This window comes from Vibrio ouci, from assembly GCF_004551525.1.
Taxonomy (GTDB): Bacteria; Pseudomonadota; Gammaproteobacteria; order Enterobacterales; family Vibrionaceae; genus Vibrio; species Vibrio ouci.
Genome location: NZ_SATR01000001.1, coordinates 1 through 57671, shown reverse-complemented (window position 1 = coordinate 57671; position 57671 = coordinate 1). Strand labels below are relative to the sequence as shown.

Below are 57671 nucleotides of genomic sequence, written 5' to 3'. Positions count from 1 at the left end.
TACCAAACACGCTTTACTTTACTTCTATGCCTTTCGGCATGACACCTGCTGAGCAGTATGCATGGTTCTACCATGGTGGTGGTATGGAGCTAATGGAGCAGGCTTACTCTCCGCATAACCTACTGTCATTCCCAGGTGGTAACACAGATATTCAGATGGGTGGTTGGTTCCAAAAAGAGATCAATTCAGTAGAAGATCTACAAGGTCTGAAAATGCGTATTCCTGGCTTCGCAGGTGAAATCCTAGCGGAACTAGGTGCTAAGCCAACAAACATTGCACCGGGTGAACTTTACACGTCACTAGAGCGTCGTACGATTGATGCCCTAGAGTGGGTTGGTCCTTCACTTGACCTGCGTATGGGCTTCCACAAAATTGCACCTTACTACTACACAGGTTGGCATGAGCCAGGTTCAGAGCTTCAATTCCTGGTGAACAAACGCACTTACGAGCGTCTACCAGAAGATCTACGTGAAATCTTACGTGTAGCAATGCGTACAGCGGCTTACGATATGTACACTCAAGCGACTCACGAAAGTGGTAAAAACTGGGTTTCTATCAAATCTGAATACCCAGATGTACAAGTTAAAGATTTCCCACCAGAAGTTATGGGCGCTCTACGTGAAGCGAATGACCGCCTACTTGCTAAGCACGCTGAAAAAGATGATCTAGCGAAAGAGATCCAAAAATCTCAAGCGGATTACTTGAAGCAAGTACGTTCATGGACGGATATTTCGCACCGAGCGTACCTAAATAGCCAAGCTCAATAAATATCACAACCTACTAGGGTAGGTGACATGGTCACTTACCCTATCAAAGCCCAAGAAACCTATTTAAATAACTTGTCGTCACAATTGAAAGTGACGCTATTTCAAAATTCCATGGAGTAGGGAATGAGAAGCCTAATTTATGTAGAGCGCCTATTTAATCGCTTTGGTGATTTCTTAGGATGGCTTTCAAGCATACTGTTTATCTTATTGCTCGCGAATGTCGTGTATGACGTGGTGATGCGATATGTCTTTAACGATGTCTCCATTGCGTTCCAAGAGATGGAGTGGCATTTATTCTCAGCGGTATTCCTACTCGGTGTTCCTTATGCGATTAAAGCGGGGGGACATGTGAGGGTCGACCTTTTCTATGAGCGCTTATCTCATAAGGCGCAATCCATTATTGATTTACTCGGCACGCTGTTCTTCTTGCTCCCTTTCTGTTTGCTGGTGGCGTACTACGGTGTCGACTTCGCGAAAGAGAGTTACGCATTAGGAGAGACATCAGGCGATCCAGGTGGCTTACCCTACCGTTGGGTCATTAAAGCGATGATCCCGCTTTCATTTTTGTTTATGGCCATCAGTGGTGTTGGTTTGCTGCTGCATTCATTAAACAAGATTTTTAACCCGCACCTCATTCACGCTCAAGAACAAAAGTAAGGAGACAACAATGGTCGGTATTGTAATGTTTTTTGTTGCCTTGTTTGCTTTGCTACTTGGCTTCCCTGTTGCGTTTACCTTTGGTGGTATTGCGCTCATCTTCGGTGTGTGGGCAGAAGGTATGGACATGTTTGCTTTCATGCCATATCGAATCCAGTCCATCATGGAAAATACAGTTTTAATGGCTGTACCTCTATTTGTCTTCATGGGGCTTGTCCTGCAAAAGACGCGCCTTGCGGAGCAATTGCTCGAATCGATGGGGAAACTGTTTGGTGGAGTACGCGGTGGTATCGCGATTTCTACCGTACTGGTTGGTGCCTTACTGGCAGCGTCGACTGGTGTTGTTGGTGCTTCTGTGGTGGCAATGGGTCTTATCTCGCTACCGGTAATGCTCAAGTACAACTACGATAAAGGCCTTGCCTGCGGCACTATCTGTGCGTCGGGCACACTAGGGCAAATCATCCCACCTTCGATTGTGCTTATCCTACTTGGTGATGTGCTTGGTGTGCCGGTTGGTGACCTGTTCCAAGCTGCGGTTTGGCCGGGCCTTGTCCTTGTTGGCGCTTACGTTATCTATATTCTGATTTATGCCAAGCTTAACCCAGAAGCGGCTCAGCCAATCCCAAGTGATGGTGACATTAGCCGTAAAGATGAAGTCATTGCGGCGCTGAAAGCGGTAGTTCCACCACTAGCACTGATTGTTGTCGTTTTAGGTTCTATTTTCGCAGGTGTTGCGACACCAACGGAATCAGCAGCGCTTGGTGGTGCCGGCGCGATCGTCCTTGCGGTATTGTACCGTCAGTTTAGCTGGTCAATGGTTTACGCTGCGTCTAAAGAGACGGTAAAAGTGACCGCAATGGTATTTGCAATCCTATTAGGTGCAACCGCCTTTTCGATGGCCTTTACCTATACAGGTGGTGACTACCTTGTTGAAGAGTGGATGCTGCAAATCCCGGGCGAGAAATGGGGCTTCCTCATCATCACCATGCTGCTCATCCTTATCCTTGGCTTCTTCATCGACTTCGTAGAAATCTGTTTCATTATTGTGCCTATCATTGCGCCAGTCGCTGAGCTGATGGGAATCAATATGACTTGGTTCGCGATCCTGATTGCGATGAACTTGCAGACTTCGTTCCTCACACCACCGTTTGGCTTTAGCTTGTTCTACTTGAAGGGTGTTGCTCCTAAAGGCGTAACAACGCGTGATATCTATCGTGGGGTAATGCCATTTATCGCAATCCAGATTCTCGTCTTGGCCAGTTTATTAGTCTTCCCAGAATTTTATGGAATGTGATCGAAAAGTTACGCTAATTAGGTAACAACTGATAAAGTGAGGCTGCTTGCCATGAAGGGAAGCAGCCTTGTTGTTATCTGAGGAAAAGGAATGCCTCTACAAGCCAAACTGATCTTACTCAGTTTATTGCCATTATTGCTCGTCACCGCTTTAACTAGTTGGATCTCGATTCATCAGGCTAAAACGCTTGGTGAGAAAGAGATTCAAATTTTTGAAGATGGCTTAGTCCGCTCGAAAGAAACGGCCCTAAAAGATCACGTCGACCTTGCCTTTGATGCCATTTCTCATATCTACAATGATCCCGATATGCCGGAAGATATCGCCAAGCAGCAGGTTCGAGAGATCTTATCCAAGCTTCGCTATGGCAAGGACAAGGATGGTTACTTCTTTGCTTATGATGAACAAGGGACCAATTTGGTTCACCCAATCATGCCTGATCTCATCGGGCAGAACTTATTGCACATTCAAGATGAAAATGGCGACCATCTTATTGAAGCATTACTTGCTCAAGCGCAGAACGGTGGTGGGTTTCATCAATACTTGTGGCAAAAACCCTCAACAGGAGAGAATGTCACCAAGCTCAGCTACGCGGCATGGCTAGACAAATGGGACTGGATGATTGGTACGGGTTTGTATATCGAAGATATCGCCTACGAAGTTGCCAATCTTAAGTCTGAAGTAAACAAAAACATAGAGACGACTTTCTTCTCAGTGATCGTGATTATGCTTGTGACGGTGGGTGTCATCGTCGTGATTACCCTAGCGGTAAACTTACATGAACATCGCTTAGCCGATCGCAGTTTAAAAGAGTTGGCCCACAAAACAGTGATGTTCCAAGAGGACGAGAAAAAACACCTAGCGCGAGAGCTTCACGATGGCATTAATCAGCTCTTGGTTTCGAGTAAATGTCACCTAGAGCTACTGGCAAGTAAGATTGATGATGCGCCGCTGCAACAGCACATCGCACAATCGCAGAACTCACTGATGACCGCAATTAACGAGGTCAGACACATTTCTCATAACTTAAGGCCAAGCGCTCTTGACGATATCGGCCTTGAAGCGGCAATGAACAGTTTGTTGCTAGACTTTAAAGCACACTCTGGCATGTCGATTGAAGCGTCCTTATCAACTCAGCCCGGTAAGTTACAATCAGAGGTAGCGACAACGCTCTACCGTGTGGCACAAGAATCACTAACCAATATCGAAAAGCACGCCAGCGCAAAGAAGGTCAGTGTGATCTTGCAGCAAATGGGCAACATGCTACAGCTTATTATTCGTGACGATGGTGTCGGTTTCGATGTGAACTCTACACTGAGAAAGCAAGGCATTGGCCTTAGGAACATGCGTGAAAGGGTCGAGTTTATCGGCGGCGATTTCGAAATTGAAAGCGAGCCCGGATTTGGCACTGAGATAACCGTATTACTGGAATTGGATGGATTAGTTTATGGATAAGCCAATTAAAGTGGTGATCGTTGATGATCACCAAGTTGTACTCGATGGATTTATCGCACGGCTGCAAACTGAACCCGATATCGAAGTCATTGGCTCTGCGAGTAATGGTGTGGAAGCGGTGGAGGTAGTCAAACAGTTACTTCCAGATGTTGTGTTAATGGATGTTAGTATGCCACTGATGAATGGTATCGACGCGACACGTATTATCAGAGACTCAATACCCGATGCGAGAGTGCTGATGCTCACCATGCACGATAATCGTGAGTACATTATGAAGGTGATGCAAGCAGGGGCCGTCGGCTATATGTTGAAAGAGATCTGTGCGCAGCGAATGGTACAGGCGATCAAAACTGTTTATCTTGGCTCGACCTACTTTTGTGAGTCCGCGACGCAAACACTGTTTTCTCAGGAAGTGATTCCCAATATTCAAAAGCCCAATCCATTGAGTCGTAGAGAAGAAGCCGTGTTAAAACTGGTTGCTGAGGGCAATAGCAGTAAGAAGATTGCGTCACTGCTGGATATTAGCTACCGCACCGTTGAAACCCATCGTCAGAACATTAAGCATAAGCTAGATCTGCATAGTACTGCCGAGTTGGCTAAATACGCGGTTGAGCAGGGGATAGTCGCGTAGCTGAAGTGTAATGATTGTAAGTAAAGCGGTAGAGAAGCAACAAAATTGCTAGTATTGAAATATCGATAATAATCAAACTGATATTATGACGTTTCCAAAAAATATCCATGAAAACTACCACGCTCACATCTATTTCGACCAAGCGACAAGTGGCGTAGCGAAACAGTTACGCCAGCAAGTGATCGAGCAATTTTCACTACCTGTTGGTAACTTTAACGAGAAATTGGTCGGCCCGCACTTAATGTGGAGTTTTTCTATTACGTTTGCCTCATCCGACTTTGACGCGCTGATTGCTTGGCTAGAAAAACATCGTCAGTCATTTTCTGTACTGGTCCATGCATTAACGGATGATGACCTCAAAGATCACACCAACTTCGCTTATTGGTTAGGAACGCCGGTAGAGCTCAACTTGTCTGGTTTATAGAGTCTAATTAACGAAATTTGTCGTAAAGGTAATAAGCCTGATTTGTGGCTGGTGGCTGCGTTTGTGTATAAGGCGTCCTTGATTTAATCACTGGACAATAGCCATTCATGAACCAACTTATCGATGCTCTTTTTACACAGGGTTACTACGTTTGGGACGACTTTTTATCAGAAGATGAAGTATCACAACTAAGAGACTCTATTCCGGAAGAATGGAAAAAAGCACGTATTGGGCGTAACGATGAAGTTATGCGTGAAAGTGCCATCCGAAGTGACAAAATTCAGTGGCTTCGTCGTGACATGGGCCAAGCAGTTGGGTCATTCCTAGACAAAATGGAGCAGATTCGACTTGAAGCGAACCGCCATTTCTTCCTAGGCTTGTTTGAATATGAAGCGCACTTTGCTAAGTATGAAAAAGGTGACTTTTACCAGAAGCACTTAGATTGCTTTAAAGGTAATGAAAACCGTCGCCTGACAACCGTATTTTATATGAATGAGTCTTGGTCGGAAGAAGATGCGGGCGAGTTGGTGGTTTACGATCTAAACGACAACGTCATCGCGACCATTCCACCAAGATCGGGTCGCCTATTTGTATTTTTCTCGGAGCAATTTCCTCACGAGGTATTACCGACTAACGCGGAACGTTACAGTATTGCTGGTTGGTTCCGCGTTAATGGCGTGAAAGATAATCAGCTTGATATTGCACACTAACGCTTATAAGCAGAAGTGACAGTTTTCATCGGTTAATCCAAAAACACCTTTCCTACTTGAGAGGTGTTTTTCTCCCTCTTCTAATCCCATTTGATAGCCTTCATTCAATACATCTTGCTTCATGGTGAGCCGTTTAACTGAGAATGATTCAGGCGGCGCAATGACACGAACAGTGACGTCTTGAGGTGGGTTGCGAATAAAATCTAATGACTGGTTATAGCGCCTCGCTCTTTCTTGCATTGCTTGACCGATCATTGGGTGTTTCTTCAATAGCCTTTTTACTAGCCAAGAACTCTTACTCTCAGGCATCTCATAACTGAGTGGATGAGACAGCACCACTGTGATTTCCTTTGCGCCACGTCGATACGCTTCAATAACAGGAATTGAGTCAGCAACCCCACCGTCAGCATAACAGCCTCCAGAGAAACACGGAGTTTGTTTATACGCGATTGGCAGTGCTGCGGTCGCTTCCAGTACCATCTCTATATTGTCTGAGGTGACGTTGTAGTAGTCAGCTTGGCCTGTTTCAATGTTGGTTGCAGCTGCCCACAGAGGGGTAGTGGAAAATAGCTCATTTCGGTTCAGCGGATAGCTATGCTCCGATTGCGAGACTAACCACTGCACATCGACAAGGCTTCCTCCTTTTAGAAATCGCTTAGGATCAAAGAAAGAGCGGCTCGTTGCTAGGCTTGTTATCACGTTATAGCTTCGCTTTTGTTGCTTTGCTAGGTAGCCGACAAGATTTGAGGTACCTGCAGAAACACCAATCGCAAAGTCGAATGGAAAATAATCACTCTCAATAAAACGGTCCAACACACCTGCCGCAAATATGCCCCTCATGGCACCGCCTTCCACAACTATCGCTTTCATAATCTCTATCAATTCTGTCTAGGTTTAGGGCAAGTTTAAAAGCTTGCTAACAATGACTGAAGTGGGAGATATAGATAACTGCAATAGGTGCTACCTATCACGATTTTGATAAGAATTACCTATTGAACATATAGATTTAGATGTTTATGTCTATACTTAATAATGAGGTAAGGTTATTCCTATCAGAGAGTTACGAACTTTGACTGTTTTTATATACAGTAAAATGCTTGACGTAAACTTATACCTAACTATACTGGATATAGATACAGGTAACTGGAGGTGTACTATGTTGTCAGAAACAATTGAACGCGTTAACCGCCTACGCCAAGAAGCTTTGGCCGATCCAGCTTTTATCCAATCAGCTAAGGCGCACGAAAAGGCAATTCATAGCCAAGATAATCAGCACGCATCAAAATCAAAGAGTGCTAAGCCTAGGAAAGATAGAACGCTTGCAGATATCTACCAGCAAGCAGAGTTTGGGCAGCGAGAAGACACTGCTAACCACTAGAATATTAAACAGAATAAGAAGGCAGCCATTGGGTTGCCTTTTTAGTTTGTAATAGGCAAAAAAAATGGCCGCATAAAGCGACCGTACAAACAGGAAGCAATGGATACTCAGAACGGTTGTTAACGCGTCTCAGCCACTGAAAATAAGTTTAGACCATGTTCTGTTTTATGCGAGTTATTCAGTCATATTGCATATTTTTTTGTTGAAATCGTAATGATGGTGTTAATTTATTGGTGGTGAATGTGTTTTGTTTTGGCCTTTTAATGGTTATATAAACTGCAAAATGGACTATTTACGGGTTCGTTGTGATGTTTTTAATTAATATTCTGGGTTAAAAGATTTAGAATGCGGTGCATGAATTGATCGGTGACAATGAAATAGAAGATTCGTTTTAGCTGTATGCGATATAGCTCACACAGGCTCTAACTATCGATGACATTTAAGCGTAATATTGCACCTTCCCGAACGGTAACTCCGGAAATAATAATGGACAACAAACTCGGCTTGAGTTCTTTAACAGCGATCGTCATTGGTTCAATGATTGGTGCTGGTGTATTTAGTTTGCCACAAAATATGGCTTCAGTGGCAAGCCCAGCTGCCGTGATCCTTGGTTGGACGATCACGGGTGTTGGCATGATTTTCTTAGCTCTTTCCTTTCAAAAGCTTGCGATGCATCGCCCTCATGTTGATAGTGGCGTATTTGGTTATGCGAAAGAAGGCTTCGGCGACTTCGTCGGCTTTTGTTCTGCGTGGGGCTATTGGTTAAGTGCCATGTTAGCCAATGTTTCTTACCTAGTTATTGTGTTTAGTACCTTAGGCATGTTGTTTGATACACCTGACAACATCATATTTGGTCAGGGGAACACACTGATTTCGATCGTTGGAGCATCGTGCTTGCTTTGGATGGTGCATGCCTTGGTGTTACGTGGTGTTCAAACTGCCGCTTTGATTAATATGGTGACCACTTATGCCAAACTGGTACCGCTATTAATCTTTATCATTGCAGCAATGTTTGCTTTTAGCTGGAATACATTCACCTTAGATTTCACTGGCCTGCATTTTGGTGATGGCCATGATCTGATGTCACAAGTAAAAAGCACCATGCTAGTGACGGTGTGGGTCTTTATCGGTATTGAAGGAGCGGTTGTCGTTTCTAGCCGAGCTCGTAACCGTAAAGATATCGGACGTGCAACCATACTTGGCCTTTTGACTGCACTATCTATTTACGTGCTTGTTACCCTGTTATCGATGGGAGTTGTAAAACCGGTTGAACTTGCGAGTTATCAAAACCCATCAATGGCCAAAGTGTTGACTCACATTCTTGGTCCATGGGGACAGTACATTATCAGTGTTGGGTTACTGATTTCTGTTTGTGGTGCATTCCTTAGCTGGACGGTGCTGGCATCAGAGGCGCCATACCTATGTGCTAAAGAGAAGATGTTCCCGAAGAAGTATGCTGAGCTCAATAAAGCGGGCAGCCCGGTTAAACCGCTAACTTTGACCAATGTGTGGATTCAAGTCTCGTTAATCTTTGTCATGTTTGCAGGAAGCACGTATGACACGTTATTGATTATTGCCTCAGAAATGATCTTAGTGCCTTATTTCCTTGTTGGTGCTTTTGTCCTCAAGATCGCAATTGAAGAGAAGAACCGAGGCAGCTTATTACTGATTGGTGCTGGTGCGACGGTTTACGGAATCTGGCTGCTTTATGCGTCAGGTCTTAATTACTTACTGCTCTCAGCACTGCTTTACTTACCAGGGCTCTATTTTTACATCCAAGCTAAGAAAGAGCAGGGGATCAACCCTTTTGAAGGCAAAGAAAAATTTGGCGCTGGAATGCTAGGAGTCGTCGCGATAGTTACCGTCGGAATGATTTGGCAAGGCAGTTTGAGTGTAAGCTTCTAATCACAAAAAAGCCCCCGACCATATGTCGGGGGCTTTGTTTATATGGATAACAGTTATCGATATTTGGCGGTGTAACGGTATCGTAAGCTGTCTAATATGGTAAAGATCAAACCCGCCCAAACGAAGCTAAAGCTAACAAGTTTCACTTCATCAAACGCTTCTCCAAATAAGTATATTGCCAAGAAAAACTGGATCGTTGGTTCGATGTACTGCATTAGTCCAATCGTCGACATTGTCGTGAGACGAATCGCAATGGAGTAGAACACTAAAGGCAACAATGTCGCTGGAGCAGCGCCGACATATAAAGCAAAGGTCACCGCACCTGAATGCAATGACTCGGTACCCACTGTCACTTCTTTCAGCAAAATATAACCGAGCGCCAATGGCAACAACACCAGTGCCTCGACAAAAAGTCCTGTGCTCCAGTCATAGTTAGCTTTCTTCTTACACCAACCATAAAACGTGAAGAATATAGCCATCGTCAAGGCGATATAAGGAACTTCTCCATAGTGGATGATTTGGTAGCCTAAACCAATACACGCAAGGACAAGTGCAACCTTTTTACCAACTGATAGCGACTCTTTTAAGAAAAAGACGCCAAGCGCCATCATGGTAATCGGGCTAATAAAGAAGCCTAAACTCGCATCCATAACCCGATCATTAGTCAATGCCCAGGTAAAAGCGCACCAAGAAATCGACATCATTAATGTTGCTAATGTTGAGTAGAGTAGTGAGCGCTTATCTGACCAAATGGCTTTGAAATCGGGCAGACGCTTGGTGATCAGCAATACTATAGCCGCACAGAAGGGTACTGAAGCAACCAAGCGTATTGCCAACAGCTCATCGGTCGCCGCACCTGGCAGAAACTGGTAGTAAAGTGGAAGCAGCCCCCACAGAAGGAAGGAAAAGGCAGCCATCCCATTGCCTAAACGTTGCTCAGACATAATGACTCTCACAGGTTAAGTAATTGAGCGGAATTTATGCCGAATTGTACAAAAAGTAAAGCGAATATATGGCGTTTTAAAACATGCATACGAGCCGCTTATTTTAGCCAAATTTGTCATTACTCAGGCAGATTGATTAGCGCAATTTAGAGCTCATTGAGTGATGGGGAATTGGACATTCATGCCGCACGAGCACGTCTCAGCGCCGGTAAGAATCTTTAGAATGAGACGCTCGCAAGTAAAAGTTTGCTCGTATGGGGCGGCTTTTCGCTTTTAGAACATTAAGTTTAAATTAAGTTGCTGTATTTATTGGTTTTATTGGTTGGTATTAAGTTTGCTTTGTATGCTGTTCACAATGTTGTCTACCTGAACGGTAACCATAAGGACTTTGATAATGCCAACGCTCAACTTGAATATTCATATCGATGGGTTTGAACACGATACTCTACGCGTTATCGAGTATTCAGGCAGTGATAGTATATCAAGTTCAATTGAACGTAATGGCGAGGCGTGTAACGGGTTTCGATTCGTGTTTAAGCTCGCTAGCAGGCAATCCGATCTGGTACCAAGCAACATCGTTGATCGCTCTGTCGACTTCGAACTGGTGCAAGATGGTCAGGTCGTCCAGCAACTCAATGGTATCGTGCGCCAATTTAGCAAGGGTAATACCGGCCATCATCACACGTTTTACCAGTTAACTATGGTGCCAGCGTTAGAGCGCCTATCTCTGCGTCGTAACTCTCGACTCTTCCAACATAAAACGACTCCCGAAATTATCTCAATCTTACTTCAAGAGATGGAGGTCGTTGATTATGCCTTTGTATTAAAGAATGAGTACGTGCAGCGAGAATTTGTCGCTCAGTATCGAGAGTCTGATCTGGATTTTCTGCACAGACTAGCCGCAGAAGAGGGTCTGAGCTATAGCTTTGTCCACGAGCAAGGTAAACACACGCTACTCTTTACCGATTCAAACGATGGCTTAATCGCGATAGAGCAACCGGTCCCTTACGTTCATTTGAGTGGCGGAATTGTTGAGCAGCCTTATATCAGCACCTTCTCGACCCAATCAACCGTCGGCGTCAGCCACAGTGAGCTTCAAGACTACAGTTTCAAAAAGCCAGCGTACGATTTTAAACAACAAGCGCAAGGTAAAGAATTAGGTGCGCAGCGAGCGGATGTTTATGAGCACTTTGACTTTCCGGGAAGATTTAAAAGCGATGCTTTAGGACAGCAGATAAATAGGGCTCGATTAGAGTTTCTGCGCAGAAATACACGTGTTGCCTTAGGCGAGTGCAACCACGCTTCGCTGCTGTCAGGTAAAAAGTTTCAGCTACAAGATCATCCAGACTCGACGGTAAACCGAGAGTGGGTCGTCGTCTCTAGTCATCATTTCGGTACCCAACCTCAAGCACTGGAAGAAGAAGGCAATACTGGCGAAACCACTTACTTCAACCATATTGAAGTGATTCCTGCAGACACAGTTTGGCAAGCGCAGCCATCGCCTAAACCTAGCGTTGATGGCCCAATGATCGCAACAGTCGTGGGCCCTGAAGGGGAAGATATCTACTGTGATGACCAAGGACGCGTAAAAGTTCATTTCGATTGGGATCGTTATTCAAACGCTGATGAGCACAGTTCGTGCTGGGTTCGAGTTTCTCAAGGATGGGCAGGGGCGCAGTTCGGTAACGTAGCAATACCAAGAGTAGGCCAAGAAGTGATCGTCTCTTTTCTTAATCGCGACCCTGATCAACCGATCATTACTGGTAGAACCTACAACGCAGTCAATATACCTCCTTATCCTTTACCTGATAACAAAACCAAAACAGCAATAAGAACTGAGACCTATCAAGGCCAAGGCTTTAATGAGCTGAGTTTTGAAGATCAGGTTGACCAAGAACGTGTTTACCTCCATGCGCAAAAAGACATGGATGTAGAAATTAAAAATGATCATGTGACCAAAATTGAACGTGATGATTATTTAAAGGTTGATAACGACAGCTTTGAATTGACTAAAAACAATCGTCACACAACGGTTCAAGGCGAGTTGTGTGAAAAGGTCGTCGCCGATAAATCCGTAACCATTGGCGGAGCACTTCAGCAAAAAGTGAAAAGCAAAACAGCAATCGATGCAGGTTCTGAAGTACACCTAAAAGCAGGCAACAAGATTGTTCTCGATGCAGGTAGCGGAATCACCATCAAAGCTGGTGGAAGCTTTGTGAAAGTTGATGCTGGTGGCGTTCATGTCGTGGGTCCAGCAATCAATATGAACTCTGGCGGAAGCGCAGGCAGCGGCAGCGGATTTGGTGGCTTAGCCCCAGCAATGCCGATGGGGTTAGAGGCGTTGGCTACGCCGGAGGAGGCAACTCCATTACAGATTACGTCAACACAAAATGCAATGAGCCCTCTATTGAAAAGTCGACAGGTAGAGGCTTTAAAAGGGGAGGATCCAGTGTGTGAAGTCTGTGAAGAGCTAAGTAAAAATGGATAATTTAAACGAATCGTTTTTAGAAGCGGGATTTAGCTTTGAGCTGGAGAAAGATGAGCAACTATACCTTGTTGTTGATGGGGCACAAATTGAGGGACTAGCTTCAAAACTTTATGCCTTAGATGGCCCACTTCATATAGAGCCTATCTATATGAAGGCACCGTATGATCAGCTTATCGAAGTTTCTCCCTATATTGTACAAGCTTCAAAGAGTGTTCGGGATTGGTTTTTTGAGCTTAATAATTCATTAGCTGGGTATTTTATTTCCTCGAGCAAAGCTCTAGATGTTATCTGCGAAAATTATAGAAAGCTGATTATTGCAGAGTCGCCATACGGGAGTCAGATTTATATCAAGATGGCGAACTCGGAATGTGCTTGGGTTTTTTATGCTACCCAAACACCTCAGTTCTGGAATGAAGTATCGAAAGTATGGATTCCGACTCGTAAAGGTTGGAAGAGCGCAAAGTCTCCAGATTTAGAGTTTCACCGTGAGCAACTAAAGGTTTCTGACGAACAATGGGCATTGCTCGGGAGAGTTTCTTGGGATACGACGATTGAGAAATTATCCCAGCATGTTTTGAAGTGGTTTCCAGCCTTATTAGACAACCAAACCGATAGTACATCTTGGGTCAACCAACATGCTTTAACAGCGTACAAGAAAGGTTTTACTTCGGAACGTGACCTCTTAATGTATATGAATATTATAGGTTTCTTGGGGGAGGATAAGTTCCGAGACCCAGAAGTTTACCCGGATATTTATCAATTAATCGAAATGCCATCTCAGCAAACGCCATCTCAAAGGATCGAAGCAGCTTCCGAGCTCGCCTTAGCTTACTCAAATCAAAAAACTACTCAGGAGAAACAAGTATGAGCAATCCAAATGATGACGCTAAAACGGGTCAGACAAAAGATGCTCAAGACCCTGCGGGTACTTGTTCTCTTAAAAAAAGTAAAATTCAACTAGTTCCGGTTAGATATGGGTTAGTCGAAACACTATCTGCAAAGGAACACACAAAATTACCTTTTGAGACTCATTCGAAACCTTTAGGCATTAGGTTGCTCCGCGATGGTTGGCTCTACATTTTGGTAGACACTGATAGCCAGTGGATTCTTCACGAGTATCGAGTAGAGGCTGGGAAAATTACGAAATTACTTTGGCAAGATGCTGAAGTAAATAGTGACGAACGAACGAATTCGATCGGTGACGCTAACTTAGTATTCGAGCGGTGCGATGTGATTTATTGTTCCTATTCTGAGCTTCAATGGACAGCAAAAAAATGTTCTCAAGTGATAGGCTCAGATAAAGATAGATTGCGTTTTACGCAAAAGGTAAACCTATCAAGTTTTGATGCGACTAACGGTGGGAAAGACCTGCTGACATCAAAACAAGCATCGGAGGTTATTGCGGAGTGTTCGGAGCAGCTAGGTACCCCTAATAATGACGTAGAGTACAAGCCTTATGAGTGGGAACATAAGTCGCTATTTAAAGAAACAGACTTCACAGCTATCAATAGTTCTGTTCTCGCTGAATATCAAGAAGATCACCTTTACTTAGTTCTTAATGATGACATAGGTGTCTTAAGAGACTTGGCAAGTTACCAAGGGTTAGTCGCTAAGTCTTTGGAAGATTGGCAATCAGATGAGCAACAGTATCAAAAATATGTAGAAGGTTGCTACATCGAAACCCAGTTGCAGATTTCTCCGGAAAAAGTTGATGCATTAGCAGCTATGCTAGGGAATGAAAAGTTCAGTAATGAACTGAATTCAAGCCAAAAAGAAAGCGTAGTCGCATGGATACAAGAGTACGACGACAAATACCACGATTTTAGCCGTCCTTCTGTTGGAAAGAAATATCGGCTTATGGAGCAGGCTCTTGGCTTAGAAAAAATGGAGAAATACAAAGATCTTATCCATGATATCCAAGAGCAATTTGCCAATGACCTATACGGAGTTCCTGTATGGAAGATCTGGAATGGTTCAAATGGAAAACAAGGAATTAAAGGTGTAATTAATCAGGCAGAAATGGAGAGTTTTCTTAAGCAAGAAAGAGAAAAACTTGCTTATTGGGATGAGCGGCTTAATGCAATTTCTCAAGACCGAATAGAGCTATTTCCCCGCTTTTACTCCGCTGCTTGGTACTTTGATTCGACCACAGACTCACAGTTGGAGGAGCTGTTAGCGGCTGAGTACAGCTGTATTCAAGATATATGCTGGAACGATACGGCTAGCCAGTTAGTAGCTGAAAAATTAGAGGAAATGCCTTGGGTCGCAACTTATCGAGCTCTATTCACGAAGTCAGCTGTTGAATACGACAAATTGACAGAGGCTATTGGTAAGAAAATCAATGAAGCGAAGCTTATTGCGAAGTATCAAAAAGATCTCGCGGAAATTAATGCTATTGGAGTAAGTCTAAATAACATCATAAATGAACAGCTCGGGTCTCATGAATCAATCCAAACGAACGGTACATTGAGTAGTTATTCTCAACTTATTGACTCAACGTTCATCCCTGCTAATACCATTGGTTTAACAAATACAATTGACACGTTCTTTCAGAAAATAAGTTACGTACAGGAGTTCAACCCTCACGAAGTGTTACGCAGTTATACTGGCGCTGCTTGGCTAGGAGTATTGAAAGCTTATAGAAACAGTGATATCACTCTTGGCTTTGCAAGTGAAGAAGAGCTTCATAAGTTTAATTCTCTTACCAAACAAGCGACTAAAATTCGCAACGAAAATACGTCGTTAAAAAATACTATGCGTCAAGTATGGGCTGAGCACCGGAAGAAAGGGCGCACTGGTCAACCAGATTTATATGAACTTAAAGAAAGTCACAAAGCTAATCAGCTTGAACTATCTAAGCTTGAAACTAAGATTCATAGCTCTATCTCTCCATTAGGTGACGGTCCAGAGAAAGCGGGTTTTTACATAAAGGGACTTACTGAAGCTCAAAAGCTTGATGTTAAAGTCCTAGCTTCGGATTATCGTTCTATAAAAAGCGTTAACGTGTTGAATAGCCTAAAAGTTTGGGATGGACTGGGAGCAATGATCGCTGGCTTTGCAGTTTATAATGCTATTAGTATTTATAACAGGCAGTTGTCAGCATCTACGCAGAATATAAACTACACATTATTGTTTAAAGAAACTACTACTGCACTAAGTGCGATTTTTGGTTTTGTTCAAGGGGTGAGGGAAGGATACGATAAAGCTGCGCTCAATAATGTCAGCCACTCTAAATCAAAACTGCTATATGGAGCGACTTTAGGTCGTTGGAGTGCGACACTTGGTAGCATCGCATACTTTTTTGGGCTATCAGCATCAGCAACAAAAACATATCAATCAGGATTGTTATTATCCGAAGCAATTAAAAAGGGCGATATCGCAAGTTCATTGAAATATGGTACTGATGTTATGGCTGAGACAACAATGACTTTGGTTAACGGAGCTGGTTTTGTCCGAGCTACGAAAGTTGGTTGGGCAGTAATGAATACAGACAAAGCAGCAAGGGCTGCAATTTGGGCGATGAACAGTGACCGTCTGCTATCGATTGGACTAAGAGTCAACATGATTGGTTTGATTGTGTCTGCGGTGCAACTTGGGGTTACCGCTGGGTATAACTACTTTAGCTTGTCAGACTATATGCAGTGGTTTAAAGATAGCTCATGGGGTGATACTCCAAAAAATAACTCGCTTGGGATTAGTAATGAGAAATTAGCTAAAATCAGCTCTAAACCAACGATGTCAATTAAGCAACTCCCTTTAGGGAATGCGCTGTTGCTGACTATGCCAGGAATTACTATAAACGAACTTGATGACGCTGGAATTGAAATTGCAGTTTATTGGCTTGAGGATCAACAAAGAAACAACTGGCGGCCATGGACTGAAGCTGCAGGGCAGCAATGGGTCTGTTTAAGCTCACTAAATGAGGCACTTGAGATCGGAATTCCAATATTTTCACGTGAAGCGAATGCTCATCATGGTATCGGTATAGAATTACGGTATCTACCAACACCGGACTCAACAAGCAAGAGTGTAGTGAGATATCAAACCACAAGTTTAAACCGACTTGGTTTGTTAAATGAAGTGAGTATGCTAAAAGCAAAAAACATTATACAAGACAATTTATTACCGTTAACGACAGATCAGCTAAAACTACAAGGCGTATAACGTGGCAAAAGAACAAGGTATAGAACTGGATTTTAACTTAAGCGACCAACGCCCTTTAGCGGGGGAGGTACGCGCTTATCCTTTGGGAGAAGCTCTGTTTTTTTCACCGAAGCCATTGCCTTCGGCGAGCGTTATTCCTAATGGCTTAGGTGAATCAAATCAAATATTGGAAATCAACGAAACTTATATGGATGTAGGCCAAGCTAACCAAGGAAAGGCCTTTCAAGTTCAATTGATCATGTTCTGTATAATGCTCGGTGTGATGGTGGTTACATTTATATTCTTTGCTGGGGCATTCGCGGCGAATGAGAGATTTGGGGGCTTTCTTAAAGCACTACTTGCAGGCGTTCGGGATGACGGCCTAATTATTGGTTCGATATTGTTGATCCCCCTTTTTCTTGGTTGGTACACAATTATCCAAACATCTTTAAAAAAATCTCGTCAAAAGCCCATCCGTTTCAATCGCCAGCGTAGAGAAGTTTGTTATTTCGATGAGTGCAATAAAAAACCAACAATTATTCCTTGGGAAGAGACTGTTTCTTGGGTATCAATGCATAAAGGCTTTACCGGTAGTGCTATTGTATCTAACGTCACTTTTGGTATGGCTTTCCCCGACTCGACAGGTAAAGACTATTGGATGTTTAAAAGGCCTGTAGGGATTATGGAAGAAGGGCAACGTTCGTGGGAAATTATTCGCTGCTATATGGAAGAGGAGCCTGAATATTGGGCCCAAAAAGCTAAAGATGAAAATCGACAATCATTTGATGAAAGTCGTTTGCAGATAAAGCAGAAGTTTAAAAATGGGTCTAAACCTATTTTTGCTATGAGTATGTCAGACCCTACTGCCTCATACTTTAATATGTTTGGCTACTACATGTTTAATATTTTATGTCTGTGGAAGCTACCTTACTTGGTTTCAGAATGGGACAGCAAAATATCGATGGCTAAATTCCCTAAAGAAGTAGATGAGTGGTCTAAAGCAATACCCAAAGAAGAATGGGCTAAACCAAGCGAAGAATTACGTAAGCAAAAAGCTGCGGCAGAAGCGCATTATGCTGCAGGAGGGAGCTTAACTACTCTGCAAAAGCTTGTAGCGTAGCTACCGGTTCATATTTAAACAAAGAGGAAGCTGTTTTCGGTCGCTTCCTCTCTCTGAACCATCAAAACCTAACCACATTCTCCACAGTACCCACACCCTCAATCGACACTTTTACTACGTCACCATCTTTCATCGCTTTGGTTTTTCCCGGTGTACCCATATAGATCAAATCGCCGGGCTTTAAGGTAAAGTGCTTGCTTAGGTAGCTGACCACTTTCTCGGGGCTGTGAATCATATTTCGAGTGTTTTCTTGCTGTACTACTTGGCCGTTTAGGCGAGTGGTGAGTTCTACATTATTGTAATCCACACCGACGGCAATACTGCTGCCGATTGGGCCGAATCGATCAGAACCCTTAGCTCGAATCCATTGCAAGTCACTGTGTTGCCAGTTTCTCTCAGTAATGTCGTTGCCGACAGTAACGCCGAATATCGCTTGCTGAGCCTCTTGCTCGGACGCGTTCTTAACTGTCTTACCAATAACGACGACAAGCTCACCTTCAAAATGCACATTAGTAGCGCCTTGTGGGACGTTAATCGGCGCGCCTGACAGGGTTAGTGACGAAGGCAGTTTAGAAAAAATCGGTGGTGGTTGATTAGCGGGAGAGGCCAAATGACTGGCGTAATTCATCCCGACGGCAAATACCTTCTCTGGCTTAGTCGGTACCAATAAGGTAACAGCGTTTAGATTTATCGTATGAGATGAAATCGCCGTGGAAGAGAACAAATCGCCTTGGAGCGGATAGATTTTATCTTCAACCAGCTTGCCGTAGCTGACTTTGCCTAAGTGCTGGTAGCGAACGTAATGAGTTATTTCTGCATAAGCTAATGACGGGAAAAAAGGGATAAAACAGATGAGATAACGCCATAAATTCATGGATAGGCTCCTTGGTTGAATCAGTAAGTATATCTTATCTATCAGTGAGCTAGCGAGTGTATTACGTGACCTTCAATCTAACATAACGGTGAAGAGTTTAGACAATTGGTCGATAACTTAGGTAATATATTCAGTACATTGATTGCTCAAACGTCATGTTATGAATGATAGAGCTATACTAAAGGGATGACGTGCTTCTATATGCAGTGTGGAATGGGATTAAGTCTATGAATGACGTTGAACAAAAACGCAAGTATTACCGATTAAAGTACCCTAAACGAGCTAGGCCTTTCGTTCGATTCGGTGATGAGATGTTTCAGGTGACTGAAGTATCGGAAGGCGGCATTAGAATGGTCTCTAATAACTTCACCAATATGTATAAAGGGCTGACCGTAAAAGGTGTACTGAACCTTAATGAAGAGAACGTCGTCGAGGTTGAGGGAGCTATACTTCGTTTCGATAAGGATGAAGTGATCGTCCAATTGAAAAAAGGCCCGACATTTAAAATTATGGTCGATGAGCAACGCTTTATTCGTACCAAATATCCTTCGTTTTTTGAAAAATTAAGAATTGAAGCAGCATAGTAGGCGCTACGTACAAACCCACACTCAGTTCTGACGAACTAAGGCTCCTTTACGGAGTCTTTTTCTTATCTGGATGTAGATCTTGATGTGAGAAATCATACGCTAACTGTTAGACAATAGAACCATGATGGAAAAAGGTAGATCGCAATCAATGGATAAAAGCGCCTTATTACAACAGCTGTACTTGAGAGAGTGTCAAACCAAGGAGTTGGTGGATATACCACATATACCTTCGGGTTTGGTGAATTTGCCAGAGTATCAGCGTTGGTTAGACACCAAGCGTAATATTGAGATTGAAGATGTTGAGAACACTCATTGGATAAAAACTTGCACGGGCGGCTACATTACTGAGTTAGTATTTCATAGTGATGGAACACTCGAAGAGTTTCGACTGTTTGATCGTTTCGAAACTACGGGGCAGTGGAGGCTTGACGATGGGGTATTGCTCGTTGAAATCCAAAAAGGTTCAAACAAGTACAACTTAGCCGTGATTGGCAATTCGGAAATCAATATTCACTCTGCGGTTGAACTGAAAAATGATGAACTGCATTCGTACCTAAAGCTTGCGCAAATAAAGTAAAAAAGAGGCAGCTTTCGCTGCCTCATTGATATTAAAGAGTAGTCTTTTTGACCATGCCAGCTTCCGCGTGGCCGGGGATATTACAAGCAAACTCGACATTATTGTCGCCATGGAAATGCCACAGAAGTTGCTTTGCTTTACCCGGCTTGACAGTCACTGCGTTGCCAGAGTCGTGGGCATGGTGACTCATCGTCTTCATCATTTCACGATGTTCTAGCTGCTCTTTCGCTGAACCAATGGTGAACTCGTGGTCAATCTTACCTTTGTTCATCACCACGAATTGGACAACATCGTTTGGCTCAATCTTTACCTCTTTCTTAAACTTGATAGTCATATCATCATCTAAGATTACGTGAACAACCTTGTCGGGTTTTGCTCCTTTAGCTGGCATACCAACATCAGACATACCTTCCATATTCATCATAGAATGGTCCATCTTATTGTTAGACATGTTGCTGTGATCCATAGAGCCATGATCCATTTTTCCGTGGTCCATATTGCCATGGTCCATGTTTGCGTGATCAGAGTTCGCGTAAACTGCAGTTGTCGTCAGAGAAAGCATGATTGCAAGTAGTGTTTTTTTCATTGTTCTTCCTTACCTAGTAGGCGAAATAATTGTGATTGGGGAAATCGATTCCCCAATGTGTTGAATTAGTTGTGTGTTGATTGATTTTGAGATTTAAGCTCGCGTTGTTTCCACAATTTAAAAATTGCAGGCAGTACGAGTAGGGTAAGCATCAGTGCTGAAGCCATACCGCCGATCATTGGCGCTGCGATACGCTGCATAACTTCAGAGCCAGTTCCTTCCCCGTACATAATAGGGATCAAGCCGATAATCACGGTAAGAACCGTCATCATCACTGGGCGTACACGAAGCCCTGCACCTTCTCGAATCGAGTCAGTCAAATCACGGGTTTCGAGTGCTCGATTACTTTCCTCAGCCTTAAGTTTGGTGTAATGCCATGCTTGGTTGAGGTAGACCAACATGATTACACCTATCTCCACGGCGACACCTGCTAGGGCAATAAATCCAACCCCGACGGCTATAGAGAAATTATAGTTAAGGTAATGCATTAACCAGAGACCACCGACCATAGCTAACGGCAGGGTCAGCATGATAATCATCACTTCGCCCACGCGGCGGAAGCTGAAGTAAAGCAGTAGCATGATGATGGCAATGGTAATCGGCACGACGACGCCTAAACGCTCTTTAGCGCGCTCCATATATTCATACTGACCTGACCAAGCTAATGAATAACCCGCAGGGAGGTTGAGTTGCTCGGCAACGGTCTGCTTTGCTTCTTCAACGTATGAACCTAGGTCTCGGCCATCAATGTCGACAAATACCCAGCCATTTGGGCGTGCGTTCTCTGTCTTTATCATCGGTGGACCATCTTCGTAACGGATATCGGCTACGTCAGCGAGTGCGATGCGCGCGCCATTTGGTGTGACAAGTGGCAAGTTCTGTAGTTTGACCACCGAATCACGGTAGTCTTGCGGGTAGCGTACGTTGATCGGGTAACGTTCTAGCCCTTCAATGGTTTCACCCACGTTCATTCCGCCAACGGCTGTGGAGACCACTTGCTGAACATCTTTGATGCTTAACCCGTAACGCGCGGCTGCACGGCGGTTGATATCGATAGTGACATAACGACCACCCGCTACGCGCTCAGCATAAACTGAAGCAGTACCGTTAATCGCATTAAGAATAGGCTCAAGATCCGAACCAATCTTCTCAATCACTTTTAAGTCAGGGCCAGCGATTTTGATACCTATAGGCGTTTTGATACCTGTCGCAAGCATGTCGATACGCGTTTTGATTGGCATAACCCAAGCGTTGGTTAGCCCCGGGAATTTTACGAGTTCATCAAACTCTCTACGCAGGGATTCTGTTGTGACGCCGTCACGCCATTGGTCACGTGGTTTCAACTGAATCACAGTTTCGATCATAGTCAGCGGAGCAGGGTCGGTGGCTGTTTCTGCTCGGCCAATTTTACCCCAAGATGTTTCCACTTCAGGTACGGTCATGATTAGCTTGTTGGTTTGCTGTAGAACCTCACGCGCTTTACCAATCGAGATGCCCGGATACGTAGTCGGCATGTACATTAGGTCGCCTTCGTCTAGCGGTGGAATGAACTCGCTACCCATTTTTGTGGTTGGGTAGTAAGCCGAAGCCATTAACACTAGGGCAAGCGAAATAACACTTTTCGGATATTTCAGACTTAGATTCAATAAAGGTTTGTACAGTGACACCAACCCTTTGTTGATCGGGTTTTTGTTCTCCGGTAACACATTACCGCGAATGAAGTAACCCATCAGCACAGGTACTAGGGTAATCGCTAGACCGGCAGACGCTGCCATCGCATAGGTTTTAGTGAAGGCGAGAGGAGAGAACATCTTACCTTCTTGGCCCTCTAAGGCGAATACTGGCACGAAACTCAATGTAATGATCAGCAGTGAGAAGAAGAGCGGAGCGCCCACTTCTTGCGCTGCATTACCGATCACCTGCCAACGGTTTTTATCGTTGAGAGGAGTCCGTTCAATATGTTTATGAACGTTCTCTATCATTACGATCGCGCCATCAACCATGGCTCCGATGGCAATCGCGATCCCCCCGAGCGACATGATGTTGGCGTTAATTCCCTGCCAATGCATAACAATAAACGCTGAGAGAATACCGACAGGTAGACTTAACGCGATCACCAGTGATGAACGAATATGGAATAAGAACAGCGCACAGACGATAGCAACCACGATGAACTCTTCTGTCAGCTTCTTCCATAGGTTTTCAACTGCTGAATCAATCAGTGTTGAACGGTCGTAAGTCGCGACAATTTCCACACCTTCAGGCAAGCTGTTTTGTAGTTCGCTGAGCTTGTCTTTAACTTTGGCAATAACCTCGCTGGCGTTTTCCCCAAAGCGCATCACAATGACACCACCAACAGCTTCGCCTTCACCATTAAGCTCTGAAATGCCACGGCGCATTTGTGGGCCAAGGTTGATGTCAGCAATATCGCCAAGTAGTAGTGGTGTACCTTGCTCGGTCACTTTCAGCGGCAAGGCTTTGATGTCTTCAATACCGGATAGATAACCTGTGGTACGGACCATATGTTCCGCTTCAGCCACTTCAACCACCGATGCGCCACTTTCTTGGTTACCGTTTTGAATCGCCATATTGACCTGTTGTAGCGTTAGGTCATACGCACGCAGCTTAGCTGGGTCAATCTGAACTTGGTATTGCTTAACCATACCGCCCACAGTGGCTACTTCTGAAACGCCATCAACTGTTTGCAGCTCGTACTTCAAGAACCAGTCTTGTAGGCTACGAAGTTCGGCTAAGTCGTGTTGCCCAGTTTTGTCTTGAAGTACATAGCTGTATACCCAGCCCACACCAGTCGCATCAGGGCCAAGTGTCGGCTTGGCACTGGGTGGTAAATTAGGCGCAACTTGGCTTAAGTACTCCAGTACGCGCGAGCGAGCCCAATACATGTCGGTATCATCATTAAAGATGATGTAGACATAGGAGTCGCCAAAGAACGAATAGCCACGGACTGTTTCTGCTCCAGGTACCGCGAGCATGGCAGTGGTCAGTGGGTAAGTGACTTGGTCTTCAACCACCTGTGGCGCTTGACCTGGGTAGCTAGTCTTGATGATCACCTGTACGTCAGAGAGATCAGGAATCGCATCAACCGGCGTGTTCTTGATGCTGTATAAACCACCGAATACCAGCGCAATGGTCGCAACAAGGACTAAGAATCGATTGTTGATCGACCAGCGAATAATCGCATTAATCATACTCGGTCCTCATCTAACTCAAGTTGTTTCAGGATGTACTCAGAACCTTGTTTCTCGATTAGAAACCGAACTTTTTGGCCTTCTTCAAAGCCTGATAGGTTGATCTCTTCGCCAACAGAGAAATTGAGCTCACCTGAATCCCAATCCCACTCGGTTACCGGTAAGTGGTTTAACGTGATCATGCCAAAATCGGCCATCAACATAGAGATGTCGCCCGTTGCCCAAACTTCTGCAACGATGGCGGCATCACTGATTTTGTAGTCAACGATCTCGTATTGGCCTTGTGGTGTTTTTTGCATCTCAAACTCTATCGCTTGCCCTTGAGAAAATGGCGTGAAATCCACTTCATCTGCAACATTGAAGTTCATCACCATGCCCGGCCAGTCCCATTCAGGTACCGGTTGATGGTTGATGGTCAGCATGCGATGTCCTTCCATGACATCGGTGATCTCACCTTTGGCCCAGGCTGTTTCTGCTGGTGGTTCGACACCGTTGATGCGCGATAGATCCGCCGATTGGCTTGATTCTGAGTCGAGCATGAAGTGTGCTGCAGTAACGATTTTCTCTCCGACTTTAAGACCACCTAATACTTCGATTTTGTCTCCAGCTTCTCGACCGACTTCGATGCGTGCTGAGCGATATTTACCGTCACCTTCGGCGAGCACAACACGAGTCATTCCGCCTGAACGGATAACCGACGAGCGAGGAATTGTGAGTACTTGTTCGTTACTAACAGGGAGCAATGCGACGTTAGCAAACATATTCGGTTTGAGTTCACCGTTAGGGTTAGGGAACTTTAAACGGACTCTTAAGGTGCGAGTTTTCGGATCTAGAATCGGGTAGACGTAATCGACTTCACCGGTCCAGCTTCCACCCGGAATGGCGTCTAAGGTCATTGAAGCTTGGCTACCTTTGCTAATCCAATGAGACTGGCGCTCAAAGACCTCCGCATCTACCCAAACTTCGCCGAGAGGGCCAGCACTGATTACAGCTTGCGCAGGTGATAAGTAACCGCCTTCACGAATGTTTAAACTAGCGATAATGCCATCTGCCGGGGCTTTAATTTCGATAGTCTGAGATGCTTTGCCTCGACGTGTGATTGCACGGATTTGCTCTCGATCTACGCCGAGGGTAATCAATCTGTCTGTAGCGCCTTTAATCATGCCTTTACGCTGAGTTTTATAGGCACTGAGCAGCTCTTCTTGAGCTTTGACTAGTTCAGGAGAGTAGAGCGAAAACAGAACTTCACCTTGGGATACCTTCTCACCAACTGCGTTGATGTTGAGCTTCTCAACCCAACCCGAAGCGCGGACGTTGGTCTGCCATAATTGGCTTTCATCAAAGGCAATGTAGCCAACGGTTTCAATACGAGGCGATAGAGCTTCTTTTGTCACTGAAGCGGTTTTTACGCCCAGATTGTTTTCTACCGCTGGGTCAATTTTGACTGTTCCCGGCTTATCATTGTCGCCGTTTAGGTCAGACGCATAAACCGGAATAAGGTCCATACCCATTGGAGATTTCCCAGGCTTGTCTCGCTGGTAATTTGGGTCCATTGGAGCCACCCAATACAAAGGTTCATCTGAACTTGTTGTCGCTTCAGCTGAAGCGCTTGGCATTGCATGTCCAGCGCCTGATAAATAGAAGTTAGCGCCGTAGCCAATAGCACCGCCCACCAATAACGCAAGCGTCGCAACTTTAAATGTACTCATGTCTATTCCTTATTCTTACTTGCTGTGGGTAAGGGGTGATTCAGGGCTTGTGTATTCAAAGCCGCCAAGTAATGCTGCCAATTTGCTATTGGTAATGTTTAGGTCAGTCGTCAAACGTGCGACTTCAAGTTGCAGTGCGAGCTCATCACTTGATGCGGTAATAACATCGCCAAATTGTGCGGTGCTATTCTGGTAGCCGCGCTCGACCGCTTGGGTTCTTGCCGTCGCTTGAGGAAGCAAACGCTCTTGATAGCGTTCGATGCGTTCTTGCAGGTTTATGCGGTCGTTCATCAGTGCGTTCACCTGAGCGTTCATTTGCGCCAGCAAAGTATCTTTTTGATATTTCGCTGCACCTACTTGATGCTGCGCCGCGGCAAGGTTCTTGTCTTGGCGATTACCTGTAAAGAGAGGAATATCCATGGTCAAATATGCACTTACGAGGTCAGACGCTGGTTCACCCTTCATGTTGTTGGCTTGACGGTAGGCGTACATGACCTCAACCCCAAATTGCGGCGTGTAAGCTTGTTCAGCCACTTCTACCTGAATTTGGTTAACGGAAATGTTGGAGTCAGCCATTTGTGCCATTGGGTGCTGGTTTAACTGGTTATAGTATTGGGCAGTACCGGCGTGTGAGGACAAAATCGTATTTAGTGTAGGCCAACTCAGAGAGTAGCTCGCCGAAAGAGAGCGATTGCTGCCTAACCAGTTAGAGCCAAGCCATTCAGAGAACTGAGAGACGATACGACTTTGCATTTGATGATTGAGTTGCAGCTTTTCTTCTAGCTTATTCACTTGCAATTGAGTGTTGAGCAGGTCCTGAGCTTCGCTTTTACCAATGGAGTAATTGGTCGTCACGAATTGTTCCATTTCAGTCATTAGACGCTGGTTTTCAACGATGATCGACTCGGCGTATTGCAAGTAACCAAGCTCCAACCAAAGCTGCGTCATTTGACTGGCGACTTCTCGTTCTCTTAGAGAAACTTGTAACGACAGCCCGCTCGCTTGTTGACTCGCCTTGCGTTGGTTCAACTCTAATGTTGAACCGCGTTCGAACTGCTGCATTAAGCCAACGGATATATTGGTCATTGGATCTTCGTCAAACTTAAATGAGTCGACAGGCAGTCCACCGAAGCCAACTTTGAGTTTTGGATCCATTAATGTCGCGCTCGCAGCACCCGATTCAGTCATAGCCAGTGACTGAGCCGTGTATTGCGCTCGGCTACTGTCTTGGCTTAACGCAGATTCAATCAGTGCATTGAGCTGGTTTGTTGACGCCGCGATGCTCGTAGAAGCTTTCATTTCTTTAGCATTAGAGACGGCTGGTATCGCGGCGATTGATACGGCGATACAAAGGCTTATCGGTTTAGTAAAACCAAGGCCGTATAATTCATTGTTCACAATCATAATCCATTCAGGGCGTTAGAAAACGCATAGACTTATCCCAGTACTTTTATCGGACAAACGTCACGATCGGGAAACGATATTTATGAAAGAGAATTAAACGGTCGGCGGGCGCAGGATAGATTGAAGGCGTGCGACGGTATCACCAATTTTAATCGACTGGTGTAGCGCTAATGACGGTGTAATCGCACTCAAGAGCTGAGCGCCATGATTAGGGTAGGAGGCACTAGAACAGACAGTTGTACAGCAAGTGTGCATACCGCTGTCACTTTCTCCGCAATGTGCAGAGTTTGTGGAATCTTGTTGGGCACTATTCGCCATCGAATGAGGGGTGTTACCCTGACTCATCGACATGCAATCAGTATGCTGTGATTGGGTGCGTTTAGGTACAAATGCCTCGGCCATTTGCATGGATTGAGAGTGGTGGCTGTGAGCCCCATCCATTACCTTAGCACTTTCAAAGGTTACGCTATTCATCGCCATCGCTGGTGAACTCGACACATAGTTCGAGATCAGCATTAATACGATACTGAACATCAAAATCATCGTGTTCTTTAGTGAGTGAGTCATAGCATACCTTTGTTTATAGGGTAGAACTTTAAAGGCTACCCTAAGGGTAAGGTCAACAGTTTTTTCGATTTAGAGTGAATTTTGTCGATCTATGTTTAGTATAGCGCTCTGGACGAGAAGGCAATGAACTTATGGGCTGCGTTGAGCGTAAAAAAGGCGCAGAACATGCGCCTTTTATCTTATCGGTGTGTTGCCTAGGTTAGTCAGCCGGACGCCAACTTAGCGCGCTCGCAATCGCACCGACAGCCAGAACATCGTTTTGTTGAGCCGTCATTTCTGGTAGCCACTGTACCGTGAGAATGCCATTGGTTTGCACCGCAGCGACCTCTTGTCCTTTTAACTTAAAGCTGTAACCCAAAGGGTTTTGCAGTGGCATCATTAGGCCAGAACCTGTGTGTACAGTTTCAACGTCAAAGTGAATGCCATCAACAGCAATAGAACCTTTCTCTTTGTTTTCAGTGCCAAAGTCGATCACTTTTGCATCGCGTTCAAGCAAGAAAGTGCCAGCAGGCTCGCCTTGAGAGGTAATATCGCAAATGTAAGGAGAATCACCGCCAAACTGAAGCATGCTGAACTTAACCGATGTGCCGCCACCGCCACCGCTGCAGCTCAGCAGCCAAGTTTTGCCACTGTCTTTATTGGTCACTTCAGCCGCCATTGAGCCATCTTTAGTTGAAATCGTATTGAACCAAGTTGATGTAGATGCGTCGCGCGAGTACTTACCCTCGTAAGTTGCACCTAATGTAAATTGACCGTCACCGCCTAAGCCCCATAGGTCGCCATCGGTTTTAATTAGCATTTCAGGCTGAGCTTTCACAGCTTCGGATTTATCCATAATGGCAAGGCTGCCACATGCAGTTAAACCAAGCACAGAAATTAAAAGAGTAAGTTGCTTTTTCATTGTATATACCAGTTGAACTCTCCCAGCAGATTCACTGAAAGAAAGTAGTGATTATTATTAGAGAGCGATTGTCTTGTCTGAGAAGGAGACTTTCTCGACATAAACGAGTTCATCAGTACCCGTTGTAGGGCAGGTAATGGTCGCGCCATACTTGGTTTTGGTGATCGAACACTCTGCATATTTATGATCGACAAGGTAGGTATCGACACCACCTTTACCAAATATGATGTTATTGGCCGAGTTGCCTTTAATGACGTTATCTTCATCGTTAGCAATTAGGTTGATTTGTTTATCGCCAATGATCTCAGCGTTAATCAGCCATTGTGACTTGTAGGTGTAGCCATCTGTTGGCTGGGCATCATCTCGGTTCATTACGAATGTCGGTATTTCCCCTGAACCCGGATAAGTGTGCTCAAAATAAGTAACGACGCCCACAGAGTCGATTCTGGCGGTGTATTGCAAGTGCTTGTGGAACATGCCTTCGATCCATTCTTTCGCTTGCTTATCTTGGCTTTCCATTGCTTCGCGAGTTAAGGCTTGGTAACCGTCTAAGCCGTGACCGTTATGCTTTGCGACGCCCATGTAAGCTTCAAAGGCAGCGGCAAAATACTCATGCGAGTAAGAGGTACCAACAGTAGGGTTGTTGTCATCACCTTCCCAATCTTCCCAGCTAGAGTCCGTTGGGCGCCAAACTGCGTTGCCACCAGCTTTGTGTAGGTTATATAAGTTAAGTGCGCGAGCATCGATGTCTGCTTGAAGGCCCTTCAGTGTGGGTGCAATACCTTGAGCTTGCGTGATATGTAAGATCTCTTCAAACGCAGCGTCACGGTCGGCATGGGCACCAAGGTTAGGGCAGTAATCGGCGTAATTGCTCATATAGTGGCAATCGCCTTCAAGAGATAGCTCACGGTACATCAGAGACTGACTATTTAGCAGCCACTGTGATGATTGCTTACTTGTTACGATTCCTTCAATTAAACCATCGATAACCGCTTCGAAATCTTTCTCAGAGTGTTGATCTTCGTATTGAACTAACGACTTTACAAATGCATCTGCATTTCTGAAGTTCAGGCCTGCAAAGCTACTCGCACCTGATGCTTTAACCCAAGCTTCAAGTTTGCCCTGACGCTCAGCTTCTTTTGCATAGATGCGCGTGAGAACCGTCTGATTCTCATTATCGTCAGCGGTCAAAATTAGCGTTGCATTGCGGTTGGCCATGCTATTGGTAATCGATTGTTTGTCAGAACCGTACTGACTGCCTGCATAGTTGGTGAGCAGGTGCTGCATGATCATAGCAGCGCGGCGAACTTTTTCATTGTTAACGCCATCATTGGTAGCAATGATATGAATCGTAGGAACAGAGGCTGTATTACTTGCGCGATAAGCGTTACTCGATTTAGGCGTGATCTTGACGTATGTCTTAATATCTTTAAATTGAAACTTCTCTGGAATCTCTTCAGTCATCACCACTGAGCCAAAAGTAGAGTTCGCCGTAACAGGTAATGCTGTTCCTTTCTGTTGGCTAGTGTTGTCGCTATCGTCACTGCAACCACCTATCAACGCGATAGATACAGCTAGCGCTAATGCTTGTTTAATCATCATTTTCTTACTTCCCCTTAAGACCTAGCGAATAAGAAATCGATTTAATCGTTCCGTCTGGCGCGGTTTTTACCACATAGCCAGAGTAATCTTCGAAGAACTTATCGTGAATTAATTCCCAGTGAGTGTCCTTTTGTAGAACGTAAGGTTCAACTTCTCTAAATGATGAGTTGTAGGTATGGAAAATACCGCTTAGTGCTTCGAGTAAAACCTCTGCGTCTTCGCTATTTGATATCACAAACTCTTTTTTGAAGCATTGAGTAAACTCAGGCAGAGGCTGAGTTGTACTTGGTGAACTGATGAGCTCTACCTGTCCATCTTTATGTAGGAAGTAATGACCACCATAGCTGGAACTTCCGTCTGTCGTGCTCACTGTTGGTGTTGCTGAGTAAAAATCGCAGTCAAATACAGCGCGAATGGCTAAGCTTTTGACTTTTTTTACCTCTACGCTAAACCATGTTTTAACGATATCGGAAATTTGGGCATCAACCGAAGCTGAAGCGGTAGCTGAGAAAACAGAAGTCAATAAAAGGACAGAAGAGGAAAGCTTCATACGCATATACCAGTCAATGATGAATAACAGAACTGGAACGAATGTTAGCGGCAAATAAATATAATTTAAGTAAGCGCTTGTATGCGTATTGGGTTTTTATCTCGTTATGTAAGCTAATACTCAGTGGTGGTTACAATAAGTTAACAAAACTTGGTCTGTTTTTATGAATAAACTACCAGTTCATAAGGGATTGATCAGAGAACTAAGCAATTTTCATTGATTTATTGGGTATGTCATTTTGTAAGGTTTGGGTATGTAAGCACATGTAAGCGTTTGTCTGAGGGGCATGAGAAATTAGGCGATTCTTTCTGTCTCATAACTGATACGTAATGTTGTAAAGCATATTTTACGCAGTGTGATTTTTGAACGCTTCCTACCGGGTTTGTTAATTAAATTGCTCATAATTAAATATAATGAGTCACAAGTTTTAATATATTTTTATATTCAAGCGCGTGTCTGTTTAATAATTATACATTGCCGGTCTTATATAAAACGAAAGCCTGTAATCGATTGCATCGCTTAGTGAAAATACACCTTAAATGTAAGGTAATTCTTACTCTAATTATTTGCCAAGTTAATGAGTTGCCTTGAAGGGTGAAACGTTTGCTATATACTGCGCGCAAATTTATAAACAGCGTGCAGATAGATGAATTCAAAGATTTTATTGATCGAAGACGATCGTGATATTTCTCAGCTTACTCAGATGTACTTAACCGCAGAGGGTTACCAAGTTGAAGCGATATATGATGGCTCAAGTGCGATAGATAAAATCAAAGAACTTCAACCAGATCTTGTACTGCTTGATTTGATGCTACCGGGCAAATCAGGGGCTGAAATATGCGCTGAAGCGCGTCAGTTTTATTCCGGTATGATAATGGTACTCACCGCTGCTGAAGATGAAATGAGCGAAGTGAGCTTATTCAAATTTGGTGCGGATGATTATGTTACAAAGCCTGTGAGAGGGCACATACTTGTTGCTCGAATTGAAGCCTTGATGCGACGTTACCAACGACAGCAGAAGCTAGAGCAATCGAGCTATGTTTCTGACGCTCATGGGATTGTTATTAACGCCCAGAACCAAACCGCGTATTACGAACACAAACCAATCAATTTGACCAACTCAGAATTTGAGATCTTACAATTGCTGATAGAGAATGCGGGAGAAACCGTATCTCGTGACCATTGCTGTCGCTTAGCAAGGGGCATCGAATACAACGTCAATAATCGCTCTATTGATATGCGAGTATCAGGACTGCGCAAAAAACTCATTCAAGCTGAAGTCTACAGTGCCACGATTAAAACTATTCGCAATCAAGGTTATAAACTGGTGAGCAGCAACGCATGCGCATAGAATCTCGACCTCGTTCTATGTTTACCTGCCTATACATAGAGAGTTTACTGGGCATGATGCTTACTTTTGCAGTCTTCATGCACTTTGGTACTGGTTACATGCGCAAAGCGGACCTGGATATCTTTGTTGATGACGGAATCCACCATGCTCAACGCTATGTGAACAGTCGCTATGAACGTCATGGGTTGTATGAGAAGTTAAACCAGTATGGTGAGTTGACTTTTTACGATTACAAACTGGCCCTCCTAAAAGGGAGGGATGAAGCTCAGCCGTTGTGTCAGCAATGTACAATGCATATTAGCTCTCAAGGTATTCGGGTCTACATGGATGACGATGAGTTGTTAAGAATGGCGTCACCGATTCCAAACTCTCCTTATCATTTGCTCTTTCAGGAAATAGACGACCCTCATAATGATACGCTTCCTTGGTACGAAGATGAAGAAGTCCATTTTATGGCTTCTCTCTTTATTACCATGAGTATAGCGCTTGGTTTATTAATCTATTTACCGCTTCACCGTGTAAACAAGCGTGTTAACCGACTCATTATGACGCAAGAGCGCTTTGGTCAAGGTGAACTAAACGTGAGGGCAGAGGCTTATCATATTTCTCCAATCAAAGAGATCGCTCAAAGCTTCAATGAAATGGCGGAAGATATTGAACGTCGCGTTAAGCAAAATCAGATATTCTCGCATGCGATCCCCCATGAAATCCGCACGCCTTTGAGCAAGATTCAGATGGCATGTGATCTGATTAGGCGAAAGGACTGCCAAAACAGAGAGCAGCTTTTTAATGATATCGACGACTACATTGAAGACATTTCAGATCTGACGAGCGATATACTGCAGCTCTCAAAGCTGAACAATAAAATGGGTTACGATGAAAAGCCGATTGAAAAAGTGGTCCCACTGAGACGCCTATGTCGTTGTCGTTTAGACATGATTGCGAGCAACACAACCAAGCTGAATATTGCAGATGACGTTGTTGAAGATGAAGTGACGTTACCACCCGCGTTAGCCAAGCTCGTGATAGACAACCTGATCAAAAACGCTGACAAATACGGTAATGGTTTAGTTGAAGTAACATTGCACGAATACCCAACGTGTTGGACCATTGATGTAGAAGATAACGGCGAGGGCATACCTGAAGAAAAACGCCAAGAGATCTTCATGGCTTTTGCCCGATTAGATAAGAGCCGCAACGCTAATGATGGTGGTTTTGGACTCGGCCTTGCGATTGCAAAAAACGCCGCGAGAAACCTAAATTGGACAATTTCAGTCGATCAAAGCCATTTAGGTGGTGCTCGCTTTACGGTTGTGATTCCTAAAAGGTAAAAGCCGTATTCGATGAACCTTGCAGAAAACGGCTTTTTTAAATTAACCGGTGAGTTTCTATGCAGCGGACGTAGAAACTAAGTACTTCTCCCCCTGGATTTTTTCAGAAGCAAAAGCAAGGTCTAAACATTTTAGTTCTTCATCAGTAAGGGAGATATTCTGAGCTAATACATTTTGCTCCAAGTACTTAATGTGACGTGTTCCTGGGATCGCCATTAGGTTTGGCGCTTGATTAAGAAGCCAAGCTAGGCAGACTTGTGCACCAGAAGCGCCGTATTGTTTTCCAATCGTATCAATGAGGCTAAACAGTGGTCTGTTGGCTGACATGTTATGTGCAGAAAAGCGTGGAATGTTAGTTCTGAAGTCAGTGGTTTCCAACTTAATAGAGGGCTTAGTGAGTCCTCTCCCCAGCGGGCTGAAAGCGACAAAGGTGATATTGTTTTGCTGACAGAATGGCAAAATTGACGCTTCGACTTCACGGCTCCACAATGAGTATTCTGATTGCAGGCAATCAATTGGGTGTACTCCCTGAGCGCGAACTAAATCGTCTGCAGAGACCTCTGATAATCCGATAGCCTTTATTTTTCCTTGCGCTTTTAATTTTGCTAGAGCTTCAACGCTTTCTTCTATTGGTGTATTCGGGTCAGGGCGATGCAAATAGAAAAGATCTATGCACTCAATGCCTAAGCGTTTTAAGCTTGCTTCGCAACTATCAGTTATGTATTTAGTGGTGCCATTGTAAGTGCGTTTGAAATTGCCATCTGGGAGTATTTCTTTGTGGCGGACGATGCCACATTTTGTCGCTACTGCGGGCTTAATTTTCGACTGTTTTAAGAACTTCCCAATTAGTTTTTCGTTGTGCCCATCGCCATAAAGGTCAGCTGTATCAAAACAATTCACACCTAGTTCAACCGCTCTGGCCATGACTTTGAGTGAATCATTGTCGTTACTTGAACCATAAAATTCAGACATGCCCATACAGCCGAGCCCGATACGGTTCATTTTTAAATCTGAGGTGATATTAATCATTGGATTTCCTTCTTTTGATAATTTCAGGCGTGATTTCTAACAACATGACGGAACATGTGAAGCCAGCTCCAGCACTAACAAGTAGTACTAATTCACCCACATCAACTTGTTTGTTGTCGATTAATTGATGAAGCCCTAACAAAGCGTCGCTTGCCCCTGTGTGACCAATTTTTCTTCCTTGTTCCCAAAAGCTATGTTTGCAAAGAGGGGCGAAAACTTTTTCATAGGTTGATAACCGGACTGAGTCTCCAACAAAAGGGGCGATTAACCAGTCGATTGGTTGCGTTTCATCACCTATTTCATTGATGAGCTGGTCCTTAAGTGATGTCAGGCAAGTCAAAATAGGTTTGATGAAGGCCTCTCTTGAGTTACGTTGTAAGAAATGTTTTTTGGTTGCTTTGATGTCGTAATCTTGTTTCCAGCTGTCACCGTTTTCTTTGTGCGGTTGCTCCAAACGATGCAGGGCTTCAAGTTCAGGGATAGTGCGTGTCTCAAAGAAACGAACTTTGGCAAAACCTTTTTCAGAATCAAACAAGGCACTCACTGCGGCATCGCCATAAATCAACCCATAATCTGCGTTCCAGCGGCAAAAATTGGAATGAGTGAAATTGTCAGCACTAGTTAGCAGTAACTGCAGCTTTTGTAGAGGGTGCCGATAAACCTGCTGTAGGGCGAGAAAGCCTCCGTTACAACCGTGCTGTACATTAAGGGGTAAAGCGTCAATTAAACCTAGGCGACTTTGCAGATACGACGCGGGGTTCCAAATTCGTTCGTACCTTTGCCAGTGAATAGATGCATAAATAATATTTTGTAAGCTTGTGCCATCTTCTTCCGCATCTTGTAGGGCGGCGAGTGATGCGATCTCTGCCATTTGTGGAGCAAACAGTTCGGTTTCAATAGCCGCGCTTTCGTAACCATCTTTTTCAAGATACTCAATCGGGTAGCGGTCGTGAACGGTAGCATATTGAGCTGAGCGTCTGTGGCTGGGCAAATAGGCTCCGATACCTCTGATGTACATTGTGTTCCCTATAGCCATTTTTTCAGTGAATCAACGATTTGAGCGCTGTCTTCGATCTCACTAACTGCATAGATGTACCCATCAGGGCGGAGTAAGACAGCTTTGTTTCGCCACGATTTAGGAATATCCATGCTGTAGCAAGGGACTGGGCCAGCTTGGCCGATGGCGCTCTTGAAGTACTTATTCTCAAAAATATGGAATTGTTGTATTGCGCCTTTAAGGAGATTATTGATTTCTCGAGCGGCTGTAGTGTCTTTAAACTGAGGGCCAAAGGTCATCAGCGTCCAGTTTTTCCCGTCGATAAGGTCGAGCGTGGAATAGCCTTGAGCTGTTTTCATCCATGGAAAACGTTGTCCAATTGGGGTGCTTTTTCTGCCGTAGCGAGTGGTAAGTTGTGCCATCGCAGCAATCAAACTTTTTGGCTGGTAAAATTTGAGGATGAGTGGATAGATAACATGAGTCAGCAATTTAGTTTTTAAACCGCGTTGAGAAACAAAGGCCATGGCTTGGTCTGTATGTTTAACTACGGATTTGGATACATTACGGCGCTCTAGGCTGTAACTGCTCAGTAGTCGTTCAGGGAAAGTACCACGTGTTACGGAGGCAAGTTTCCAAGCTAAGTTAATGGCGTCTTGCATTCCGGTATTCATTCCTTGACCGCCAGCAGGGGAGTGAATATGTGCCGCGTCGCCACAAATGAAGACATTTCCTTTTGAGAACTGACTAGCGACACGTTTATGCATCTTGTAATCGATGACGCGGTTAGGTGAGTGTAATGTCACGTCAGAAAACAGCGATTGACTGTCAAGGAAATGCTGAAAGTGAGTGAAATCACTGATGCCACTTGGGTCAGGATTTGGTCCGACAATACGGTATTTACCACATGGCATTGGGATGACCGCGCAAGCGGTTTGCGGAGCCATATATACATGTGTTGCATTGGTTTCAATGCTTGGTTCGCTTATCTCTACTTCAGCTAAGCTAAAGAGTGCTTCGTAAGTTTCGCCTTCAAACTGAATACCTAAGCTCTGTCGTACGAGGCTGTTCGCACCATCACAACCGACTAAGAATCGAAATCTTTCTGATGACTGATTATCGCCTTGGGCCAATTGACATGAGATGTGGCCGTCAAACTGTTCGAAGTTAGATAAGCTAGTATTCCACTCTATCTCAACTCCCTGTTTAGCTAAGTGGCGAATGAGGACTCGTTCGGTCGTGGTTTGAGGCAAGATCAGATAATAAGGGTAGGGAGTGTCATTTTCTAAGCAGTCGAACTTTAACGAAAACAACTTACGTTTTTGATCGTGAAAGTGCATGTCATGGGTGATTCGCCCTAGTCTTATGAATTCTTTGTCGAGCCCAAGTGGTTTGAGAAGTTCTAACGTACGGGCATGCACTCCCAATGCACGAGATTCTTTGACAGGGCCAGAACGCTCATCAATAAGGCGAAAAGGGACGTCATTTTGTTTTAAGAAGGCTGCGAGAGTCAGCCCAACGGGGCCGGCTCCACTAATGAGTATTTGGCTATCTAACTTCATGATGGTCTCCTAAAATGAAGTTGCAAGCCGATTGGAAACTCTGATCGTTAGCGTATTGATTGAAACGCGAACCATATCCACCATAGCCAATTTCTTCTTTGGTAAAGCTATGTTGTACCCCTCCAAGCATCAGCATCTGCCAACAACAATTTGCGTTATCCATTTCATTGATAAATTGACCGACTGAGCTTAGTGGGATGTGGGGATCACTACTTCCTTGAATCAACAGAAATCGAGTACCCACAATATTCTCAAGAGGCTCTGGAGAACTGGGTGTACCATGAATTGAAACTGAAACATCTACACCAATATCGGCACGGCCGGCTTCAAAGGCTATCGAGCCTCCAAAGCATATGCCGACAAAGGCTACTTTCTTATTTTCTGCGCCAAGAACTTCTTTAAAAATGGGAAATAGTCCGGAAAGAAGTTTTCTTAATTCGACAGGGGTGGAAAGTGTTTTGTGAATGAAAGCATCTGCACGACCGACATAAGTTTCGGGTTGTTTACCAGCCCCATAGATATCGGTAAGAAGTACTTTCCCTTTTAATTCTTTAGCGAGTTGTTTTGCCTTTCTGTTTGCATAATCGGTGTGGCAACCTTCCCAATCGGGGAAAAAGACCACATGTGCTTGGTCGCCGTAATCGTATAGCGTTGAATCAAAACGCTGATCGTTATAAGCCAAAATTTGTTTCATTGTTTATCCTGTTAAAGCTCTAGCCAGCCTTTTTGATGTGCGATACTTTTTAGTTGTTCATCTGGATTTACGACCATTGCGTGAGTCGCGAGTTCGAGCATTGGCAAATCACTGATATGATCACCGACAACGATAAGGTCACGGGTCGTGGTATCTTCTTCACGCAAAAAAGCTTGAATGGACTGACGTTTTTGCATACCTATTACAGGTTCGCCTATAAGTTCACCTGTAAAAGTATTGTTTTTTACTTCGGGTGTACTGCAAAGCACTTGAGAAATACCTAGCTCTTTTAAAAACTCCGAAATGATGAAACGCGCACTTCCCGATACCACAACGATCTGATAACCCTGCTGCTTAAACTCTTGGATCTTTTGACAGGTTTGTTCAAGATAAACATTGCTTGTTAGGTTATGTCTCCAACGTTTGGCTACGCTCTTAGCGAAGTTATATTCAACGCCTTTAAGAGTGGAATAAAACCAGCGATTTACTTCAGAGCGGGGAAACACTTCAGCACGTTGTTTTAGTTCTTGCATAAAGGTATCGAAAGCTTCAGGGGAATATCCTTGTTCGCTCATCAGTGCTTGCTTAAAAGCAAACATGCTTTTTACAGAGACAATGGTTTCGTCGAAGTCAAAAAAAGCGTATTTCTCTTTAGGCTGCATGTTTCACTTCAACCTCGCTGGTGGATTGCTCGTTGCTAGAGAAGGTGTAATCCACTGCATCGGCTGCTAATTGTTCGCCAATGAAACTTTGTTCGAAAGCGGTGAAATCGATATGGCTTACAGCGCATGTATCGCCGTTTTGAATCACGGTAGCTTTGATCGAAGCGTTATAGCGACCTGGCTTCCGTTTGCTTTTTAAGATTTCGTACTCGATATGTGCATCAAGTGGGAAAACGAACTTTTTAAATTGAGTGTCCATTTTGTGAATGACAAAATAGTATTTATTCGGAGAGTCATTCAGGAAAAACTGCTCGGTTACGGTTAGAAAAGATTGTCTCATCGCCTCAACGACAGCCATCCCTTGGACATGTTTACCCGTCATGTGGTCGAGGAAAAACTCATTTGAACCATCAAAAATGACGCCCAGCTTAAAATGTTCATCATTCTTCTTTTGAGCAAGGGTTACTGTAATGTTTTGAATTTTCTGCTTATGAGAGTATTCCACGCCGGCTGCAGGTAGTGCATTTTGGCGTGGTGCAACAGGCAGTTGATCTGCTACGTTGTACTTGTTGATCAATAAGTCTAACTCGGACTCTTTTACCCCTTGACCGACGATGAGTTGTATTGGGTCTTTACCGATAACCCCCGATGCTAATAGTTTTACCAAACATGAATAAGTAAGTACGTTCTTATCACCATCTGAGAAACCTCGGAATGTGTCTGAAACAATGAGTTTTTGATTGGTCATATTTTAATTCCTTTAAAATTGAACATGATTGGTTGCTGCGCCATCGACATAAAGGTTGGCACCAGAGATAAAGCTTGAACGAGGACTTGATAGAAATACGACCGAAGAGGCCCCAAAAATGAGAGCCCCAAATGATTCATTTGTTTAAAGTGAGTTATGCCGTAGCAAGTTGAGCGTCTTGTTTTTTGCTTCGTACTGAGAAAGCTAAAAGTAGCCCTAGACCTGTAACAGCGGCGGCAACGAGCGGTAATAGCTGCAGTGATAAACCAGAGTTGATAACTTCACCGCCAAGCCATGCGCCCCCGGCATTACCTAGGTTGAATGCCGCAATGTTGAAAGCAGAGGCCAAAATAGGTGCTTTACCAGCTTCGGATAGGACATAAGTTTGCAGAGAAGGGATAGTTGCAAACATGGCTGCACCGAAGAGGAAAGTAACAACAACCATGCCTACGTTTGACCCCATAACAAAGTAGAGAGCAATAAGCATTGTCATCAAAATTAGCAGCGTACTACGCATGCCAAAGACAACGCTGTTGTTGGTGAGTCGTGCACCAATTGGGTTACCTACGGCCATACCAACACCAAATAGAAGTAACATTGCTGGGACATAATCCAGTGACATACCAGTAATGTCAGTCAGAATAGGGGAGATGTAAGTAAACGCAGTAAACGTTCCGCCAAATCCAAAGATTGTGATCAGTAGAGCGCGAATCATTCCTGGTTGTACAAGCGCAGCAAATTCTTGTTTAAGGTTAGTTGGCGCTTCTGTCTCGATATGAGGCAATAACTTGGCGATTGAAATCGCGGACACAACACCAAGAACAGCAATGATGTAGAAAGTGTTTCTCCAACCAATCTCTTGTCCAATATAAGTACCGAATGGTGCACCAAGGATATTAGCCAAGGTTGCTCCAAGGAACATTGCTGCGATTGCGCTCGCTTGCTTGTCAGGTTCAACTAAACGTGTTACCACAACAGCACCAAGACCGAAGAAGGCTGCTTGGGCAAGGGCAGTAAATACCCGTGCTAGCAACATAGTGTTGTAGTCTGGCGCCAGTGCACAAGCGACGTTACCTACGGTAAAGAGAAGCATGAGCCCGATTAATACCGCTTTGCGTTTTAGCCCGACTAAAAAGGGTGTTAAAAAAGGTGCGCCGAGCACTACGCCCAATGCGTAGCCTGTGACCAGAAAACCTGACTGGGGGATAGTCACATTGAGGTCTTTAGCAACTTCTTGCAGTAAACCCATAATAACGAACTCGCTCGTGCAGATGGCAAAAGCTCCAATTGAAAGCGCCCATATTGCTATTGGCATTGTATATTCCTCGCAAAATTGTATGTGAATGTTTATGCAACACTATGATGTTGGAAATGCTGTGTTATAAAAACGCTCATTTTCTTTTTTCACTAACAACTCTGGGTGTCTAATGGATCAGCTAACCAGCATGAAAACATTCGTTACGGTGGTTCAAAGTGGTAGTTTCGCGTCAGCTGCGGAAGTATTGGGAATTTCATCGACCATGGTGGGGAAACATATAAAAAGCCTTGAAACAAACCTTGCCATCAAATTGCTTAATAGGACGACACGAAAGCAGAGCTTGACGGAGTCAGGCAATTTGTATTTCGAGCATTGCATGGAGATTCTGGAAAAAATTCGAGTCAAAGAGTCAGAAATTCGGGAGTCCAATTCAAAGCCATCCGGCGTTATAAAAATAACGGCTCCAATCACTTTCGGTTCTGAATGTGTTTCTAACGCAATCCATGAGTTCGTGCGAATCTATCCAGACGTCAAAATTGATTTGATGCTAAGTGATTTTGTAGTTGACCTGATCGGGGGGCAATACGACTTAGCATTTAGGATAGGTGATGTGCCGGATTCGGGAATGGTGGCAAGGCCTTTGCAGCCTTATCGTTTGGTTGTATGCGCATCTCCTCAATACATTGCCCGTTACGGAGAACCTGAGACTCCACTAGACCTTGAGCGTCATAATTGTCTGTTGTTTAACTACCATAAAATTTTACGAACTTGGACGTTCTGCTCTAAATCGTCCAATATTTCAGTTGAGCTCAACGGGAACTTAAGCATCAATAACGGGTTTGCTTTAAAAAATGCAGCACTGAATGGCTCTGGGATAATCATCCAGCCAGAAATCCTATTAGAGGAAGAGCTGCGAAGTGGAAAGCTAGTAGAAATATTAAAGAATTTTCCCTTGCCTATTCGACCAATGCACCTAATTTATATGCGTGATCAGAAAATGCCGCTTAGATTAAGGAAATTTATCGAGTTCTGTATGAATCAGTGGGGAATATAAACTCCTAGTTGGGAAACAACCAACTTTCATAGGGTTAATCGGCGCGAGTATTTATGGATACTTCTGTTTGTCTTTTTACTAACAAGGAAGCAGATAGTGAAAAAGTATTTACTGTTAACTCTATTATTATTCAGTTCTGGCTTGGCATATGCGCAACAGGTTCGTAATGTTGTTTTAGTACATGGAGCATTTGTAGATGCTTCTAGTTGGAGGCCTGTCGCTAACATTCTAATGCGCCAAGGCTTTCACGTTACAGCAGTGCAAAACCCATTAACCTCATTATCTGATGATGTTGAAGCGGTACGTCGTGTGCTGGAACAGCAACAAGGGGACACTATTCTCGTCGGCTATTCTTGGGGAGGCATGCCGATTACTCAAATTGGGGATGATGAAAAGGTGAAAGGGTTGGTCTACATCGCCGCAATGGCTCCAAAAGTGGGTGAATCGATTACTGATCTGCAAAAACAAGAACCCGAGCAAGCAACAATGCGTGGTTTGGAAGGGGTTATAGAAGATGGTTATGGTAACTATCTTATTGATCCTGACTGGTATCACTACGCATTGGCTCACGATAGTGACCCTGAGGTTGTTAAATGGTTCGCATACAGTCAAATCCCTATGTCAAAGTCAGCATTCGATGAAAAAGTCACTTATGCCGCTTGGGCTGATAAACCATCTTGGTACGCTATCTCTGGTGATGACAAGATTGTTTCGCCAAAGTTACAACAGATGATGGCTAAGCGGATGAACGCAGAAACTATTACAATTGATAGTGGGCACGCGTCCATCTTATCTCACCCACATGAAGTGGCTGATCTTATTGAGCAAGCTTCAAGGTACTCATACAAATAGCAGATACTAATTAAGGCTTAACAGTGCGTTAAGCCCTTTTTATTGAGCTAGAGATTTTTAGCATCCACCTATAATCCTCTCTTAAAACAACCACCTATATATACTCGTTACATTAATTATCTAGCAGCATGTCTTATCTTTTTGCTATATCCATTTGTGTTGTAAATGTGTTGTTTTTCCCAAATAAGTAACTTGTATGGTGAATCATGGGTTCTCGTGATATTAACCGCATAACAGTATGATTTTTGATGATTTGACAGATAAATTCGCCAAGAGTTGCTAACTTAATTTTTGATGATTATTTATCCGCTTAATCAGTGGATTATCAAACAAAACGTGAAATCTAATTAGAAAATAAATAACTAAAAGGAACTGATATGTTTAGGATGAACAAGGTGGCGGCTACGTTAGCTTGTATTGTTTTAAGTGGCAACTTGTTTGCGGCTGAACCATACGACGCCACAAAATCATATGCAGGCGGAACACAGGTAACGGTTGACGGTAATACCTATGAAGCCAAGTGGTGGGTTAATGCAGGACAAAGTCCTACAGACGCTTATGCTAATGAATGGGACTCTCCTTGGAAACTTGTGAGCGGTACAGAGCCAACGCCAGACCCGGACCCTACACCGGACCCTACACCGGACCCTACACCGGATCCAGACCCGACGCCTGATCCTACACCAGACCCAACTCCGGACCCAGATCCGACACCAACACCAGATCCTACGCCAGGTGTTGGCGTATGTGCTGAATTCAATGTCTATCCAAACTGGACGCAAGGTGACCACGCTACAGGTGGCGACATTATGGTCAATGACAATGTGGCCTATAAAGCTAACTGGTGGACGTCTTCAATTCCGGGTAGCGACAGCAGTTGGGGGCATCATCTAGATTGTGATAACTCTTCTTCTGGTGGCGGCGGTACAACAGCGCTTTCATTGCCAAACCCTCTTGACCCAGTACGACTAGAAGTAGCAGGTTGGCCAAGTAACTTTGTGGTTGCGGGCCCTGCGACGTTAGACACGCCATCAACTCTTAGCGTGAATGTAGCAAACAGTCAGGATCTCGCTGATGTCGCGAAACTTACCGATGCGTTTGTTACCTTGATTCAAGCGGCTGACACGGCGGGTTCAACGTCTATTATCCTTAACAGTGATGTACTTGATGTAGCAACGGCTGATAAAGGTGCCGCGCTAGGTGTGGTTGCCGTTAAACAAGCTCTAACCGCAGCAGTCGATGCAACGGGTACACATAGCCAACTTGATGCGAATGCAATCAATGCACTGACTGATGATGTCAAAGGTTGGGCGCAAGCACATAACCTTGTTGTTTCTACTTTTGCTCCACAAGCGACGTTTGGTTGGACGCTAAGTATCGGTGACTTTGCGTACAATACGCATTCAGGTAAGCGAGCAGTGTGGAATGCTGCTTCTGGTGCTTCTTCAGACTTGTTATCAACGTTCGAGCTGTATAAAGCAGATTCGCTGAACAAAGCTGATTTTGTGGCATTTTCTAAGTCTGCAACGACGGCAGCACTAAGTAACGAGCAGTGGCACTATACGTTAGAGTACGTTAAACAGGTTTCTGATCACATTAAGACACCTGCGTTACTAGAGTCGATCCCAACTGCTCAGGCCGCGACCTATTTCTTAGGAAGTACGTCAGGTGATCGTAACATTCGTAAAGCGGCGCACAGCAACGTCTTCGCTATCTTGTTTGATGCGGACAGTGCAGATCTGAATGCGAAAATCGCTCGCTACCAGACAGAAACAGTACCTTTGTATTACGTCGGTGAAAGCGTTCAAAATGGTCCTTTGACTCGTATCGCATCATTAAACTCTGAGTTAGCCAGTGCAGAAAATGCAATGAACAACGAAGCGTTCCTGTATGAAGTGGCACAAGCGCAATGGGCTCCGTCTACGGTGTACAAATGGGCTGACTTCCTAGCAGGCCTTAACTCGATGCACAACGTCGGCGTAGCAGGCAATACTTTCTGGTTATTAGATGACGCGGCAGATGATGCAACGAACTCTGTATACGCAAAAGTCGCTATCGCAGCCTTCTTGTCACAGAGTATGCAAGAAACCATTCGCTACAATGCTTGTGATGAGAACAACTGGTCTGAAGTACGTTACGGCGCACCGGTTAACTACCCAATGACAGCGAGCTGTGGTCAGCTAGGTCAAAAATATGCGGATTACGGTATGGATCCAAACACCGGTATTGATCACCCGTACTCATGTCCACGCGATCCTAAGATGGAAGTGACTGCGTTGACCAATGCGAAATGGTATGGCGCTCCAGCTCCTGTTTTTGCTGCACCTGACTCTGTTCTTGCAGAAAAAGGCTTGCTAGTAAATGGCAATGTTGGCCGTTGGACAAACGATGGTCACTGTATGGAAGTTCCAACTAGTGTTGATACGTCGAAGCAGGTTTGGGAACGTGGTGAATGTAAGATCTATGAAGGTCAGAAAGCCGGTAAGTTCATCTGGGATGGTAGCGATACTAACGGTACTGTTGAAGGCTGTGGCTGGTGGGGTCGTGGTGTAATCCAAACGACGGGTCGTCAGAACTTTGGTACATTGAACCACTTCATGGGTCGTTCACACGTAGATCCTGAGACTATTGGTACCACGGTGAATGGTACGGTTGTTGAAGCGCCACCGGCTAACCCGCTATATGCTGACTTAGATTTCTGTTCTAACCCTGGCTTGATTTGTAGCTCGGAAGAGAACAGAGAGATCAAGTGGATTGCTGGTCTATTCTACTGGGTATCATCAGTTCAGACTTACAATGATGTAGGTGGTCCATACGCAGATTGGAACTACCATGCTGAGTTGAAGAAGTACGTTGATGGTGGCCTACAAGGTACAGCGTTTATCGATGCAGTTTCAGGTATCGTAAACCGTGGTTGTCCAGACAGCCATTGTCCTATCAGCGGTGAAGTACACGCAGTTAAAGAGCGTCAAGATAACTTTAAGCTAGTGCTTCAGACTTTAGGTCTTAACCCTCAGTAACACAAAATGAAATAACACCTCATTAGGTTAAACGACTAAAGCTCCCAACTATCGGGAGCTTTTTGTTTGCCTCTTGTGTATTGATGAGTTCGTAGGGCAGTCAAATGGCACTCTAGCAGTCGTTACCTATACTCAGTAAGACGTTTCGACCACTAATTGATCATTAGTCGACATACAACCGGAGTCTTATATGACGAGCTACTACTCAGTAATCGAAGTAACACCGACACAAGAAGAATGGATCCCAGGCTATATTGGCCCTGCAACCCAACTGGTCCACAAGCATGGGGGAAAATACCTAGCGCGAACGGCGACTCATGAACGTGTTGAAGGGGATAGAGATAACCCAGCCTTAAGAGTTATCATCGAATGGCCATCAAAGCAAGCTGCACTGGATTTTATGAGTGACCCTGAATACGCACCTCACCTCAAAGCCCGTACGGATGGCTCTATCAGTCATCATGCATTGGTGGAAGGTAAAGATGATATGGCGTAGCAATGCCAGATAGAGAAAAGCAATGGGATGAATCATTGCTTTTTTTTATGTGTATTTTTTGAATGTATATAAGCCTAGTTACATTTTAAAAATGTAGACGTGACCATCCAAATCAGGAACAAAGACTTCGTCATTATTGACAGCAACACTGCCAAATACGCCGCCATGAACATAATCATTTATTGGTCTCGGTTGGTAACTCCAATGTTCTTTACCGGTGACTGCATCGACAGCAAAAAATCCGCGTTTTACTGTCGTCCAATTTTTCTCAGCACCAGTCGCTCCTAGGTAAACTCGTCCGTTATTGTATGTAGGGGTTCCCCATGACCAACCTTGAGTATTGAAGGTCCAAAGTGGTTTACCAGTATTCGCATCGAATTTCATCAGCTGTTTATTATCAGAGCTGCCGATGTAGAAGACGTGGTCGTTCTCTCCCTTGGTAGCGGAAGACTCTACCCAAGAACCATTGCTAAACTTATACACCCAAAGAACATGACCTTGCTGCGCGTTCAATGCGTAAATTCGAGTATCCCGGGAACCAATAATGATTTTATCACCAATCAGTGTGGGGCTAGAGACAACGCGCGTTTGGCTTATGTGCTGCCAGACAAGTTCGCCGCTTTGTTTATTTAGTGCGTAGGTACCGCCGTCCCAAGAGCTAATAAATACGAGAGAGTCATTGAAAGCTGCGGTAGATCGGATACGATCGCCAGCCTTAAAGCTCCATTTTAACTCGCCCGTTGAAATAGAAAGCGCATAAAGGTGATGGTCTGAGCTACCAATGTATAAGACATTGCCATCGACAACAGGGGAAGATTTCGTATAGTCAAATACCCATGGAGCATAGCCAGCAGGTAAGATCCGCTTGGCATCTTTGTCGCTAAGGTTAAACTTCCATTTAAGCTTTCCACTTCGTTTATCAAGCGCGTAGAGAAGTCCATCATCACTACTGAAAAAGACGGCATTGGCTGAGAAGTCGGCTGAAGATCGTACTTTACCACCTGTAGCGTAGCGCCATTTTAATTTTCTAGAGTTGCGGTCATAAGCGTAAATATTGCCGTCGTCACTGCCAAAGTAGACAAGGTCACCATCAACCTTTGGAGATGACCAAATTTGCCCCTGAGATTTCAGGCTCCCTAATAAGTCACCACTTTCGGCTGCTATCGCCTTACCGAATAGTAATGCGATAGAGCCAATGATTAATAGCAGTCCAAGATGTCGTTTCATCGTCCTATTCCATTTGTTGAATCATTTGAGTCAACATTACGGAGTGATAGAAAGTAAATCCTTAGGATTGGCTGAGGTTTTCTTAAGATTATGCGGAATCGGTAGATTTAGGCGCTTTAGAATGGCTTGATAACGTTCTTCTTTGTGTAGTGGAATATATTTAGGATCGACGCCTAGCCATAGTAGTTCTGGGCGGTACTGCAATTCGGCTTGCTCTAAGCAGTCCAATGCCAAGGAAATATCATTGGCTGAGACAGCATATCGAGCCGTTGAGAGTGGGGGAGCGTATTGACCGATAGAGATTTGTTGTTGATCTTCCGTGGCTAACCAACGGTATGCCCCTTGTAATCCTTCGGATTGGAATCTTTCTTTAACGGTTTTGAGTTGGTCTTCGTTGTACCCAACATGTTCCAGTAACCAATAGAGTTCTTTGAACGATTTATCATACTCCTGCCTTTGCTCGTAAATAGCTTGGAGTGAAACATGGTAATACATATTCTCCTCGGCAAACTCGCGAATTTTTTCAATCTCGTGATGGCTTTTCTCATAATCTTGTTGCATGCAATAGAGCCAAGCAACGCACTCTTTTGAGTATTCTGTTGGGTAGCACTGTAAATGTTTTTGCAGCGCAATGTAGGCGCCTTTGAAGTCAAACTGTGTTAGCAAAAACTGAGCAAAAGAATAGTGCGAATAGGGGACGGATTCAGCTTGCTGGAAATGAAAGCGTGCTTTGGAATGATCTTTAAAAACCAGAAAGTAAAGGTTACCTAATAGTAGGTGGGCTGCTTTTTGGTTACTGTCCAGCGCAAGGGCGCGTAGCAACAGTTTTTCAATGCGTTTTTTCTCTAAAGTGAGCTCAGCACTTTCCGTAAATAAGTTAAGCAGCATGGTATCTGCCAGTTGAACATAAGCGGGGGCAAAGTGTGGTTGATGGCAAATTACCTCATGGAGTAAATCAATCCCTTGCTGATGATTGGATGCGCCTTGAGAGATTAAAAAGCGTGCTCGCTGATATTTATCACGTAACTCTTCATCAAGATGGTCTTCATTGTGCGGTTCTAGCTTGTAGGTTTTAGCGATGAGTTGATAACCTTTTCCAGATAGAGTCTTGATGTAACTTGGAGACTTTTTATCGTCACCTAATGATGTGCGTAATGCGTTGATAGTGACGTATAGCGCATCATCACTCACGACGCGATCGCGCCATATTTGCGCAAAGATCTCTTGTTTCGATACGGGCTCAGGAGCGTGCTCGGCTAACAGCTGCAAGAGTTGGAACTGCTTTTGCTCTAGGTGAATACTTTGCGAACCACTGACGATGTTGTTACTGGCATTATCCAATTGCCACTTTCCGACAATCCATGACTGAACCATAGCGACTCCTTTGCTAATCACTTGAATAGATTAGCAAAATTTAAAATCAGATTCTTTGAATTGCCCTCCATAGTTTTATTAAACACCTAATGACTTTATGAATTAAAAAGCTCCCGAAATACGGGAGCTTTTTGTTCTAGCCTGACGTGTAGATTATTGTTTCGCTAGCTCGTTTCGTACGATCTCTGCTCCCTCGCTTAATGCTTTAAGCTTCCCGGCCGCAACATCACGGGCTAGAGGAGCCATACCACAGTTGGTGCAAGGATAGAGCTTGTCGGCGTCAACGAACTCTAGTGCTTTACGCAGAGTATTGGCGACTTCTTCTGGCGTTTCGATAGAGTCGGTCGCCACATCAATAGCGCCAACCATTATTTTTTTGCCACGTACAAGTTCAAGTAGCTCAATTGGCACACGAGAGTTGTGGCATTCAAGTGAGATAATATCGATATTGGACTTCTGAAGTTTAGGGAACACTTCTTCGTACTGGCGCCACTCTGTCCCTAACGTTTTCTTCCAGTCGGTATTGGCTTTTATCCCATAGCCGTAGCAGATGTGAACTGCGGTTTCACACTTGAGCCCTTCAATTGCTCTTTCTAAGCACTTAATTCCCCAATCATTCACATCGTCAAAAAACACATTAAACGCAGGTTCATCAAACTGGATGATATCAACGCCAGCGGCTTCCAGTTCTTTCGCTTCTTGATTGAGGATCTTGGCGAACTCCCAAGCAAGCTTCTCACGACTTTTATAATGGTCATCATAAAGCGTATCGATCATTGTCATTGGTCCCGGCAGCGCCCATTTGATTGGCTTATCTGTTTGCTGGCGTAGGAACTTGGCATCTTCAACGAAAACCGGCTTTTGGCGACTCACTGGGCCAACTACGGTTGGGACACTTGCATCGTAACGGTCACGAATTTTAACCGTCTTACGGTTTTCAAAATCGACACCACTCAAGTGCTCAATGAAAGTGGTCACAAAATGTTGGCGGGTTTGTTCGCCGTCGCTGACAATATCAACGCCCGCTTGGTGCTGTTCATGTAAAGAGACGCGCAGGGCATCCTGCTTACCATCAGTCAGCTCATTGCCTTCCAATTTCCACGGAGACCAAAGTGTTTCAGGTTGTGCTAGCCAAGACGGCTTAGGTAAGCTGCCCGCTGTTGAAGTAGGTAATAATGTCTTCATAATACTGTTTAAGCTCGCGTTAAGTGACTAGGCGTAATTGGCAGACCATTGCTCAAGAACCGTTTGATAAGGTTTGATGAAGTGCTCTTCAGCAAACTTACCTTGCTCAATAGCTAACCTACTGCGCTCTTCGCGGTCATAGACAATTTGAGTCAACGAATGATCGGCATTCTTCAGGTTAGGCTGGTAACGTTGTCCTGCGACTGCATTCGCATTGTAAATCTCTGGTCGATAGATTTTTTGGAAGGTTTCCATCGTGCTGATTGTGCTAATGAGTTCAAGGTTCGAATAGTCATTCAACAGATCGCCAAAGAAGTAAAACGCTAACGGAGCCACGCTGTTTGGTGGCATGAAGTAGCGAACTTGTAAGCCCATTTTCTTAAAATATTGCTCAGTTAAAGAGGATTCATTCGGTTGGTATTCATAACCTAAAATCGGGTGTTGGTTTTCAGTACGTTGATAAGTCTTATTATCTGAAACGCTCAGGCAGATAACGGGTAATTTCTTAAAGTGCTGCTTATAAACATTTGAGTTGATGAAGTGCTGAAAAAGTTTTCCATGCAGTTCGCCAAAATTATCGGGAATACTAAATGTAGATTGACCTTTATTATGATCGAGCAGTAATACACTGAAATCATAATCTCGGACATATGAAGAGAAGTTATTTCCTACTATGCCTTCTATACGCTCATTCGTTTTATGATCGATAATATTGGTTTTTAATACTTCAATCGAAGGGAATGCTTGGCCATCATTTTCGATGTTCATATCGACAGAAACGATTTCTAGCTCAACAGAGTAGCGATCACCGGTTGGGTTGTCCCAAGTTGCTAAGGCATTGAAATTATTGTCGATCATCTTTAGAGCGTTGCGTAAGTTCTCTTGGCGGCTTTCGCCTCGTGCCAAGTTAGCAAAGTTGGTCGTAATACGAGTGCTGTTTGATGGGTGGTAGTTTTCGTCGAGACTAATGCTCTTAATTTTAAATGTGAAATCGTTGTTCATGGTGATCTGGTATCCTATTATCCTTAGGTGAAAGCTGAACTTATTCCTTACTATTTGTAAGTTTTCTGCTGTTATTTTTTATTTTTCCCAGTCACTAGCCATTACAGTTATTCTCATGAAACTCGATATCAGAATCTTATCAACTGTAATTACCTCTAGAGCTAAGAGCAGTGGATCTTTTATAACGTTAATCACTTAACGAATAACAATGGTTTTCTTTCACAATCAACATGAGAAATATTCATGTTTCATTATTTTCTGACGAGTTATATTAATGGGCTTAAGGAAATATGAAGATATCGATAGGGGAATACGCCCAAGTTGATACAGAAGAGGTGAATGGAGTGAGTGAGTTACTGTTGTTGGTTGTCTACTGTGCGTTATTGGGTAGTGGTGTTGGCTTTTTGGCGGGTTTGTTAGGAATCGGTGGGGGACTTGTCATTGTTCCGATACTGAGCGTCATTTTGATGTATTTCGAAGTACTACCTAGCGATCAGGTAGTGATCGCAGCGGTAGCGACCTCTTTGGCATCCATCCTATTTACGTCGACTTCTTCTGCTATTGCCCATCATAAAAATGGCAATGTACCTTGGGAGCTCGCACCTTGGATCATGACAGGTGTGGCGCTTGGCGCATTGGTTAGTGGATTTATGGCAGCACTTCTACCAGAACAGGTCGTGCGTTTAGTCTTCGCTGTTAGTGTTGTTCTTATTGCTTTGAAGATGTTCTACAGCAGCAAAAACGACACACCGACTGAGCGTAAGATGCCAAACCGAGGGGTGTTAACGGTACTGACGACCATCACTGGTGGGCTCTCTGCGATGATAGGGATTGGTGGCGGTGCTCTGCTTGTGCCTTTACTGACGTTTTTCTCTATAGACATGAAAAAAGCCATTGGTTGCGCATCTGCTTGTGGCATCGTTATCGCACTGTTTGGTTCCATCGGCTATATAAGCTCGGGCAGCGCACATTTTTCTTTATCAGAGGGTTTTGCAGGTTTTGTTTATTTGCCGGCTCTGTTCGGTATTGTCAGTACATCATGGTTTACCGCGCCACTCGGGGCGAAAGCGACGCATACGTTACCTGTATCAACCATCAAGAAGATTTTTGCCATGCTGTTACTGGCTATGGCAGGGAACATGGCTTTTAGCTAATTTGACTCTGACTAATGGGGCGTAGTGATAATGAGCATATCTCCTGACACGCACTGTCAGTAGCGAGGGAGTATTATCGTTCGTTCAATTAGACGGAGTTATTGAAGCATGAAAATGAATTACTTTGTTGTTGGAACGAACAACATGCAAGCGGCGACGAAATTTTACGACTTACTGTTTGATCAATCAAAGCTAGAGAAAGTCGTACCCAGCGACAGAATGACTTACTGGCTTGGGGATGATTTTGCCTTTGCCGCGGCGCTGCCATTCAATGAAGAGCCAGCAACAAATGGCAATGGGACAATGGTTGGTTTCAGTCTCGGTTCAGCGAATGAAGTCATCAGAATGTACAAGAAAGCAATCGAGCTAGGCGGGGAGTGTGAAGGTGAACCCGGTCAGCGTGGCCCTCGATTTTCAGCTTATGTTAGAGATCTCGACAGCAACAAAATCTGTTTTTCTGAATAAGCTTGGGATCAAAGCGTCTTACATAGGCGCGAACTCTTTGTTGCTCGTAGATAGAAGCGCAAACTAAAACCATCAAGCATAAAGCCTGATGGTTTTAATTCGTTTAAAGTTACTTAAGTGGTAATGGGTATAGTCTTATCTGAACGTTATAGGCATCGTTATTAAGATCAAATAGGACATTAACGAAGTCTTCAATGTTGAAGATCCACTCTTCTTCGTAAGTGCGGCAATGTAAGGTATCGGGCACGTCACCATCTGCTAAACACATACCAAGATCGTCGAGGGTTGTATCATCAGCGATGTCACAATCGTAGACAGTACCGTTATATTCGATATCTCCAACTCCGTCGTACTCATCAACGATGGTGCAGCAGAAATCTTTATCAGTACAAACATTGGTATTGCCATCTAAACAAGATTCATCATCTTCCCAGTAGCATACCTCACCGCTGAAGCTAAATAGACCGGTTAGGTTAGTCGCTGTTTTTGCGCCTTTGCCTTTTTCAGTTGATTCCCAACGTTCTAGCGTACAACCACCATCGTCACAGGTACCGGGAATCAGCGCTCCATCATTATCAATCACCCCGATTAGCCAAACCCCATCAGTATTATCATCTTCATCCCCAATAATTGGTATTGAACGGCCCGTGATGCTGAAATCTGGGCCACCATCATCAGTCGGTTTACCGAGAACTCGGGCATACACGGCGTAGCCATCTTTGTCTTCAGGGATGCGGACCACGGCTGGATCATTGCCAGTGTAACCGGTACAGGCATCTGTCACTTGCAATGTTGTTGAATCTAAATCAGCATCGCTACCTGCTTTTTTGGCTGGCCCTTTGCTGCCAGATTCCATGAGGATCTGACTACTGTCACTCCCTCTAGGCATGCTAATGACATTGCCGTAGGCGCAGCGATATTCAAATCCATCCTGTATTGGACATTCACCGGGTAGGTATTTGTCACCAATAGCATAAAATGGTTCTGTTAAATCAATAGGATCCGTATCGGTTATTTCAACAATTTCTACATAAGCTTCACACACGTGGGTATCTTTCTTACCATGGAGAATAAGGTTGAAATGCTCACCGCTAGGAAAGCCATTACCTATATAGGTTCCATCACTCTTTATTGGTTTGCCTGCCTCGGCTGTTGCGGTAAATAGCAACACCGTAGTGGCAAGCCACAGACTCTTCTTAAACATCATACTTACTCCTTAAACATTCACCTCGCCATTATTGAGTATATGGTCAATAAGACTTTCGCATTAGAATGTATTTGCTATTGAAAGGGGTTGTTAGACCAAATGATTACTAAGAAGCGTAGGGATATGGCACGCGCTATGCTTGCTAGCGATTCAAGGCGGGAAAACCGTTCCTGCAATGAGGGTACACAATCGTTTAATTCTCAAGCGTGTAAGTGAATATTCAATGCTGAAGTACCTCGGTTATTTATAATTAATGACTGGTAAATTATTCGACGCAGTGACCTTTGTTTGATCTACTTAATTTCGCCAAGTGGCTGTTTTAAAGTGGAAAAGAACATAAATGAAAAATCCGAAGCGGTTGAGTATTTCACCCAGTTGGCCAATGAAAAGTATAGCGCTGGGTGTGTTCGCAAGCATACTTTCCGCTGCCATTGCCCTTATTATCACAACTACCGGAAGTCACTCAGTTCACCCACTTTGGCTTTTAATGGGGCAATACATCATCGGAAGTGGAATTGCATTTCCTCGGAGTAGACCCGTTGTGAGCCTGAAGCTCCATGGATGGCGTTTAATCACAGGATTGTGGGCTTTCGGGGCATACTATGCAGTATTAGGTATGCAAGGTGCTAGCGCGGCAGAAGCGTCGATGATCCTCAATTCCGCACCGATATTTGCGACGTTTTATGCTATCGGACAAATCAGAGCCCGTTTAAGTGCACTCTTCGCTTTTATTGGAATAGCTATGATGTTGATGGCCAACAAAACCAGCATTGAATTTCAATTGTGGCAATTATTGGCGTTGTCCGCAGCGTTGGCCTATGCCGCCTCGTTTATCATTTTGGGTACTTTGTCTCGCTTAGGTGAGCCTCCGATGACGACAAACTCCATATATAACCTGTCAGCAGGTGGCGTAATTGCAATTCTATTGTTAGTTTATCAGCCTGCTTTGCCAACCAGTTGGTGGCCCGTGTTGGCAGTGGGTGGAATAGCCGCATTACGCATCCAAGTGATCACTTATGCAGCGAACTCTCCAGCAGCGGCGGCACGAGTTTCGGTGTTGACCAATTTGGCGTTCGTTTGGTTAGTGTTGATTGAGTGGTTTCAAGGGCGAACCTACAGTTTGACTGAGTGGCTAGCAATAGCTTTAGTGATTTTTGCAATAGGTTTGATCAGACCTAATCAAGGCAAATCGAACTAGATTGAATATGTTCTATTCGTCATCTAGCTTTTGAGCGGTTCGCGGGAAACTAATACGGATCAAACAACCCTCGGCGACTGGCATTGATTCGATGCTACCTTTGTGTCCTCTAATAATACCAGCCGGAAAGCTGGGTATTCATATGTTTAAGCGTAGGAAGGACGTTAGCTGCAGAGAGAAGCAATACGATTAAAAAACGGAAAGCAGTGCTTTCCGTTTTTGAGTACCAATGATTACAGCTTAATTTGTTGAAGAACGGGCTTCCATCTCGCGTGGGTAGCTTGATCTTCCGGTGTGATACCGACGTTTTGACCAGACACTATATTAAGAACATAGCGATCGTTCGAGCTATTAACGTAGCGGCTGATTAGCTTGTCACCTTCCCAGAACCATTTCTGAGCCAGGTTAGAGCTACATGATTCTACCGTTAAAGTCTTCGACGCAGAGACAGTCAGGCAGCGATCCGGATCAACACGACTGCGGTATCGCTCTTGTTTGTCTAGCCCCCAAGTTTGATTCCAATTGCCATGACAAGAGTAACCATTCACTTGCTCACCTTCAGCTGACTTATCCCCATCGGTACCGTACACATCAAGACATAGATCGTTGTTGCTCAATGACTGTAAGGTCACGTGCGCTTCTGCTTCAAACAGCGGATGGCTCCAATCAATAGTGAATGATGTATTGATAGAGCGAGCGATCCAGGACGAACCTGCAGGGCCGTATACTGAGAACAACGCAGAGGGAATCACATCGCCATAGCGTGCCTTTGCAGTGAACTGGGCACCGATTTCAAACTTAGTCGTCCCATCTTGATTCACAGGCGCCTCGTATATCACGTCATAGTTTGGTTTGAAGTTAGCGTAAGAGATCGGATTAAACTTCGATTTATCAAATACCCAGCCGCTGCCCCAGTGTGCGGCGGTAAAGTAACAGCCCAGTTCCTGACGTCTTAGCTCTGAACACTCGTCAAACTCACGCTCAAATGAGACCTGAAAATCGCTCAGCGAAGAACGGTTGTTCACGCGGTAGTCTTTGGTATCGAATACCAGTGTTTTTTCATTCTTATAGCTGAATGAGGCACCCACTTCGCCACCGACTTTAGGGCCATCTTTACCCACTTCTGCACCTAATGAGCCATTGATGCCAATTGAATAACCATGCGTATCTCGGTGCTGGTAGTTTTTGTTTTCATTATGAGGAAAATCGCTGACTTTTTTCGGTACATAACCCGAGACAGGCTTCACCCACAAATCATAACTGCTGGCAAATGGGCCGATGTATGTACGACGGTTTGCCCAGCTCTGGAACCAACTATGATCCTGCTGCAGGTCGTCTACCAGATGGAAGCCTGTGCCAGGTTTGTCTGCATCAATAGTAAAGCGAACGATCTTAGCGTCTGGTGTGAAGCCTTGTGAAGTTGATGATTGAACAGAACGCATTTGAGCAACGGTTACTCGCAGATCAACCGATGCACCAGCATTACACCAATCGCGCGTTTTATCGAATTCTTTACTCGTGTACAGGTTACAAGTCATCTTAGAGCTAGTGATGTAGTGTACAGTTTCGACAATAGGCACATAGTTGTCGGCAAATGCATTGGTAGAAGCAGCGAGTAAAGAAAGTGTGCAAAAAGTAGAAGTTTTCATATTACTCACCTCCAAAACCAAGACGATCTAGAGCATGAACCAGCGAATGGTTGAGACTTTCTAGTTCAGCCGAAGGGTTATTAATTGATTGACCATTTTCATCGCGAACGTCTGCCACTATTGAATTAATGATCTTGTCGCCCTGATAAACGCCGGTGACAACAAGAGGGCTATCGCTACCTAGACCGGTTAACGATTGGCTCAGTTCGATTTTGGCGTCTTCCCCTGGAATTTGACGTAGATCGATGATGACAATATCTCCCTGATAAATATGTGATTTTGCCTTGTTGATGTCATCATCAGATGCCGTTCCTACGTTAATGTAGAGTGCATCATTGTTAGCCAAGCTACCGTCGTAAAACCGACTTGATTGCTGATAGTGATCAGTGATTGATTGAGATATCTCACTTTCACTTCCGAGTATCTGAATATCAGCAGATGAATGTGCAGCGATTAAAGAAGAGAGCAGAGTAACTGCGCCTAACACTTTAGTGTTTTTCTTATACATACCAGAATCCTAGTAAAGAGTTCCTACTAAATAACAAACCAATAATCAGTTATTAATCTCTGATATTTTGATTTTTGTCTCCTACGGGAATAAGTACTTCTTGGAGTTGAGTAATACTCCAAATCAATCCCGTGTTTTATTTATTAACACGGTAAATAAGTTTCGGAAAAGGGAATTTTTATATTAGCTTTTGTGAATTTATATTTATTAAAGTGTGATGTTTATTCAGTGTTAATTGTAGGGATTAAGGTAGGTAAATTCTTACAAATACTATGGTTTTTATTTCATGAAACGGATAAAAGAGCACTTTATCATTAGTCTGGTAACAATTTTGATAGTTAGCATTGACTTGATTAAACCAATGAGACAAATGGCAATATATTGATAACTTTATGTTTTAGATGGTATTAATTTATATATCAGCAATTGTGTATGTTCTTTATTCGATTTGGTGGTGCGGTTATGGTACTTGTGAGGATATATTTACCGATCAAAATTCCTTAAAGCTTAATGTTAAAAGACGGATTAAAGTAATTGCTCTAATTTTATTTTTGTCAGCAGTTTTATATTTAGAGAGAAAGAGAGATGTTGATCAAAAATATTTCTTATAGGAAACGTTAAAGAACGCCATGCTCTACATATCGCGAGAGCCGAGGTTTATCCGCCAGAATGATTGAAGAGTAGGTATGAGTGCGACTCAACGAATAACTCATGCCAACGCTGAGTGCTCTCACTCTAAGTGAGGTTAATGCTTATTTAATAATAAATTAGGCAAGGTACTGGTGTTGTTTTCACTTTAATCTGGTGAAATGTAATTTTTATGGAGGTAAACCTAGAAAGTATGAAAAAGTATATTTTTGGTGCGTTATTTATCCTGATAGCGGCTCTTAGTGTACACCTATCGTTTGGTGCCTATCGGAACTCGTTTCTCTCAACAAATATTGAAAATGGCAGTTATCGCTCGTGTTTGAATGATGCCAGGATAAAGAAATACAGTATTGACCTGTGGGATCAAGATGAAAGTTTTGATGTCCGGTTTGTCGAATCAGGTAATACTCATTGCTTTGCCCCAAAGTTCCCAGCAATTGAGGTGTCGTCCTCAAACGTTACCCACTGGCTACATATTGTGGAAACATCGGGTGAGGTGCAGTTTGTTGGCAAGCATGCGTCCT

The 57671-nt window shown here is 44.1% G+C and carries 48 protein-coding genes and 2 pseudogenes (1 of these 50 running past the window's edge); 25 read left to right on the top strand and 25 right to left on the bottom strand.

Translation table 11 applies throughout. From position 1 onward, the window contains the following. The 7 genes from ELS82_RS00250 to ELS82_RS00220 form a co-directional block, all read left to right on the top strand. On the top strand, positions 1–767 hold the 3' portion of the coding sequence (locus tag ELS82_RS00250) for a TRAP transporter substrate-binding protein (RefSeq protein ID WP_134833684.1). It extends 322 nt beyond the left edge of the window; 767 of the gene's 1089 nt are visible here — the last part of the coding sequence; its start codon lies beyond the left edge, outside the window; the stop codon is at positions 765–767. A 123-nt stretch (positions 768–890) separates the two neighbouring features. Beyond that, positions 891–1424, top strand: a complete 534-nt coding sequence (locus tag ELS82_RS00245; RefSeq protein ID WP_134833683.1) for a TRAP transporter small permease subunit — start codon at positions 891–893, stop codon at positions 1422–1424. A gap of 10 nt (positions 1425–1434) precedes the next feature. Next, complete coding sequence (locus ELS82_RS00240) at positions 1435–2718, top strand: TRAP transporter large permease (RefSeq protein ID WP_134833682.1); 1284 nt, start codon at positions 1435–1437, stop codon at positions 2716–2718. A gap of 90 nt (positions 2719–2808) precedes the next feature. Beyond that, positions 2809–4170 (top strand): cache domain-containing protein, encoded by a 1362-nt coding sequence (locus tag ELS82_RS00235; RefSeq protein ID WP_134833681.1) that lies wholly within the window; start codon positions 2809–2811, stop codon positions 4168–4170. Beyond that, positions 4163–4801, top strand: coding sequence for a response regulator (locus ELS82_RS00230; RefSeq protein WP_134833680.1), 639 nt, complete (start codon positions 4163–4165; stop codon positions 4799–4801). Before ELS82_RS00235 ends, ELS82_RS00230 begins: the two co-directional genes overlap by 8 nt. An 85-nt stretch (positions 4802–4886) precedes the next feature. Then, entirely contained in the window at positions 4887–5225 is a 339-nt protein-coding gene (locus ELS82_RS00225) for a DOPA 4,5-dioxygenase family protein (RefSeq protein ID WP_134833679.1), read from the top strand. A 107-nt stretch (positions 5226–5332) separates the two neighbouring features. After that, on the top strand, positions 5333–5935 hold the full coding sequence (locus ELS82_RS00220) for a 2OG-Fe(II) oxygenase (RefSeq protein ID WP_134833678.1): 603 nt from the start codon (positions 5333–5335) through the stop codon (positions 5933–5935). Between the two features lie 3 nt (positions 5936–5938). Here ELS82_RS00220 and ELS82_RS00215 read toward each other — a convergent pair whose 3' ends face one another. Then, a complete protein-coding gene (locus ELS82_RS00215) occupies positions 5939–6805 on the bottom strand; it encodes a patatin-like phospholipase family protein (RefSeq protein ID WP_134833677.1) in 867 nt (288 codons plus the stop codon). Positions 6806–7091: 286 nt separating this feature from the next. Here ELS82_RS00215 and ELS82_RS00210 point away from each other — a divergent pair, with 286 nt between their 5' ends. Beyond that, positions 7092–7313, top strand: a complete 222-nt coding sequence (locus ELS82_RS00210; protein WP_134833676.1) for a hypothetical protein — start codon at positions 7092–7094, stop codon at positions 7311–7313. Between the two features lie 486 nt (positions 7314–7799). Beyond that, the gene (locus ELS82_RS00205; protein ID WP_134833675.1) at positions 7800–9218 is read left to right on the top strand and encodes a basic amino acid/polyamine antiporter; all 1419 of its coding nucleotides are present in this window, start codon (positions 7800–7802) and stop codon (positions 9216–9218) included. A gap of 53 nt (positions 9219–9271) precedes the next feature. Here the strand turns inward: ELS82_RS00205 and rarD are convergent, their stop codons facing one another. After that, positions 9272–10162 carry an EamA family transporter RarD gene (gene rarD / locus ELS82_RS00200; RefSeq protein WP_134833674.1) on the bottom strand — a complete coding sequence of 297 codons (891 nt, stop codon included), beginning with the start codon at positions 10160–10162 and terminating at the stop codon, positions 9272–9274. A 394-nt stretch (positions 10163–10556) separates the two neighbouring features. On the opposite strand from rarD, the gene ELS82_RS00195 reads away from it, so the two are divergent. From ELS82_RS00195 to ELS82_RS00180, 4 genes are read left to right on the top strand one after another with little or no spacing between them, the layout of a single operon-like run. Continuing rightward, a complete protein-coding gene (locus ELS82_RS00195) occupies positions 10557–12650 on the top strand; it encodes a type VI secretion system Vgr family protein (protein ID WP_134833673.1) in 2094 nt (697 codons plus the stop codon). Next, positions 12643–13518: a DUF4123 domain-containing protein gene (locus ELS82_RS00190; RefSeq protein WP_134833672.1), complete on the top strand. Its 876-nt coding sequence runs from the start codon at positions 12643–12645 to the stop codon at positions 13516–13518. The genes ELS82_RS00195 and ELS82_RS00190 overlap by 8 nt, the downstream gene beginning before the upstream one ends. Further along, entirely contained in the window at positions 13515–16814 is a 3300-nt protein-coding gene (locus ELS82_RS00185; RefSeq protein WP_134833671.1) for a toxin VasX, read from the top strand. The genes ELS82_RS00190 and ELS82_RS00185 overlap by 4 nt, the downstream gene beginning before the upstream one ends. A 1-nt stretch (position 16815) precedes the next feature. Then, positions 16816–17913 (top strand): DUF6708 domain-containing protein, encoded by a 1098-nt coding sequence (locus ELS82_RS00180; protein WP_134833670.1) that lies wholly within the window; start codon positions 16816–16818, stop codon positions 17911–17913. Positions 17914–17974: 61 nt separating this feature from the next. Here the strand turns inward: ELS82_RS00180 and ELS82_RS00175 are convergent, their stop codons facing one another. Further along, positions 17975–18787, bottom strand: coding sequence for a fumarylacetoacetate hydrolase family protein (locus tag ELS82_RS00175; protein ID WP_134833669.1), 813 nt, complete (start codon positions 18785–18787; stop codon positions 17975–17977). Positions 18788–19014: 227 nt separating this feature from the next. On the opposite strand from ELS82_RS00175, the gene ELS82_RS00170 reads away from it, so the two are divergent. Next, a complete protein-coding gene (locus tag ELS82_RS00170) occupies positions 19015–19371 on the top strand; it encodes a PilZ domain-containing protein (protein WP_134833668.1) in 357 nt (118 codons plus the stop codon). 127 nt (positions 19372–19498) lie between these two features. Continuing rightward, entirely contained in the window at positions 19499–19951 is a 453-nt protein-coding gene (locus ELS82_RS00165) for a hypothetical protein (RefSeq protein WP_370447422.1), read from the top strand. A gap of 31 nt (positions 19952–19982) precedes the next feature. Here ELS82_RS00165 and copI read toward each other — a convergent pair whose 3' ends face one another. The 8 genes and pseudogenes from copI to ELS82_RS00125 form a co-directional block, all read right to left on the bottom strand. After that, positions 19983–20537 (bottom strand): copper-resistant cuproprotein CopI, encoded by a 555-nt coding sequence (gene copI / locus ELS82_RS00160; protein ID WP_134833666.1) that lies wholly within the window; start codon positions 20535–20537, stop codon positions 19983–19985. Positions 20538–20602: 65 nt separating this feature from the next. Then, the gene (locus tag ELS82_RS00155; RefSeq protein ID WP_134833665.1) at positions 20603–23746 is read right to left on the bottom strand and encodes an efflux RND transporter permease subunit; all 3144 of its coding nucleotides are present in this window, start codon (positions 23744–23746) and stop codon (positions 20603–20605) included. Further along, positions 23743–25455, bottom strand: a complete 1713-nt coding sequence (locus tag ELS82_RS00150) for an efflux RND transporter periplasmic adaptor subunit (RefSeq protein WP_167489167.1) — start codon at positions 25453–25455, stop codon at positions 23743–23745. The genes ELS82_RS00155 and ELS82_RS00150 overlap by 4 nt, the downstream gene beginning before the upstream one ends. A 15-nt stretch (positions 25456–25470) precedes the next feature. Then, positions 25471–26733 (bottom strand): annotated as a pseudogene (locus tag ELS82_RS00145) (TolC family protein); the annotation flags it as partial. 219 nt (positions 26734–26952) lie between these two features. Then, on the bottom strand, positions 26953–27426 hold the full coding sequence (locus ELS82_RS00140; protein WP_134833662.1) for a hypothetical protein: 474 nt from the start codon (positions 27424–27426) through the stop codon (positions 26953–26955). A 199-nt stretch (positions 27427–27625) separates the two neighbouring features. Next, a complete protein-coding gene (locus ELS82_RS00135; RefSeq protein WP_134833661.1) occupies positions 27626–28327 on the bottom strand; it encodes a VV20781 family protein in 702 nt (233 codons plus the stop codon). Between the two features lie 57 nt (positions 28328–28384). Continuing rightward, positions 28385–29929 carry a hypothetical protein gene (locus ELS82_RS00130; protein ID WP_134833660.1) on the bottom strand — a complete coding sequence of 515 codons (1545 nt, stop codon included), beginning with the start codon at positions 29927–29929 and terminating at the stop codon, positions 28385–28387. Positions 29930–29933: 4 nt separating this feature from the next. Then, a complete protein-coding gene (locus tag ELS82_RS00125; RefSeq protein WP_134833659.1) occupies positions 29934–30479 on the bottom strand; it encodes a hypothetical protein in 546 nt (181 codons plus the stop codon). 646 nt (positions 30480–31125) lie between these two features. Here ELS82_RS00125 and ELS82_RS00120 point away from each other — a divergent pair. Together ELS82_RS00120 and ELS82_RS00115 are read left to right on the top strand one after the other, a co-directional pair. Then, positions 31126–31830, top strand: coding sequence for a response regulator transcription factor (locus tag ELS82_RS00120; protein WP_134833658.1), 705 nt, complete (start codon positions 31126–31128; stop codon positions 31828–31830). Next, the gene (locus ELS82_RS00115) at positions 31821–33161 is read left to right on the top strand and encodes a sensor histidine kinase (RefSeq protein ID WP_134833657.1); all 1341 of its coding nucleotides are present in this window, start codon (positions 31821–31823) and stop codon (positions 33159–33161) included. The genes ELS82_RS00120 and ELS82_RS00115 overlap by 10 nt, the downstream gene beginning before the upstream one ends. 57 nt (positions 33162–33218) lie before the next feature. Here ELS82_RS00115 and ELS82_RS00110 read toward each other — a convergent pair whose 3' ends face one another. The 7 genes from ELS82_RS00110 to ELS82_RS00080 all read right to left on the bottom strand — a co-directional run bounded on the left by ELS82_RS00110 (position 33219) and on the right by ELS82_RS00080 (position 40165). Further along, complete coding sequence (locus ELS82_RS00110) at positions 33219–34190, bottom strand: aldo/keto reductase (protein WP_134833656.1); 972 nt, start codon at positions 34188–34190, stop codon at positions 33219–33221. Then, positions 34183–35208, bottom strand: coding sequence for a ketoacyl-ACP synthase III family protein (locus ELS82_RS00105; protein WP_167489165.1), 1026 nt, complete (start codon positions 35206–35208; stop codon positions 34183–34185). Before ELS82_RS00105 ends, ELS82_RS00110 begins: the two co-directional genes overlap by 8 nt. An 8-nt stretch (positions 35209–35216) precedes the next feature. Further along, positions 35217–36746 carry an FAD-dependent monooxygenase gene (locus ELS82_RS00100; protein WP_134833654.1) on the bottom strand — a complete coding sequence of 510 codons (1530 nt, stop codon included), beginning with the start codon at positions 36744–36746 and terminating at the stop codon, positions 35217–35219. Beyond that, on the bottom strand, positions 36733–37440 hold the full coding sequence (locus ELS82_RS00095; RefSeq protein ID WP_134833653.1) for a dienelactone hydrolase family protein: 708 nt from the start codon (positions 37438–37440) through the stop codon (positions 36733–36735). The genes ELS82_RS00100 and ELS82_RS00095 overlap by 14 nt, the downstream gene beginning before the upstream one ends. A gap of 11 nt (positions 37441–37451) precedes the next feature. After that, positions 37452–38102, bottom strand: a complete 651-nt coding sequence (locus ELS82_RS00090; RefSeq protein ID WP_134833652.1) for an HAD family hydrolase — start codon at positions 38100–38102, stop codon at positions 37452–37454. Further along, positions 38092–38850, bottom strand: a complete 759-nt coding sequence (locus tag ELS82_RS00085; RefSeq protein ID WP_134833651.1) for an AfsA-related hotdog domain-containing protein — start codon at positions 38848–38850, stop codon at positions 38092–38094. Before ELS82_RS00085 ends, ELS82_RS00090 begins: the two co-directional genes overlap by 11 nt. A 154-nt stretch (positions 38851–39004) precedes the next feature. After that, entirely contained in the window at positions 39005–40165 is a 1161-nt protein-coding gene (locus ELS82_RS00080) for an MFS transporter (RefSeq protein WP_134833650.1), read from the bottom strand. 112 nt (positions 40166–40277) lie between these two features. Here ELS82_RS00080 and ELS82_RS00075 point away from each other — a divergent pair, with 112 nt between their 5' ends. From ELS82_RS00075 to ELS82_RS00060, 4 genes are all read left to right on the top strand, one after another. Further along, positions 40278–41162 carry a LysR family transcriptional regulator gene (locus tag ELS82_RS00075; protein ID WP_134833649.1) on the top strand — a complete coding sequence of 295 codons (885 nt, stop codon included), beginning with the start codon at positions 40278–40280 and terminating at the stop codon, positions 41160–41162. Between the two features lie 96 nt (positions 41163–41258). Beyond that, entirely contained in the window at positions 41259–42014 is a 756-nt protein-coding gene (locus ELS82_RS00070; RefSeq protein ID WP_208733113.1) for an alpha/beta hydrolase, read from the top strand. Between the two features lie 377 nt (positions 42015–42391). After that, positions 42392–45034: a cellulose-binding domain-containing protein gene (locus ELS82_RS00065; protein ID WP_134833647.1), complete on the top strand. Its 2643-nt coding sequence runs from the start codon at positions 42392–42394 to the stop codon at positions 45032–45034. A 190-nt stretch (positions 45035–45224) separates the two neighbouring features. After that, on the top strand, positions 45225–45530 hold the full coding sequence (locus ELS82_RS00060) for a DUF1330 domain-containing protein (protein WP_134833646.1): 306 nt from the start codon (positions 45225–45227) through the stop codon (positions 45528–45530). Positions 45531–45608: 78 nt separating this feature from the next. Here the strand turns inward: ELS82_RS00060 and ELS82_RS00055 are convergent, their stop codons facing one another. The 4 genes from ELS82_RS00055 to ELS82_RS00040 form a co-directional block, all read right to left on the bottom strand. After that, complete coding sequence (locus ELS82_RS00055) at positions 45609–46757, bottom strand: outer membrane protein assembly factor BamB family protein (RefSeq protein WP_134833645.1); 1149 nt, start codon at positions 46755–46757, stop codon at positions 45609–45611. 36 nt (positions 46758–46793) lie between these two features. After that, positions 46794–48131, bottom strand: coding sequence for a winged helix-turn-helix domain-containing protein (locus ELS82_RS00050; protein ID WP_134833644.1), 1338 nt, complete (start codon positions 48129–48131; stop codon positions 46794–46796). A 153-nt stretch (positions 48132–48284) separates the two neighbouring features. After that, positions 48285–49316, bottom strand: a complete 1032-nt coding sequence (locus ELS82_RS00045) for a methionine synthase (RefSeq protein WP_134833643.1) — start codon at positions 49314–49316, stop codon at positions 48285–48287. A 27-nt stretch (positions 49317–49343) separates the two neighbouring features. Next, on the bottom strand, positions 49344–50318 hold the full coding sequence (locus ELS82_RS00040) for a DUF1852 domain-containing protein (RefSeq protein WP_134833642.1): 975 nt from the start codon (positions 50316–50318) through the stop codon (positions 49344–49346). A 344-nt stretch (positions 50319–50662) separates the two neighbouring features. Here ELS82_RS00040 and ELS82_RS00035 point away from each other — a divergent pair, with 344 nt between their 5' ends. Then, complete coding sequence (locus ELS82_RS00035; RefSeq protein WP_134833909.1) at positions 50663–51472, top strand: sulfite exporter TauE/SafE family protein; 810 nt, start codon at positions 50663–50665, stop codon at positions 51470–51472. Between the two features lie 108 nt (positions 51473–51580). Next, positions 51581–51937, top strand: coding sequence for a VOC family protein (locus ELS82_RS00030; protein WP_134833641.1), 357 nt, complete (start codon positions 51581–51583; stop codon positions 51935–51937). A 109-nt stretch (positions 51938–52046) separates the two neighbouring features. On the opposite strand, the gene ELS82_RS00025 is transcribed toward ELS82_RS00030, so the two are convergent. Beyond that, positions 52047–53144, bottom strand: a complete 1098-nt coding sequence (locus tag ELS82_RS00025; protein ID WP_134833640.1) for a hypothetical protein — start codon at positions 53142–53144, stop codon at positions 52047–52049. 340 nt (positions 53145–53484) lie between these two features. On the opposite strand from ELS82_RS00025, the gene ELS82_RS00020 reads away from it, so the two are divergent. After that, positions 53485–54342, top strand: a complete 858-nt coding sequence (locus tag ELS82_RS00020) for an EamA family transporter (protein WP_134833639.1) — start codon at positions 53485–53487, stop codon at positions 54340–54342. 233 nt (positions 54343–54575) lie between these two features. On the opposite strand, the gene ELS82_RS00015 is transcribed toward ELS82_RS00020, so the two are convergent. Both ELS82_RS00015 and ELS82_RS00010 read right to left on the bottom strand, forming a co-directional pair. Further along, entirely contained in the window at positions 54576–55991 is a 1416-nt protein-coding gene (locus tag ELS82_RS00015) for a leukocidin family pore-forming toxin (protein WP_134833638.1), read from the bottom strand. A 1-nt stretch (position 55992) separates the two neighbouring features. After that, entirely contained in the window at positions 55993–56499 is a 507-nt protein-coding gene (locus tag ELS82_RS00010; RefSeq protein WP_134833637.1) for a cytolysin secretion protein, read from the bottom strand. Between the two features lie 841 nt (positions 56500–57340). Here ELS82_RS00010 and ELS82_RS00005 point away from each other — a divergent pair. Further along, positions 57341–57671: pseudogene (locus tag ELS82_RS00005) on the top strand (hypothetical protein); the annotation flags it as partial.

Excerpts from the sequence above, each read along its gene's own strand:
- ELS82_RS00015 (WP_134833638.1), bottom strand. The coding sequence starts at position 55,991 with ATGAAAACTTCTACTTTTTGCACACTTTCTTTACTCGCTGCTTCTACC.
- ELS82_RS00055 (WP_134833645.1), bottom strand. The coding sequence starts at position 46,757 with ATGAAACGACATCTTGGACTGCTATTAATCATTGGCTCTATCGCATTA.
- ELS82_RS00205 (WP_134833675.1), top strand. The coding sequence starts at position 7,800 with ATGGACAACAAACTCGGCTTGAGTTCTTTAACAGCGATCGTCATTGGT.
- ELS82_RS00040 (WP_134833642.1), bottom strand. The coding sequence starts at position 50,318 with ATGAACAACGATTTCACATTTAAAATTAAGAGCATTAGTCTCGACGAA.
- ELS82_RS00045 (WP_134833643.1), bottom strand. The coding sequence starts at position 49,316 with ATGAAGACATTATTACCTACTTCAACAGCGGGCAGCTTACCTAAGCCG.
- ELS82_RS00100 (WP_134833654.1), bottom strand. The coding sequence starts at position 36,746 with ATGAAGTTAGATAGCCAAATACTCATTAGTGGAGCCGGCCCCGTTGGG.
- ELS82_RS00065 (WP_134833647.1), top strand. The coding sequence starts at position 42,392 with ATGTTTAGGATGAACAAGGTGGCGGCTACGTTAGCTTGTATTGTTTTA.
- ELS82_RS00120 (WP_134833658.1), top strand. The coding sequence starts at position 31,126 with ATGAATTCAAAGATTTTATTGATCGAAGACGATCGTGATATTTCTCAG.
- ELS82_RS00215 (WP_134833677.1), bottom strand. The coding sequence starts at position 6,805 with ATGAAAGCGATAGTTGTGGAAGGCGGTGCCATGAGGGGCATATTTGCG.
- ELS82_RS00025 (WP_134833640.1), bottom strand. The coding sequence starts at position 53,144 with ATGATGTTTAAGAAGAGTCTGTGGCTTGCCACTACGGTGTTGCTATTT.
- ELS82_RS00080 (WP_134833650.1), bottom strand. The coding sequence starts at position 40,165 with ATGCCAATAGCAATATGGGCGCTTTCAATTGGAGCTTTTGCCATCTGC.
- rarD (WP_134833674.1), bottom strand. The coding sequence starts at position 10,162 with ATGTCTGAGCAACGTTTAGGCAATGGGATGGCTGCCTTTTCCTTCCTT.
- ELS82_RS00210 (WP_134833676.1), top strand. The coding sequence starts at position 7,092 with ATGTTGTCAGAAACAATTGAACGCGTTAACCGCCTACGCCAAGAAGCT.
- ELS82_RS00220 (WP_134833678.1), top strand. The coding sequence starts at position 5,333 with ATGAACCAACTTATCGATGCTCTTTTTACACAGGGTTACTACGTTTGG.
- ELS82_RS00230 (WP_134833680.1), top strand. The coding sequence starts at position 4,163 with ATGGATAAGCCAATTAAAGTGGTGATCGTTGATGATCACCAAGTTGTA.
- ELS82_RS00010 (WP_134833637.1), bottom strand. The coding sequence starts at position 56,499 with ATGTATAAGAAAAACACTAAAGTGTTAGGCGCAGTTACTCTGCTCTCT.
- ELS82_RS00240 (WP_134833682.1), top strand. The coding sequence starts at position 1,435 with ATGGTCGGTATTGTAATGTTTTTTGTTGCCTTGTTTGCTTTGCTACTT.
- ELS82_RS00170 (WP_134833668.1), top strand. The coding sequence starts at position 19,015 with ATGAATGACGTTGAACAAAAACGCAAGTATTACCGATTAAAGTACCCT.
- ELS82_RS00165 (WP_370447422.1), top strand. The coding sequence starts at position 19,499 with ATGGAAAAAGGTAGATCGCAATCAATGGATAAAAGCGCCTTATTACAA.
- ELS82_RS00030 (WP_134833641.1), top strand. The coding sequence starts at position 51,581 with ATGAAAATGAATTACTTTGTTGTTGGAACGAACAACATGCAAGCGGCG.
- ELS82_RS00020 (WP_134833639.1), top strand. The coding sequence starts at position 53,485 with ATGAAAAATCCGAAGCGGTTGAGTATTTCACCCAGTTGGCCAATGAAA.
- ELS82_RS00185 (WP_134833671.1), top strand. The coding sequence starts at position 13,515 with ATGAGCAATCCAAATGATGACGCTAAAACGGGTCAGACAAAAGATGCT.
- ELS82_RS00090 (WP_134833652.1), bottom strand. The coding sequence starts at position 38,102 with ATGCAGCCTAAAGAGAAATACGCTTTTTTTGACTTCGACGAAACCATT.
- ELS82_RS00095 (WP_134833653.1), bottom strand. The coding sequence starts at position 37,440 with ATGAAACAAATTTTGGCTTATAACGATCAGCGTTTTGATTCAACGCTA.
- ELS82_RS00225 (WP_134833679.1), top strand. The coding sequence starts at position 4,887 with ATGACGTTTCCAAAAAATATCCATGAAAACTACCACGCTCACATCTAT.
- ELS82_RS00245 (WP_134833683.1), top strand. The coding sequence starts at position 891 with ATGAGAAGCCTAATTTATGTAGAGCGCCTATTTAATCGCTTTGGTGAT.
- ELS82_RS00110 (WP_134833656.1), bottom strand. The coding sequence starts at position 34,190 with ATGATTAATATCACCTCAGATTTAAAAATGAACCGTATCGGGCTCGGC.
- ELS82_RS00125 (WP_134833659.1), bottom strand. The coding sequence starts at position 30,479 with ATGAAGCTTTCCTCTTCTGTCCTTTTATTGACTTCTGTTTTCTCAGCT.
- ELS82_RS00175 (WP_134833669.1), bottom strand. The coding sequence starts at position 18,787 with ATGAATTTATGGCGTTATCTCATCTGTTTTATCCCTTTTTTCCCGTCA.
- ELS82_RS00235 (WP_134833681.1), top strand. The coding sequence starts at position 2,809 with ATGCCTCTACAAGCCAAACTGATCTTACTCAGTTTATTGCCATTATTG.
- ELS82_RS00130 (WP_134833660.1), bottom strand. The coding sequence starts at position 29,929 with ATGATGATTAAACAAGCATTAGCGCTAGCTGTATCTATCGCGTTGATA.
- ELS82_RS00105 (WP_167489165.1), bottom strand. The coding sequence starts at position 35,208 with ATGTACATCAGAGGTATCGGAGCCTATTTGCCCAGCCACAGACGCTCA.
- ELS82_RS00155 (WP_134833665.1), bottom strand. The coding sequence starts at position 23,746 with ATGATTAATGCGATTATTCGCTGGTCGATCAACAATCGATTCTTAGTC.
- ELS82_RS00075 (WP_134833649.1), top strand. The coding sequence starts at position 40,278 with ATGGATCAGCTAACCAGCATGAAAACATTCGTTACGGTGGTTCAAAGT.
- ELS82_RS00060 (WP_134833646.1), top strand. The coding sequence starts at position 45,225 with ATGACGAGCTACTACTCAGTAATCGAAGTAACACCGACACAAGAAGAA.
- ELS82_RS00140 (WP_134833662.1), bottom strand. The coding sequence starts at position 27,426 with ATGACTCACTCACTAAAGAACACGATGATTTTGATGTTCAGTATCGTA.
- ELS82_RS00135 (WP_134833661.1), bottom strand. The coding sequence starts at position 28,327 with ATGAAAAAGCAACTTACTCTTTTAATTTCTGTGCTTGGTTTAACTGCA.
- ELS82_RS00050 (WP_134833644.1), bottom strand. The coding sequence starts at position 48,131 with ATGGTTCAGTCATGGATTGTCGGAAAGTGGCAATTGGATAATGCCAGT.
- ELS82_RS00150 (WP_167489167.1), bottom strand. The coding sequence starts at position 25,455 with ATGAGTACATTTAAAGTTGCGACGCTTGCGTTATTGGTGGGCGGTGCT.
- ELS82_RS00190 (WP_134833672.1), top strand. The coding sequence starts at position 12,643 with ATGGATAATTTAAACGAATCGTTTTTAGAAGCGGGATTTAGCTTTGAG.
- ELS82_RS00115 (WP_134833657.1), top strand. The coding sequence starts at position 31,821 with ATGCGCATAGAATCTCGACCTCGTTCTATGTTTACCTGCCTATACATA.
- ELS82_RS00195 (WP_134833673.1), top strand. The coding sequence starts at position 10,557 with ATGCCAACGCTCAACTTGAATATTCATATCGATGGGTTTGAACACGAT.
- copI (WP_134833666.1), bottom strand. The coding sequence starts at position 20,537 with ATGAAAAAAACACTACTTGCAATCATGCTTTCTCTGACGACAACTGCA.
- ELS82_RS00085 (WP_134833651.1), bottom strand. The coding sequence starts at position 38,850 with ATGACCAATCAAAAACTCATTGTTTCAGACACATTCCGAGGTTTCTCA.